A 56,577-nucleotide genomic window follows, 5' to 3' on the forward strand; every position below is an offset into this window, starting at 1 on the left:
GTTACTCCTAGATAGGAGTCGGAACGACGAACATATACAATCCTAAGGTTTCTGTAAGGTTCAGGTATTGAAAAGAGCTGTACTAACCCTTCCCTCTCATATCTCTCCGCTAATGACCGGGCTATAAGTGTCACACCAAGACCAGAAACTACTGTCCCCATGATCGTTTCGAGTGTAGCAAATTCCATAATTTTCGGGGATACAATCTGTTCTTCTTTTAACCATTGCTGTAGTCTTTCTCTATATTGGCAGCCTTCATTAAATAAAATGAATGGTAGGTGCAGTAACTCTCTGGCAGACTGAATCTGCTTCTTCCCTTTTTCATTTGCACTGCATACAAGTACAATTTCTTCATCAAAAGCCGGAATTTGATCAAGCGTTGACACATTTACTGGTTCTGCTACAAATGCCCCGTCTAGCTGGAACTTAAGAACTTTCTCTATTAATTGTGTACTTACTCCTGATACTAGAGAAATATCCACATTTTTGTGCTTATTATGATAGGAAGAAATGATTTCAGGAAACCCTACTACCGTTTCAACTAATCCAATACATAATGATCCAACAAGGTTACGCTCATCTTGAAATGCTTTCTGTATTTCATCCATTAGCCTCATCATTTGTTCTCCGTACGTTAAAAGTTTTCGACCTTCTACATTTAATGTCATTCCGCGTCTGTGACGATGAAACAATGGGTGTCCAATTTTTCGTTCAAGAGATCGAATACGTGCTGTTACATTTGGTTGGACATAACCTAGCTTATCAGCAGCAAGACTTACACTGCCGTATTCTGCCACAGCCATAAATATACGTATATCTTCTACTTCCATAAACATCCTTCTTTCTACTTACGTTCATTCATTTAGGTATTAATGATAATGATATCTATAATCATTTATCATTATTTTACAAGATATCAAGCTCTAGATAAAATAATGACATCCGAGTGCTACTGCAATTATTTAGTAGCCATTACGTAAAGTTCTTAAAATGAGGTGACTAAAAGGAGGAAATCTGATTGTTTTATTTACTATTGTTTCTTGCCATCATCTTGGAGGTAATCGCAGTATTTTTTCTTAATCTTACAAATGGATTCACAAACTTTGTTCCGACTGTTTTTGCCATACTATTTTATTGTTCTTCGATTGCTGCTTATATGCTCCTTAACGCTAAAGGTGAAGTAGGAGTAGCAAGTGCTTTATATGCAGGAGGTGCAACCGTACTTGTTGTTGTCACAGGTATTATTTTTTTTGATGAAACTATTTCCTTATCTAAAATCTTAGGAGTTTCTCTTATCGTAATTGGTGCAGTTTCTCTTAACATTAAAGGAAGTTCTAAAGAAAGAAGGGCAGCGTAATGGGATACGTATTTTTAACGATTGGCTTAGTTTTAGGCATTGCAGGGCAAATGTGTGTAAAACTATCTAAAGGCTTTAAACAAACTTTTCCCACGATAGGTGCATTCTTATTGTTCATTGCCTGTATTTATTTCATTTCTCTAACAACACACTATTTTGAAATGGGTATTGTTTTTGCTATATGGGCAGGGCTAACGATTGCTAGTACAACGCTGTTAGGTATTTATATATTTAAAGAATCAAAAAACAAAAGAAAGATTATCTCCGTTACTCTTATTATTACAGGGGTTATTATACTGAAAGCTTTCTAATAAAAATAAGATAAATAAGGCCCTTAAGTAACCTCGGTTCCGGCTACTTCACAACATCTGGTGTAATAATACTCTTCAATTCTATTAAGAGCATAATGTTGTAGCTGTTCCTGCAATTCATCTAATTGTTCGTATATATTGCTCATTGCCGACACCCCCTACTGTTATATATTTTCTTCATTCTTTGGAGACCAAACTGCCACTTCTCCACCTGGACATGCAACGACTAACCAATCTTGTGAATCTGTACCGGCTTGCCAACTTTCATAGAGGTTATCTACTCCAAAGATTGTTAAGAGCACACCGCTTGTAAACTGTAACGTTAAATGAGGTTCTTGTTCCCCTAAGAATATGTCTGTGATTTCCTCTTGTTTGGCAATAAGTGAAAAAAAGGAACGTATAGGTGAAACAGCCCACTTGTTTTCCGCAGTAATAACAAGTGGTTGACCATCAGCAGCTTGTATTTTGAGTCTAAAATAATCAGAACGTATTCCATCTCCAACGTGCTTAATTTTTCCACCTTTAAACAACCGGCACAATACTTCTTCTGCTTCCACTTTTTCTTCTTTTTTCATCGTATCACCTCATTTGGTGTTTATTGTTGTTATCATCAACTATATAATAGTTTTACTTCTTCCAGATAGTTTATTTGTGCTTTACCCTACGAAAGGATGGTTTTATGGACATTCGATTAGTTTATTACGAAAAATATAAAGGTACCGTCACTTCTGAATTTCACTATATTCCCTCTGAACAATCAAATCCACCATAAAGAGGATTTGCAGATGCCCAGATATATCGCATCCCTAAGAAACATTTAGCATATGATATAATTCCATTTGCATTAAAACTATTTCCTGCTCGAAGATATAACGAATGAGCTTTAACCTGAACCGTACCAATCGGAGTACTAGCATGCACTTTCGATTGAGACGAAATAATAATCAAAGACGCTGCAATTCCAATAGAAATTAACATCTTTATTCGTTTTTTCATCCTGAACACCATCCTTTTTATAACCAATTGAAACATTATGTGTTACCTGTTGAGTCTTACTTCATACTATAAGGGACATCTCCCATAACATCAGACTGGTTGCAAAAAAAAGACTGTTCATCGGTAAAGATGAATCAGCTTTTCTTACCTTCACCCCAACTTCTGCACTCTCCTTATTTCTTTTTTACCATTTTTTCTTTTTTCTCCAAATTGGAAGCATCCTAGAACATTTAAACTCCTTACCTCTGTAACTACCTTTCACATTTTTCCTTGATTCCCATATATATTCCATGTAACATAAACACTATCATCTATCTTGGAGGAGTATAATGAATAAATTAACAAAAACAAGCATCATGTGTGCCGTTTTAGTCTCTGGCCTTGCTGCTTGCGAAAGTGGAAAGAAAGAAAACGAAGTAACCGTAGAAGCACCTGCCCCAAAACATACCGCTAGCCTTGAGCACGCAACAAACGTTAGACCGGCAGAAGGCAGCCTATCTTATCATGAAAAATCTAAACACCATAAATACTATATTTCAACCAACAGCGCATCTTACGTGGATGATATCGATAGCATTAACGGAACTTCAACATTTATGAATGTATCTGTACGTTTAGAAAATACGTTTGAAGAAGGAAATTCTGTATCGCTAAAAGACCTTCACTTTACATTAGAAGACGTAACAGACAGTAAGACCTATGAACCAGCTACTAGAGAGGCTTATACAAAAGAGGGATATACGCTTTTTACAACAAATTATCCAAACATGAAACTAGAAGACAAACCACTTGATTTAAACATTGTTTTTAATATTCCAGATAAGCCTGACCATCTCTATCAATTAATGGTTGTTCAAGATGAGGCAGATGCTGATTATTTTTATTTAGATACAATTAAATCGGCATATAAATAATTAAAAAAGCCACTAACTCTATACTTGAGATAGCGGCTTTTTATATGAAACGCACATATATTTTATTTAATTTTAGGTAAACAACATGATAACATAACTACCTAAAATAACGGAAATAATTGCTCCGTATACGATAACACCCGTTGTATTTTCTTTATTATGTAGTTTTCTTAAAAACGTAGCAAACGCAATATACAACAAACCCAGGAACAACGGGAAGGTAAGACTTAGAAAGATCATAGGACACCTCACTCACGTCAAAATATAAGGTAAAAAAATTTGTGATTATTTAGCTGCTGATTTCATTTTAAATAGTTTATTTAAAACATAGATTAATTCAATTTAAATCTCTAAGATGTGTTTAATGTCTTCTGCCGTTAACTCATGGGTTTCCAAATATTGATGCGCTAATTGACAAATGAACCCTCGTTCCTTTAACGAAAAATGGGTGATTTTCTTTTCCATTGAGCGAAATGGAGGAATGGTTTTATCTCCTTTAATAGACAAACCTTCTTGGTCGAAGGACACGAGTGCTCCATTTTCCTTGTAGTATGTCAACACTTCTTTTGCTGCTTCTGGTGGTCCATGTTGACAGTATTGTTCAATTGTCATTTCTTCATCTAGAATAACTAACATTACTTCTTCTTGTGAAATCCCCAAATGGGCCATAAAACTTATCCAGTCGCCATTCGGTACATATGTGTTAAATACGTTTTTTTGTTGTTCAGTCCAATTCATACTTTCACCTCATGTTTTTTCTTTACTTACAAATAGTAAAGTGTAGGTATTATGTAAACATACACTTATACTTGTCGATACTCTTTTTAAGGAGCGGTTTATATGCGCACAGAACAAATAAATATTAGTATTGAAAAACCACTTGCACTTGAATTGGATAAAATCCTTAGTCAAGATAATTTAGACTACGACACACTTAATGAGACAATCGACTATTACATAGTTGAATACGATTCTTTGCTTGAAAGTCGCATTATACTGTTTTCAGACCTATGTGTTATGAGTATTTCGGTATACGTAGAGGACGACAAGGCGCATATTTGCTTACCAGTCAATCTGGGGAAGAGATAGAAGGCACAACTGTCACGACCATTATTCGTTCGTTCTCTATTTCATATCAAGGAAATCTCTATATAGTTGAAATAACCGTTGAGGATTAAATGAATTGTAAAAAGCGTAGCGAACGATACGCTTTTTACAAAAGAGAAAAAGTTCTGTACTTAATCGAAGATTCGCTGCGTTTTTTACATTAAACCATATTTCTTCATATAAAGGTGACTTACAAACAAAAAATTGTGATGGATACTATTTATTTTAGTGGCTTTGTTATAGTAAATTGTTAATCACAGAAGTACATATATTAAACTAATTTGTGTTAGACTGTTACAAGATTAATACTTCGAAAAAGAAAGGCCGGAAAAAACATGACACAAACAAATACAGCATTTCGTGATGCACTTATCAAATCACTGCGAGGTGAAAGAGGTCATCTTCCAACAATTAATGCAATAACCGACATTAATATGGAACTTGCTTCACATAAACAAAAGGAATTACCTTACTCTATTTATCAATTAGTGAAGCATATGAGCTATTGGCAAGACTTTTTACTTGCTCTTGCTAAAGGAGAAAACCCTGAGAGACCGAAAAGTGTAAGTGAAAGCTGGCCTGAACATCCTGCTCCGGTTGATGAGGAAGAATGGGAAAAGACGATCCAGCATTTTTGTGATGGAATTGACGAAGCTTGTCACTTAGCTGAGACATTATCAATCGAAGAACCTCTGGATGCTTGGCCAAGTGAAACCCCAGGGGGATTACTGCGTAATATTGCTTCTCACAACAGCTATCATCTAGGTGAAATTGTCATTATGAGAAGATTAAACGGAGCATGGCCACCGCCAACGGGAGGCTTTCCTGCTTAGATTGAGACATAATGCAGAAATAAAGCTCTAAAAAGCGTCCATTAAACACTTTTAGAGCTTTATTTTAGTTGTGTACTATTACCTTTATGAATAAAGTGTGGGACAAAACAAGTCTTCCTCTGCATTTCTGACAATTGAAAAGTGTGCAACGTTGTAATGACCATGTAAAGTTTCACTATAATGCTTTATGATTTGTTTAGCACTTAAACCATTACTGTCCGTTGTTGAATGTCCATCACCCACTAATGTCACATCCACCCCATTGATTGTAGCTGTTCTGACTGCACTATCTATACAGTGTTGTGTCTAAATCAATGAGCAACTTAGCGGATTTTCTTGCCCCCTTGGTCTCTTGACCAGCTCCCCTTCACAGTTAGGACAAATATACATCGCACTTTCACTACATTTATCACAGAATGTACATTCATGTGTACAGATATAAGCAACAGAGCTATTATGGAGTTTCTTATTGCACTTTTCGCATGTATTTCTCATTTCTAAAGCCATTAAATCCCTCCTTTTGATATAATTAAATTTTATTGTATAAATTTCTATTTTCACATATCTATTTTATTGTATTACTAATTAATAGCTTTAATATTGACGGAAAATTCATTATTTTAATTTATAATTTAAAGCGGGGTATGTTTTATGGATGAAATTGATAAAAATATATTACTACATCTACAAGAGAATGCTCGTTTGTCCGTTACACAGTTGGGAAAGCTGGTTGGTTTATCCACCCCTGCTGTTAATGAAAGAGTAAAAAAACTTGAAGAGAAAAACATAATAGATGGATATAGAGCAATAATTAACCCTGAAAATTTCAACAAACCTGTAACTGCTTTTATTTTATACAGCAATACAAAATGCAAGCAATTCGTAGAATATTGTAAAGAACACCCTGAGGTTATCGAATGTCATCGTTTGGCGGGTCAATACAACTATCTAGTAAAAATTTTAACTAATTCCGTTCAATCTCTTGAAACATTTATTGATGAATCTATGGCTTTTGGAGAGCCGTCTACATTGATTAAACTTTCCTCACCGGTTGTTTATAAAGCAATAAAATAGATTGATAATCTACCTCTGCAGCTACCATATTGTCTGTTCTCAGCAGGTATTTTTCTATGCGGGCATATGTTACAATAGAGAAAGAACATAAAATTTAAATTATATGGTCTCTTTGTACCCTGGGTTTCCTTATAATGGAAAGAGGTACTTTTATGAATATACTTGAAATAAAAAAAACGCTTTATACTCTTATTCAATATGAGGATAGCGCTATTACTCATACAATTCCTGAAGTACTGGAATTGTCGTATTGTAAAACATCTAAGATTTTTCAAATCACTACATTTACGGATCAAAAAACCTTAAATTACAACGATTATGATATAGATAACGCTTCTGAAGCTTTATATAAGATCTTAAACTGAAGAAAGCAATTTAATGATTCTTCTATCTTTTATTTAACAAACGTATGACCGCACAATATGTGTTATTTTAGACAAAAGAAACTCCTGGTATATGTCCGGGAGTTTCTTTTGTTTTTCTAATAAATCTAATTAAAAAAACCACTCGGACATAGTTAAAACAGCACGAAACCGTAAAGACGATGCCACTATTTCTTTAATTAGAAACTTCCTCTGAAAGGTTTAGCACCACCTAAAGATTCATATCATATGTATCTTTAAAAACGTAAAAGTTGCTTTAGGTATTTTCATTTTAACGGTTGTTTACTAAAAGTAATTCCTAAAAAATGAAGCGCATTTTTTACAGTGGCCATTGTCGGGGTAGAAGCTAAATTAATACCTAGCTGTACAGCAGAGCGAGATAATTCTGGTCTTAATCCTGTTAAGATACATTGCACTCCAAGTAGTGACATAACGCTATTAATTTTAAAAAGATGCTCCGTTACAATTGAATCCAGTGTATAAATACCTGAAAAATCTATAATTAAACAATGTATATTTTGTGTCTGCACTTTTACTGGAACCGCCATTAAAAGTTGGTGTGCTCTTTCCTCATCTATAGATCCTACCAAGGGAAGTACAGCGATTCCCTCTAAAAGAGGAACAAGGGTTGTAGACAGTTCATTTATTTGCTTTATTATTTCTTTTTGTCTTATTTCACTCTCTTTTTTTACCGTAATATCTCTCACATAGGTTTGGATTACTTTTTTATCTCCTAGCAGCAAGGGATGACAATATAATTCAACATTAACAGTTGTTCCATCCATTCTAAATATGGTTTCCTCAATGAGCTCTGCTGGGCGCTCATAGGCAGATTGGATTCTTTTCCTTATTGCTGCTTTAGATGTTTCTTGAAATATATCTAAAGGGCTTGCACCTATGATATCTTCCCTTTTTCCTCTAAAAAAATGTTCAGCCGCGTGGTTAACATATATAATCTGATGATTTGAATGAATAATAAGTGGATCTAGCGCATATTCAATGACTTCCTGATAATCGATACCCGAAATGTTTTCATTCATAATTTTCACTCCTTAACATAAAGGTTAGACTACTATTTCATATTTATCAAGGGTTCAATTGCTTGTTTAAGATCTAAAAAAACATACTAAAAATAAAAATGGCCCCTGGAAATGAATTCAAGGGCCTTCTCTGCATTTATTTAAATCATACTTTCTCACAAGTTAAATCATAATGTAAGGCTGTATCAGGAACTATAGGATTAGGATAATTTATTTTCACTTTATACTGCAATTCTTTTTGATGACGAAATAGATGAATTCTTCTTTTAGATTATTTACAGAGCTTTGTCTTTTCCTCTTTTCCCTTTTACTCTATTCTCATTTGAATGAATCGTTTGATCTCTATTTCTTTTTTTTCTACTAAGAAAATAGATAATAAAACCTAATAAAACTAATAAAGTAATTAGAAGGATACTTGTAGGAAAATATAGCGTCCCTATGTGGATACCAAGAAATTGAATCATTACCCTTTCACCTCCATATGAGAGTAGTAAACGACTCTAGTAAAATACTTTCAGTTCAGTATCTTTCCGATTCATAAAACATTTGTACAGAAGAACAATATTATATATAAAGCAGCATGCTAGTAAGATTTACTAATACTTCTCGATCACTGAGTTTCTTCGAACGTTATTGCAAGGAAAAACCATTACATACCTTTTTTTGCAATAATGATTATACGTTCTTGTTTCATTTCACCGACACATTGTTTAGCTTCCTCTTGGGTTAAACCTAACGAGGCCATTTTAGAATGAAGTTCATCTTCACGAGAAAATAACTTGTTAATTGCAGATTCAAAAACTCCTTGTTCAGAAGCTCGATATTCTTTTGTATTTGTTGTATTTGTTAAATATTCCGAGCGCTCTTTATTATAGGTTAATAAATAAATTTCACTTTTACTAAACCCGTTGGCAAAGAACTCTTCAATAAACTTATTTGCCTGACCACTATTTTCTGCTACTTTAATTTCCTTCACTATTTTCTCCTCCTCTATCCCCATAGAATATGTCGTTCTACTAATAGGTGTATCCTACATCATCCAATTAAAACCAATTTATTCGGATATGGGATAAAAGACTATAAAATATTATCTAAATATTGTATAAAATGAGTTGAATTATCTATTTATAAGAGAATAAAATATCGACTTCTTTTCCTTTGTAGAAATATCGAAAGAGTACTTTTTATGTAACCTTGAAAAAATTCCCCCTCTATTGTCAGAGGGGGAATTTTAGTTAACCTTTCGCTAAACCTAAAGCTTTATCTGCCTTTTCTAAATCGTGATTTACTTGTTCTTCTATATCATAGGCATGATACATTTTATTATCAATCATATATTGAGCAATCTTTTCATGAAGCTCGATGGTTTCATCTAATTGCTTTTTTAATACCTTTCGAACTTCGGGTGTCGCTGTTTCCGTAAGCGCTACAGCATATGTTCGTACACCACTCTTAGCTGATAATAATAAATCAGTCGCAATAGCAAGATCATCTAACGTTTTAGTAAGAGTACTTTTAGTGGCCATTTTTCTACCCCTCCTATTTATTGAGCTTTCTTTAAGATTTTTTTCAATTCTTTAATCGCTTCAGTAGATGTTTGAACATCTTCTTCAAGAATCTTTTTTAATTCCTCATCCTCTACCAATTCCAACATCGCTGTTCCTTTTGTTACACATGATGTTTTAAGCGTTAAGATTTCGTGAACTTCTAACGTTTCGTGCATAGCTAGTCCCTTTGCCATGTTTGCATCCTCCTTTTCATTTTTTTGACTTGTGAATTATATTCCCAAATCATTTCCATTTAAACAAGTATTCGTTATTTTTTAAAACTTCAGAAATGAAAATAGAGATATTATAATTAGCACAAACGAATTTACTCCTCTAAACCATTCTCTCTACTAGAAAAAAGAAGACCAAATCGTTAATGATTTGGTCTTCTTTAAGGAACAAAAATAACAAACAAGATAACTAGGTTCGTCTACACAATAGCTTCAATTAAAAAGTACGTTACACCTGCTTGAATTAACGTACTTGATAGTTAGGCATGAATCAACAAACCTCACTCTTTCTATAGAATCTAAACATGCTTTTAAATATTAAAAATGAGGCTCCGCTTGGATGAAAAAAGTAAGGATGGTTGATAATTTAGGATGCGTATTGTTTATAGAATAATAAAAAATGATAATCTCTAATAGAAGTCTAATTTAGGGTTACGTATGGCAATTGATTATTTTTAAACCGATGGCTTTTCTGATGACTTATTGCCCGGTGCAAACCAACCCAATAGAGCGATACCAACTAATACTCCATAGAAAATCAGGGTCCAAGTGGTGCTATGAGGGAAATGAGAATCTAAGACCCCGATATCTTTATGCGCAAAAGTAATAACCGCAAGTTTCACACCGACCCAGGCAACAATTGCATATGCTGTAGTTTCTAAGGCAGGTCGCTTTTCAAGGAGTTTTACAAACCAGGTTGCTGCAAACTTGATTAAGATAAGACCTGCAATCCCTCCAAGAACTACAACTGCAAACTGTCCTCCATCCATCCCGCCGATTTCTCCAAATTGTGAATCCGGAAGTCCAAGAGCTATGGCTACCGCCGCTAAAATAGAATCAATGGCAAAAGCAAGGTCAGCTAACGCAATTTTCCCTACTGTCGGCCAGAACCCCTTTCCAGCAGACTCCTTTTCATCATCATTATGAATATTCTCATTATGCTTCCCAAACCGTGCCTGAATAATATGCTTCAAACCCAAATAAAGAAGATAAACTGCTCCTACCGCTTGTATCCACCAGACGTTGGCAATAAATGAAATAGCAAAAAGAGCTGCAAATCGAAAAATGAATGCCATAAGAATTCCGTAATTAATCGCTCTTTTTTTCTGATCCTCGGGTAAATGTTTGGCTATAACTGCCAGTACAAGAGCGTTGTCAGCTGATAATAATCCTTCTAATCCAATTAGAATCAATAATGCCCATACGTATTCGAACCAAATAGATTCCATCCGCTTCTCCCCTTTCCAAAATGTAAGCTGCTATGCTAAAGGTTTTGTTTACAATAGAATAACCATATATGCTAAAGGCAACCCTAAAAGATAGGATTTTCATTATTTTAACACTAACCTTCCATCAAATACTGCTTTAAATACAAATAAAAACCAAATTATTAAATTTTTACGTTTTTTATTATATAACTTCGCTTTTTTACATGATTAATGAAAACTTCGGGCCAACATCTCTATAAGTTGGATGGTTAATAGGTAATGGCTATTATTTCAGGCTTTTTTTTACAAAGTGCTTGCGACCAATGAAAAGAACGGCTAAAAAATATTGATGAATATTTTTTAGCCGTTCTTTATTTCTTCTTTGCACCATGCAATAAAACAGTTCAATTAGGACTAATCCCTACCCAAAAAAGATCTACTAGAGCCTGAGCCGTTTTTTCAGGGCCTCCTAATTCAGTTATTAATTCTTTTTTATTCCGAATCATTGTGACCATAGAAAATGTATGCGCAAGCAAGCGAGGGCTTGTTACGACAATTTCACCGCTGTTTGCAGCTTGTTTGAATACGTTCTCCAATGCCTGATGTATGGCTTTCTCTGCTTCACGAATTTCATGAATATGATCTTCTGTAAGCGAAGAAGTAGCTTCCTGCAATAATGTTTCAAAATCAATATGCGGTCTCTTTAAGTGATCCAATGTTACCTCGTATAATCTATGTTTCAGCCCTTTGGAATTTTGTAATAATTTCTCTGTCTGTTTTGTAATACGTTGGAACATGCTTGATACCGAAACGGTAAATAAAGTGGCCTTATTTTTAAAGTAGTAGTAAACACTAGCCTTAGTCACATCGCTAGCCTCAGCTACTTGCTCCATTGATACTCTTTCATATCCATATGCCATAAATAAATGGGCAGCAGTCTTTAAAATTTGCTCTCTTGTTATATTATTTTCAGTTGTTATTCTAGGTCTGCCAGGCTTTTTTTTTGGTGTCTTATCAGTATTCATAAGAGGGCCTCCTTCTAGTTCAAGAAATTGCCACATTTAAACTAGTTGATTAATTAACCTTCTGGTATATATAATTATTGAAGGTTCTATATATATTGTAATAGAAACAAACAGATTTGGAAATGAGGGAGAATTAATGAAAGAATCACCTTTAGCAACATTCAGCCGATTTATGACTGGGAAAGTGAGTCGATGGGTTGTTATTACCGTATGGATTTTGGCCACTGCAGTTCTAACAATTGCTTGGCCTGCCGTTAATAAAACGGAAGTGAACAATGCACCCAACTTAAGTGAGAATTCACCTTCCGTAGAAGCTGAAAATCTCATAAAGAAAGAATTCCCTAACTCATCAGGGGTTCCTGCCTTACTTACATGGCACAAAGAATCAGGTTTGAACAACGATGATCTAAAGTCTATTCAGCAAATGGCGGCGGATTTAGAAAAGAAACCATTAGAAGAACAAACGTCTACACCGCCTTTGCATAAATTACCGTTAGCAGCTTTACAAAAAATGATATCAAAAGATGGTACCACGCTTGTACAGCCTATTTTCTTTAAAGAAAACGCTGAGACGGATGTACTAGAAAAAAATCTAGATACGATTAAAAAACAAGTAAAAGAAAACGTTTCATACGATTCTTTTGCGACGGATATAGATGAAAAAGATAAATTAAGCACACGCGTTACCGGTCCTGTAGGAATTCAAGTAGATGCAACGAGCTTATTTGAAGGAGCAGACGTTTCGTTACTAATTGCAACAGTTTTATTAGTCTTAATTTTACTTCTTGTCATTTATCGTTCCCCAATTTTAGCGATTATTCCTTTAATTGGTGTAGGTTTTGCCTATGGGGTTCTGAGTCCCATTCTCGGTATTTTAGCAGATAAAGGATGGATTACGGTCGATTCACAGTCCATATCCATTATGACGGTCTTGTTATTTGGAGCCGGAACAGACTATTGTTTATTTTTAATTTCTCATTATCGCGATGAGCTTCGCAAAGTAAAAGATAAGAGACAAGCACTTATCAACGCCTTTAAAGGTGCTTCAGGTGCTATAGCGATGAGTGGCTTTACGGTTGTCATCTCTCTTTTAGCTTTAATCGTAGCAAAATACGGTGCTTACCACCGTTTTGCAATCCCGTTTAGTTTATCTATTCTTATTATGGGATTAGCGAGCTTAACTCTTATTCCTGCCCTGCTTGCAGTTATGGGAAGAGGTTCTTTTTATCCTTTTGTTCCTCGCACTCCTGAAATGGAAGAAGAATTGGCGAAAAAGAAAGGAAAACCGGTGCGTGACCGAAAAGAGAAAAACCGTTTCGGGAATTGGATTGGTAATGTGGTTACGACTAAACCATGGACAATCATTGTAGCTTGTCTAGTCTTTTTTGGAGCTTTATCCATATACTCTAGTCAAATCAAGTACACGTATGATTTATTGTCTTCTTTCCCTGAAGATATGCCTTCTCGTGAAGGATTTACCATTATCTCTGACGCTTACTCTCCTGGTGAACTAGCACCAGCACAAGTAGTAATTGATACAGAAGGAAAATCGGTAGATCTAGAAAAAGAGTTAAAGAAAAACGATCTGATTAGTACCGTTTCTGCACCTCAAAGCGGTAAAAGTAATAAGGATTTAAAGGTATATGACGTCACGTTTAATGTAAATCCATATAGTATAACAGCTATGGAGGCTATTCCAGACTTGAAAGATGCAGCCGAAAAGGCACTGTCACAGTCCGGAGTTTCCTCAGTAAAATCCAAAGTATGGATTGGCGGTCAAACAGCGACGCAATATGACACGATGACTGTTAGTGATAAAGACAACAGTATTATTGTTCCGTTAATTATTATTTTTATATCGCTGCTGCTAGTGGCTTACTTGCGTTCTATTGTAGCTATGCTTTATTTAGTGGGAACTGTTATCCTCTCTTACAGTGCAGCTTTAGGCTTAGGCTGGCTCATCATCCACAATATCATGGGAGCAGATGCTATCCAAGGAGCGATTCCTTTATACGCATTTGTATTCTTAGTGGCGCTTGGTGAGGATTATAATATTTTTATGATCTCAAGCATCTGGCAGAAAAAGAAATACATGCCGTTAAAACAAGCGATTAAAGAAGGCGTAAGTGAAACAAGCGGTGTTATCACATCAGCTGGAATTATTTTAGCTGCTACATTCGCGGTTCTAGCAACACTGCCTATTCAAGTTCTGGTTCAGTTTGGAATTATCACGGCTTTAGGTGTTCTGTTAGATACATTTATTGTGCGACCATTCCTTGTACCTGCGATCACTACGGTTTTAGGAAGATTTGCTTTCTGGCCAGGTAAAGCTGAAGTGGTATCAGAAAAAGAGAATTAAGTAGTAAAACAAAGGTGTTTTATAATTGATTTACTATATGGCTTCTATGAATGTAAAACCAAGAAAAAAGCAAAGAGAATATTAATATTCTCTTTGCTTTTTTAATTTACTTCCATCTGTGCTCTTCTTTATCTGTTAGCTTTACGATAAACGGAAATAAACCAATAAGAGATATAGCAACAATCCCACTTAAATAACCTAGCCCCATTAAAGGACCAGCACCTTTAAAAAAGATAAATTGTCTGGTATGGCATTTAGGACACTTCTTTCCTTTCTTAGAAAACCCAAGTAACCATACATTTTTAGCGTTCCATTTGTAATTGCAATGATTGCAACAAGCCATATATACTCTACCTTTCTTGTCTTATGCTTTTATTTGTTTTTATGTAATTTTTGAGCGGAATTATAATGTTAGTTCATATTAGTCTGATGATGATTAAAAGCCATATTTATAATTTCTCCAAGCAACAGTCCTACAGCTGCTACTGGTATAAACACTTTAAACATACTACTAATAGAAACATCTAAGCCTAAAATCAGTAAAAGAAAATAACCAAATAAGAATCCTGTACAGATAAATGAATATTTTTTTATCAATTTTCTCAAAAAAACACCTCTTTTGCTTGAATACTCCATTCACATCTTTATGTATAAAAGGATCATTCATTCTTAACAAAACGTTTATTTCTTTTTTTAACTTGAACGACTTTATAAATAAACAAACCTAAAGAAACCAATAAAATTAACCAAAAGATTTGAAAAGCTACGTCCGCCCAATTAACACTTGATATATCCATATTATCGCCTCCTATATCTTTTACGAACAAATTTCATAAAAGTTCCATATTTGTATTATTTATTGTGTTTTCTAAGTGATATTCTCACTTTCACTTTAGAACCTCCTATAATCAGTCTTAACTTTAAATGTATTAAAAAAGGGGAATACACTTTGTAAAAAGGTGTGATTTTATTAACTTTTTAAGTATTACCACAACGGCTGTTGTTCTTTCTTTTTTTGGTGTGATATTCAGAATCATTTACGGCCAAATAATTGGGGAAAAAGATTTTCAATTAGAAAGTCTCATTGGTCTCTTCGTTGGATTTTTTGTGAGTATTTTTTTCATTTATTGCGTAAAAAGAAAAAACATAATTAATTCACTAATTAGCAAACGAAGCACTCAATGCAAATTTTAATAATCTAGAATGGCTTTCCGCACAACTTTCATAAAAGCAGCTATTTAGGATAAATTATTACTGAAGAAACATATGCTACTGGAGGTCGTAACTTGTTAATAGGTGAGATTGTTCAAAAGCTAAATAATGGTGCTTCTTATGAAGATATTGCTTCTTCCATTAAAATTAGTGAAGATATCTTGAAAGATGATTTAAAGAAATTCGGATTTCACTACGATGATAAAGAAAGAAATCTCGTATTTACAGGATACGAATCTGAATATGAAAATACACTTTGTATTTGTTACTCTGATATCAGGAAACTTTCTACTTAACATTTTTGCGTTAAAATGATTTCGCTTCTATTAAATTATAAAAGCGCGGGCTGCATTCAGCCCGCGCTTTTAACCCTCTTCATTTTAGTTCTCTTTTTAACACTTTACCGAGCTGGTTTTTAGGGAGTTGATCAATAAAATAAACTTCCGGAACTTTGTAACTTGCCAATCGTTCTCTACAATAATTTAGAATATCTTCTTTTGTTAAGGAAGAATGAGGATCCTTTACTACATAAGCTCTAGGTTTTTCTCCATAAACAGGATCTTCTACTCCTACTACAGCAGCTTCTATAACCGTACCTATTTGCTCAATGATTTCTTCGACCTGATCAGGATAGATATTATCGCCGCCATATACAATAACGTCTTTATAGCGTCCCATAATATATAAAAAACCGTCTTGATCTATCTTTCCAGCGTCCCCCATATAGAACCAACCGTTTCGAAGCACTTTTTCAGTTGCCTCTTGATTATGCCAATAGCCTTTGAAGCAGTAGGGGCTTTTTATAATAATTTCTCCAACTTCCCCTGTTTTTACTTCTTGTCCTGAATCAGGATTAATGATTTTTACTTCTACACCGGAAAGAGGCTTACCCGCCGATTCAATTTTTTCATTTCCCATATCCGGTGTCCATCCACTCACTGTCCATGCTTCTGTACTTCCATACCCTTGGATCATTCTAATGCCTAACTTTTCATACTCCTTAATAAGATAAGCAGGAACTTTTGCCCCTCCGGCAATAGCAACCTTTAGTGAAGATTTCTTTGACCCTGCATTTTTCACTACTTCGAGCATTTGCATATACATAGAAGGAAACGCTAGCATCATAGTGATCTTATGAGTTTCAATCGTTTCCCAAATGATTTCCGGTGTAGGATCTGACAACAGAAATAACCCCATTCCGTTGGAAACAGATTTTAAAATATTGTTAATAGAACTCATATGATAAAAAGGATGCGAGGCAAGAAATCGACCATCCTCTTCATAGTCTATTCGTTGACTCGATGGTTGTATATAAGAATACACGTGACCATGCTCAATCATACAGCCCTTTGCATTGCCAGTTGTTCCAGAAGTAAAAAGAAGCATCGCAATGTCATCCTGAGAGACCTGTACATTTGGGTTTAGTATAGAATACGCAGAAAAAATGTCATTATATTCTTCAACTGTCTCCACACTATTTTCTCTTCCTACTTGTAAAGTAATAACGTCATTTAATAGTTCAGAATCAAAAGGAATAACCTCATGAAATTTTTGGTCGTAGAAAATAACTTTAGGTTGTGCACTGTCTAAAATATCGATAATTTCGTACTTCGTCAGCTGCCAGCTAATAGGAACCGCTACGGCTCCAATTCTTAATGCAGCTAGCAGAATGGTAGGAAACGGATGATTATTTTGACATAGAATTGCAATTCGATCTCCTTTTTTAACATTATGGCTTAACAGGTAATGAGCCAGCTGATTGACACGTTCATTATATTCTTTAAATGTATGGAAAGATGTACTCCAAATTAAAGCCTCTTTTTCAGCAGATTGTTTAGCTCTTTGCTCTAATAGTTCTCCAAGTGTATACATGATAGCTCTCTCCTTTAATGATAATGACCAGTTTGAATCATATTTAAATGGTGCTTCATTCTAATTATTTTTAACTCTATAAACTACATTACCCACGATTAACGTTAACGCAAACGTCAATTGCGGACGTTTGGAAAACCCATAACTTTTTACCATGTAAAAGATACATATTAGTTATTCAGAAGAGACTATTCAATATACTTTGCAGCTTATGCTGAGGAATTCATAGCGTTTGATCTTGTAGGATTCTTTTCTTTTTTTAACTTTAGTCTCCTTTTGTAGCAGCTATTACGTATGTTCTCTTTCTATGCATCGAGTTAATTGCTAGTTGCACTCTCCATGTGAATAACAAAAGTCTTAAGAGTTATATTAATAAAAACGCTAAGATAATATAGAGCTTCTCTTCTTGCTATAGGATCTATAAATGACCATGGAGGAAAATATGAATAAAGTCTTTTTTATTTTTATGATTATTGGTGTACCTCTTTCAATTATTGGCAGCATGTTTAATTGGAATTATATTTTCATGTTTTTTATTTATTGCGTGACATTAATTAGTTTGGCTAATTACATCAGACGTTCCACTGAAAGCCTTAGCGTTGTAGTAGGTCCAACAGCAGGCGGATTACTGAACGCTACGTTTGGCAACGCTGCGGAAATTATTATTTCATTTTTTGCATTAAGTAAAGGATTAAATACAATCGTTATTTCCTCCATTACGGGAGCAGTTCTTGTTAATCTTCTTTTTGCCAGTGGAATATCCATGATCGTTGGAGGTATTCGATTTAAAAAGCAAAAATTTAGTGTGTTTAAAACACGACATAATACTTCCCTCTTAATGTTTGCTATTATCGTAACTTTTGTATTGCCATTTATCTTTGCAAAACGCTTGGATGATAAAGATATGCAGGTTCTATCCACTTCTTTTGCTATTGTGATGCTGACCATTTACCTGCTTGCTCTTCTTTTTAAACTTGTCACACATAAAGGGATTTTCACCGGAAACTCAGAAGAAAATGGAGAGGAACCAGAATGGGGAAAAAAGAAAGCAATCGTTGTGCTTGGACTGGCGACAATTGTACTAGCTTATATTAGTGAAAAACTTGTTGGCACCATTGAGCCAGTAGGTGATGCCTTAGGCTGGAGTCACGTTTTTATTGGAATTATTGTTGTGGCCATAGTGGGAAGTGCTGCAGAGTACGTGTCAGCAATTGCCATGGCCTATAATAACAGAATGGACGTAATGGTGGAGATCTCCATTGGTTCAACCGTCCAAACGGCCATGTTTGTTGCTCCTATACTTGTTCTGTTCTCATACTTGTATGATTTCTTGCCTCTTGTGTTTAATACAGCGGAAATGATTGCGATGATTCTTGCCGCTCTCATGACGGTGACCGTTGTGAACGATGGTGATTCCAACTGGTTCGAAGGTGTTTTACTTGTTGGTACCTACATTGCGATAGGCTTTAGTTTTTACCTTTTATAGAATTTTTTCAAGAAAAAGATGAAAATTTCAGCTTACATAAAGACAAAGCTTGATCATCTTTTTAAATCTTGACGAATAATATATACACAAAAATTTGCTTTTCTTTTGCATGGTTTTCAACTTTAAACACAATTAAAGTATTGCTGTATTGATAATATATAATCGTATATGAACAAGAAAAACGAGCTCTTATCTGCTAAGAGCTTGTTTTTTATATTTATTTTATCTACCTTACATATAACTGTTTCAAATAAACAAAAGACACCAGTAAACCTAAAATGCATGTACATATTTTGAAGCGAATGACATATTAATAGCTCAAGAGACAGTGTTTACTAATAAAAGTTAGAGGAGATGAGAGTGAGAATGGATAATTTCAATTCACAATCATCCACTGATCATCCAAACCCGCAAGTATGGAATTTTGTTTCAGCTCCTAATTTACATCCCATGAAGGTTACCATTAATACTAATAAGCCTGGAACAGCTCCCGGCCTATTATTTGTTGCACCTTATACGGTATATGGAGCAGCGATGATTGGACAGACCGGCGCACTAATTATGGATCAGACGGGTAATCCAGTGTGGTTTAGACCGCTTGCTAGTAGGTATATCCAAAATACAGACTTTCGAGTACAAATATACTGCGGGAACCCTGTTCTTACGATGTGGCAAGGGACAATTTCAGGCACTCAAACTTCAAACCCTAACCTTCCAGTAGGTGAACCTGAGCCTGGTGCTTATTTTCAAATTATCAATCAGCATTATGAGGTCATTAAAAAGTTATTTGCTAAAAAAGGGTTTACCTCTGATTTGCACGAGTTTACAATCACCAAACGGAATACGGCTTTATTTACGGCGGTAAAACAAGTACCCGCAGATTTATCTAAGTATGGAGGACCCTCAAACGGGTATTTTAGTAATTACTCTATTCAAGAAGTAGACATTGAGACGGGAGAGCTTCTTTTCTTTTGGGATGTACTTAAACATATTAATCCAGCTGATTCGATGGTACCTGCTTCATCCGCAACAAGCTCTAATAATATATGGGATTGTTACCACGTAAATTCAGTCGAAGAAGGTCCAAACAATACACTTTTAGTGAGCATGCGTAGTATGTGGGCTATTTATAATATTGACAAAGAAACGGGAAAGGTAATTTGGCGACTTGGTGGAAAGCAAAGTGATTTTAGGCTTGGACCGAACGCTAAATTTTCTTGGCAGCATGATGCGCGCTACAGGTCCGAAAACAGGATAAGCTTGTTTGACAATGCCTGCTGTGCTTCTCCTGATTCTCCACCTCAAGGGCAAGCGCGTGGTTTAATTCTTCACTTAGATTATAACCACAAGGTTGCAAATGTAAATCGAACATATTATCATGACCCCGCTTTATATGTTCCAAGTCAAGGAAATGCGCAAAAGCTTTCCAATGGAAATCAACTCATTGGGTGGGGACAAGAACCGTACCTTTCGGAATTTAGGAACGCTGGCAATACGCGGAGAAACCCTTCATTTAACTTGTTATATGATATGCAGTATCCAAATCAGAATCTTTCGTATCGAGCCTTTAAAAATAAGTGGGTAGGTCTCCCACTTTATCCGCCTAGCATAACTGTAGACTTATTGCCCGACGGTGAAGCTACAGTTTACACATCATGGAATGGTTCAACAGAAACAGTCGCTTGGCAGGTACTGGCGGGACCAACACCTTTTAAATTGTCAGTAGTGGTATTTAGTACCCCTCGTACTGGATTTGAAACAGATATTCATGCTGAGGCAGGTGGTCCTTATTTTCAAGTCAAAGCATTAGATTCATGCGGGAACGTCATTGGTACATCACCAACTACTTACGTGAAAATAAGACGAAATAGACGAAAGTGAGCATTAATAATCCTCTATTAGATTTTTAAAAATGTTCGTATAGTGCCCCTACTCTGAAGACCTGGGGGAATACTTGATATAGATAAGTATGGGGTGCTTTTTCTCTCGAATTACTTACCTTTTAAAACAACATCTTCTAATTTGTCATTCCATTTAACAGTTAAAATCAAATGTTTAGATTTCATTATACCTTCACTAGCGTCAACCTTTACTTTCTCTTTAAAATTCCCTTCTTCATTTAACCTTGCGTCTCTCACTGCAATTCCATTTTGATTATTTGAAGTGTCTAAATTAATTCCAAAATCCCCTACGTTTTCTACCTTACCACCTAGATAATTTAAGTTAATTTGAGCTGTTTCTTTACTATTTTCAACGGGATATAACGTAATAGTAGCTGACCAGCTTTGAGTTTCACCTGAAAACTCTAAAGGATCCCCAGCTTTACTTTGACATCCAACTAATGAAACAAAAAAGAAAAGACTAAATAAAGCAATACAAAACTTTCTCATCCTCGTCCTCCATGTAAACAGCATAATGTCATTTTTACTAACTTATATTGTATTAAACTATATATTTTTAGTTAACGTAGCGTAGAATATTATCTAGTAAAGAACATATGTAAGATCTTTTTTAAAAACTGTTCGTAGATTTTGAAAGATGCGCTAAATGCGGAACGTTTCTTTTCACTTTCCATTATAATTTTATCCCCTTTTATCCTCAGGCATATTCTATACAAAACAAATTGCTGTTAGTTTAAACAATGAAAGGTCTCCCAGAAATAATTCTGAGAGACTAGTAAAAAAATTAACCTGTAAAAAAGCTTACAACACCTATCAGCACAAAAAATATGAGAATTGCAGATAGAATGAATACAACTGTAAAGATAGGTTTATACTTTGCTCTATTTTCTTGATTACTTATCTTATTATGTAAATCATCTAATTTTCTTTCAATTTCATCCAGACGTTTTTCAGTGTTAATATCCATCACCTCCTACCTTTTATACGAATTACTCCTCTAAAAGTTTCCTGATTACTGTATTTTAAAGAATATATATGTAAAAAACACTTTAAATTGTATGTATAGTTAGTTACCAAAATCTTCTTTTCCCATAGTAAACGTTCATTAAAAAACAAAAATCTTAATCTAAATCAAAAGTGAAAGGGACTTACTTGTTTGATAATAAACGAAATAATAAACGAAACAGCAATTGTTGCCGCTAGCTGCTTTGGAGTTTTGTAAAAGACTACGCATAAAACAGCATACATAATGAATTCTTCAATATAATTTACATGTATACAAAATATTCCAAACGCTAAAGAAAGACTTAACAATAACCCCATAGGCAAAGCTGGTAATATCCAAGCTAGACGTAAATTATTTTTAGCCATCCATACAATAGCTGCTAGAAACGGAGACGCTAGTGCGATACTTCCCCACAGTAAAAAATAACTAGTTGGAAAAAACCCAAATAAAAAGGCGGAATATATATAATAGCCTGTTAGCATTCCTATAAAGAACATGAATGTATTAAGAGCCGCACTAATTTGGGTTTTACTATACGCAGCTATAAGGGTAGCAATCAGTACCCAAATCCCTGTCCTCGAACACAAACCTCCAAAATATGGCAGGATATTCATCCGCCAACTTCCATCAACACCTGCAACAGTATCTAAATATTTGGCTGCTATCCCCAAAGCTGTACCGAAGACTAAATAGATAATAGAAAATGCAAGTTTGTTTGTAGACTTAACTATTCCAATAGTAAACTCCCCCTAACCAAAGAAAATCTATTAAAATGTTTTAACTCTTTCGTCCAAAAGCTTTTGTATCAATATTTTTGTCATCTAGGAAACTCTCTATCTTTATCTGCTCTCTTCCATTTACACTTTTATTTTTATTCATAAGTGACTCAATTTCTGTTTCAGAAAAATCTCCTTCACTCATATGCTCAACCATGTCATCGATTGCTTGATCCAGTTCATCCAAAATTTGATTGGAACCCATAATATAGCGGCTAATTCTCTCTGAATCTTTTTTATATCCTTCTGGTAAAGTATTTTGCGAAATATAGGTGGAAAAGTTCTGATCATTTGCTTTCACCAGGTCTTTTAACTGTTCAAATTTTTTCGCTTGAGCTTTATTTAATTTTTGATCGGACTCCATCATTTCTTCAAATTGATCACCGGTATTGGATAGATCCTCGTTAGTATCTAAGTATGTCTTTATACTTTCTTTCATTTCTTTTTCATCAATTAAGGCATTATTTTTCGATGAACTAAATATGGAAGTTGGTAATACAATTTTTCCACTAGCTTCTTTTGTACTTTCCTGATAAGAACAAGCGCCTAATAAAAAAATAATTATTAAGCTAAAACAAAGTTTTTTCAATTCAAACGCTCCCTTTAACAATGTATTAGTTCCATTAATTTACATAGAAAATTTTAACATTGAAATCTTCTTAGGACTATACATCTAGAGGCGTATATTGGAAAAGTCCCCTCACCTAATTAAATATAGCAAAAAATGTTAAGAACAAAGATTTGTTTGCTGTTATAGTGAACGTAAGGTAGGTGAATGTAAATGAATTATGTAACTTGTATACAGAGAACGCTGGATTACATTGAGGAGAATTTGGAGACACAAATCACTTTAGAAAAGTTAGCAGAAATTGCTTGTTTTTCTCCTTTTCACTATCACCGTGTCTTCCAAGCCATGGTTGGAGAATCAGTGATGGATTATGTGAGGAAACGAAGACTTACGCGCGCAGCAGAACGCTTATTTTTCACAGATGAAAAAGTCATTGATATCGCACTTGATGTTGGTTTCCACTATCAGGAGTCTTTTAACAGAGCGTTCAAAAAATTTTATGATGTTTCACCGAAACAATACCGTAACGCAAGAAGAATATCTGGACCGCTGCGAGGAAAAGCCTACCTAAATACCACAATTTTGTCAGGAGGAAATAAGATGGAACCAAAACTAGTCACTAAACCTGCTTTTTATGTCATTGGATATGAGCTAAAAACAAAGAACGAGGGTAGCCAGAATAATAAAGACATTCCTGAATTTTGGCAACAGTACATGCAAAATGGATTAGGCTCTAGAATACCCCATCCCATAAACAAAAACGTTGAGCTTGGTATTTGCACTGACTTTAATCCTGAAACGGGTGAGTTTGTTTATGTAATTGGTATGGAAGTTGAGAAAGACACTCCAGCACCTGAAGGAACAGTTTATAGAAGCTTCCCTGAACTAGAATATGCCGTATTTACTACACCAAAATCAAATGAAGAATCTTTTACTTCTTCCATTCAGTCCACGTGGAATTATGTTTTTACAGAATGGTTCCCTGAATCGGGTTATGAGCACTACGGATCAATGGAATTTGAACTGTACGACAAAAGATGTTATGGCTCAGAAAACAAAGAGATCGACATCTACATTCCTGTGAAAAAACAGACTGTTAAGGCATAAAAAAGAAAAGCATTGCAAGTAGAAATTCACTTATAATGCTGAACATATTCCTATACAAAAGCCCAATCTCTAAGTAATTAAATTTAAGAGCGGGCTTTTTATTCTTTTGCATTGGGAATTTTGGAATCAGCCAATTTGAATATTCCCTTCATTTTTAGTTATCATAATGTACGATATCGGCAATAAAAACATCAGATATACAGAGAAATACGATGTGCTTTTCTCTCCAATTACTTAATTCTTAAAACAATATCTTCTGATCTGTCACTGGGTATAAAGTAATACTATCACTTTATTTTATGCATTTTCCTCACGTGCATATTTTTTACATTTTATAGGAATGATAACGTTACTCGTTGTATAACAAATATTCACTCATATAAAAGGTGGTAAAACGTGCGACAAAGATATCTTCTGAAAAGCCCTAATAAAAAAAAGACAACAGCTTGTTCAGCAACTCCCTTATATGATGATGTAAATAAAAATATAGAGAGGCTATTGAACGAATTAGGAAATAGTTCTGATGTGTCGTTTCGAATGGTTGAGTCTCCGCATCAAAACACGTTAAAAGCAGCCGTTATTCACCTTGACGGATTAGCAGATGAAAACATTATAAATGAGAATATCATGACTCCTCTTATTCAGTGGCTTAAAGAAAGTAATCAAGTAGTAACCGTCGAAGAGATAGAAGAACAAATACCTCAGATGTTGACTGTATCTCAATTGACTATAAAAGAGAATTGGCATGAATTTGTGTCAGCAGTTTTAACTGGTGATACGGTCATACTAATGAATGGAAGTTCTAAAATTTTCATTGGCACTACAAAAAAACTTCAGTCCCGCGCAGTAACAGAACCAACCAGTCAAACGGTTGTTAGAGGACCTAAAGATAGTTTCACAGAGAATTTAAGGACGAATACTTCTTTAATACGAGCTAGAATTCAGGATTCTAATTTACGTTTAGACAGCATGAAAATTGGAAGCGTAACTCACACAGATATAGGAATCATGTATATTCAAGGAAATGCAGATGAACGTATTGTAGAAGAAATCAAAGAGCGTTTAAAAGGGATTGAGGTAGATGGGATCCTTGAGTCGAACTATATTGAAGAATTTATCCGGGATGATAGGACCACTATTTTTCCACTTCTATTAAATACAGAACGACCTGATGCCGTTGTAGGAAATTTATTAGAGGGACGAATTGCTATTATTGTACAAGGAACACCTTTTGTTTTAATTGCACCCGCTATTTTTTCTCAATTTTTTCAGTCTCCCGAAGATTATTATCAAAATTATTATATTGCTTCCTTTTTAAGGATCTTGAGATTTGGTTCTTTTTTTCTTTCTATGTATGCGTCTGCTATCTATTTAGCATTGATTACGCATCATCAGGGACTTATTCCAAACACATTAATGGTCAGCTTAATGGCTCAAAGAGAACGAGTTCCTTTTCCAGCAATTGTAGAAATAGTAGTGATGGAACTAGCTTTTGAGATGTTGCGAGAGGCAGGAATCCGAATGCCTAGAGCAATCGGACCAGCAGTCTCCATTGTAGGAGCACTGATTTTAGGACAAGCAGCTGTAGAAGCAGGTTTTGTATCAGCGGCTGTTGTGATCATTGTTGCTATTTCTGCCATCAGCAATTTTACACTGCCATCTACTAGCATTGTCAATGCGGCCCGGGGTTTTCGATTTATCTTGATTCTAATTTCAGCATTTATTGGCTTATATGGAATTTTGCTTATGACCTTATGTATATGGCTTCATATAAGTAGTCTAAGATCTTTCGGTGTCCCCTACTTTTCACCTTTTGCCCCCTTTGATTTTAAAGAGCAAAAGGATACTTTAGCTCGATTCTCTTTACCATCTCTTTTAAGAAAACAACAAAATAAATAGAAGCCACATAAAGATGAATGAGGATGAAAAATGAAAAGTTACCTTTCACTTTTATGGATTACTGCCCTTTGTTTATGTGTTTCAGGGTGTTCGAATTATCGAGAATTGAACCAAATAGGAGTCATTATAGGACTGGGAATTGATGAGAATAAAAATTCGGAAGAACCCTATAAAGTAACCTATCAGATTATTAACCCAAGTGGTTTGTCACAAGGCAGTTCGTCGGGAGGACAGGGTCTTCCTGTCATTAACTACACAGTAACTGCCAAATCGTTAGTGGAAGCATTAAAAAAAGCCTCTGTCGTCATTCCAAGAGAACATATTACTTCTCATCTTTCGCTTATCGTCGTAGGTGAAAAGTTAGCAAGAAATGGTCTTAGCTTATTATTTGATGCCTTGGATCGAGGCAAACAAGCTCGTACAAGTATTCCAGTTTTTATTGCGCGTGATGGAACTGCTGAGAAATTGCTTGGTGTGATTGAACCTTTTGAGGTTACTCCAGTCAAAAGTATCCTAAGTACAACCCAGAACAATCAAAAAATGTATGGAATAGTTAGTAATGTACAAGCATATGAAGTTATTTCTATGCTTTTGAGTGAGGGAAAAGATCTATCTCTTCCTGGAATCAATATTAACAAACCCTCTCAGCAGTCAGAAGAAGCAGGCAATTTAGAGAATACCAGCCCAAGTGCTATGCAGGTAAAAGGATTAGCTATGTTTAGAAAAGGAAAATTAGTTCGATGGCTGGATGGGGATGAAGCTCGATCTGTTCAACTTGTTACGTCTGAAGTGAAGAGCACAGCTCTTGTTTTCCCTTGTAATATAAATGAGAATATCACAGTTACAGCGACTGGAATAAAAAGTGAAATAAAAACAAAAATCCGCCGTGGACAACCTTTTATTCATACAGATCTGGATGTGATGGGAGAAATTACGGAAACATCATGCCAAAAAGATTTAAGCAACCCTAAGGTATTAAAAGAGTTGGAAAAAGAAGTCCAAAATGAACTACAAAAGGAAATTACAAAAACTATTAGCATCGCACAAAAAGAAAAGGCAGATATATTTGGCTTTGGTGATAGCTTATCTCGAACCAACCCTAGTTATTGGCGTCAGCATAAACAGAATTGGGAGAGTCTATTTTCAAGTGCGAAGGTATCGATGAATGTGAACGTCACTATCGTAAATACCGGAATGCGTACAAATCCTTATGAGGTAAATTAGATGAGGAGCTGAAAAAGCATTGACTAAAATAAAAATCGATGGGTTTCAATTATTTTGTATGATGTTTATCTTTATATTAGGCAGTACGTTGCTTTTAGATATAGGAAAGGCTGCTAAGCAAGATGCATGGATCGTTCCCTTTTTGGCTACTATTTTTGGATGTGCACTGTATTTAGTCTATATCTCCTTATATAAGAGATACCCTAATATGCCTTTAACCGGCTATCTTATTAAAATCTGGGGTAAATACGTAGGCAGTGCTATCAGCTTTGGTTATATTATATATTTTGTTTATATTGCTTCTAGAGTACTACGTGATTTTGAAGAATTACTAATTAGCTCTTCTTACTATGTTACATCGATTATTACGCTCGGCATATGTATGACCTTTGTGTTAATTTATAGTATTCACTTGGGAATAGAAGCATTCGCACGAGTTACATGCTTATGTTTTGTTGTTATTTTACTGACTCTTTTTATATTAAATGTTTTGTATGTAGTAGGAGGTTATATCAAAGTGGAAAACCTTCAACCCGTATTAGCAAATGGATGGGGAAACATAGGGAAAGAGTTAGTCCCTCTTGGCATTACTGTCCCTTTCGGAGAATTGATTACCTTTACTATGCTTCTTCCTTATTTGAATAAAAAAAGTCAGGCTGCAACAATTGGACTATCCGCCATTATAATAGGAGGGATTGTCTTAACCATTAATTCAATTATTCTTTTATGTGTACTCGGACCAGAGACTGTTTTAAGATCTTCTTTCCCAGCTCTTACAGCTGTGAGTTACATTAACATAGCCAGTTTTATTCAAAGGCTGGATACCTTTATTCTTATTCTCATGGTCATTTTAGGTTTTGTTAAAATATCCATCTATTTCTTTTGTGCCGTGATTGGGGCAACTGATTTGTTTCGTATGAAACCTTCTGTTACAAACATTTATCTAATTGGTGGTGTTATTTTTTTCTCCTCACTGATGATTGCTCCTAGCTACCAAGCTCATATAAATGAAGGGCTCAAAGTTGTTCCTTATTTATTACACCTCCCTTTTCATATAGCAATTCCTATCCTATTGCTGATTACAGCATATATTAAGCAAAAAATAAAGCCTACCCTTTCATGACAAGGGAGGCTATTGTTTTTTTAAAACAGGAAAAATGCTAACAGTAACGAACAACAAAGCAAATAAAACAATCAAAAAATAATCTTCTCCACGTGCAATTACAAAATATTGTTTTAGATTATAAAACGATTGAAACGTATAGTTTCCCTGAAAAACGTCGATGAATACAATAAGAGCATAAGCCCCCAGCAAAATACATAAGGATGAAATTATTTTAGCCATTATATCAGCCTCACCTTTTTCTTTTAAATTGCGGTAAATAATATAAAAATATACAAGGCGTCCATGAGATTTAATACTATTTATTAAATAATGGAAAATAATTGATCTTCTGCAAAGCAATCTGTTATAAAAAATTTAACGTAACAAGAATTTTAAAAATTCACCTACAACGAGCTTTATTTATTTTAATGTACGGCTCTATTTTTATAGATTCTCACGAAGTAGTACAAGCCAAGCAGAACTAATCCTACATTTGTATAAACATAAAAAATAGACCCATACCAAAAGTTCTTTTGAGCCAATGAATCAAAAAAATAATGCAAAAAGTGGTATAGCGCTACATAGATTAAACAAAGACTCCAGAAAACATTTTCTTCTCTAGAATAAATCTCTCTTAGTAATAAAAGAATAATCCACCAAAACACAAGTATTGATAATGTACTGAGTAAGTTAATTGGGTAAGTCTTATAGTAAAAAGAATACGCGCTGCTATAAAATAAAATCATCGATAGTAACAACATGAATAGTGGCTTTCTAGAGTGTCTATTGGTGATAAAAAAGTATAAGACAACTAAAATGGCAATAAAAAAATAAATGTAATTCAACGAATTTCCCATCTCAAACCTCAAAATTTTTATAATTTAATACTATGATATTTACGTTTCTAATAAAATCTTTTATGTATTGGGTAAAAAACACTGCACTTTACGCCTCCTTGCCTTTTTTATGTGTATAATACTCAAAGATAGCAATCCCAAAGGAAACTCCAAAAGCGGTTGAAAATGCTGTTAAAAGATCAGAATTAGAGGTAAACAGAATATTAATTATTACGTTTCCTCCGAAGAAGATTAAAAAATATACAAAGAATTTCAAAATAACTTTTTTCAAGAACTGCCCTACTTTCATAGATGTCGTTTAAATTGACTGCTGATTCAACACAGATTTTAAAAACCACAAAATTATAAATATATCCAATATAAGATTATATTACCATATATTTTTACTGGCCATAAAAAAGAACCTCTTTAAAATAGAGGTTCTTTTTTATAACAGATAAGATATTTAGTTACGGTAATGACAAGAATTAAAATGTCATTCGCAAGTTTTAATTTAATAAAGATAGTTCTCTTACTACCTATAGCTTCTCTACCAATTCATCAACACGGACACAAGTGAATCCTTTTGTTTTCACTGTTTTTAATACATCTCTTAACGCATTAATTGTGTTTCTCGGAGCTTCAGATTCCGCCCCGAGCGTATCTCCGCAGTCGTGCAGCAAAATCACGTCCCCGCCTTTTATATTTGCTAGGCGCTGTTTAATCTTTTCGCTTCCGCCAGAGGTTCGCCAATCTTCCGCCATGATTGACCATAGAATAATCTTATATTTACCTCTTTTGATAAAATCGAAAAGATTAAGCATTCCCCAAGGCGGGCGATAATATCTAGGCTCGACTCCCGTGATAGCTTCAATCACCTTGGCTGTATCCTTCAGTCCTTTTTGAACTTTCCAAGGCGACATAAACCAGTTGGAGTGATGTACGTAGTTATGAATTCCGATTAAGTGGCCTTCATTATGCATTCGCTGAATCAGTTCAGGGTACTTTTCTGCTTTGGTACCGACCACAAAAAAGGTTGCCTTCACCTCATTTTTCTTCAATAAATCAAGAAGTATCGGCGTATAAATAGGGTTCGGACCATCATCAAACGTAAAAGCAATTTTCGATAAATCCCTTCCCCTTTTAACTACGTTTACTCCTAGACCACGTGATAGGAAATACGGAATAACGGTGTATAATAAAATTAAAAAAATAATAGCAGAAATCATGAACTCCATATTATATACTCACCTCTATCTCCTTTTGCTTTTGTATTGTTCTATCATTTACGTTGAGTAATGGACTACGTCTTGCTGCTTCGACAATGACATGGAGAGCGTCTATGGATGACGTTTTAGTTTGGTATTTTTTTATTCTTTGTTTCATCCATTTTAAAGGTGCTGAATCATGAACCAGATTTTCGACCCGCGCAACCAACTCTTCTTCTGTTTTTACAGAAAGTGCGAATCCTGAACGACATAAATACTCTGCATTGTCTTCTTCTTGTCCGGGTAACGAATGGTAAATTAATATGGGTAAATCCATCGCCATTGCCTCAGACGTTGTCACTCCCCCCGGCTTGCTGATCATTAAATCTGAAATAGCCATTAATTCTTCAACCTTTTCACAATATCCCAAAATTCTCACGTCATGCTTCGAGTCTTTTAATTCCGACTCTAATTGTGTTTTTAACTTCTTGTTTTTACCGCATACTATAAAAAGTTGCATCGGTGTAGAAATGGATTCTAAGGCCTTAAAGGTTGAAAGTCCTTTCCCAAAAAATCCGTCGCCCCCTCCCATGATGAGCAGGGTGAATATATTGGGATTAATCATATATTTTTCTAAGAGAAGATCCTTTGGAAGAACATCCATAAATCTTTTCCGTACAGGTATTCCAGTGTTTTTAATTTTATCTGCCTCTACCCCTAACGCAATTAGTTGATCACGCAATAGAGCAGACCCTACCACATATTGATCTGTAGAGGAATGAATCCAATAAGAATGATCCGTATAATCTGTGATGATGGTTACCGCTGGAATATCAATTAACCCTTGCTCTTTTAATTTTGATATAATTCCCGCGGCAAATGGGTAGGTACTAACCACTACTTTCGGCTTTATTTCCTGTATGATTTTAAGCACGGTTTCCATACCCGATAAAAAGATCGAATTTAGCTTAACGGAAAAAGAATTTTTCACACGAGTTTTTTCATACAAAAAGCTATACACTTGTGGAAACTTCTTAATTCCTTTTTTATAAATATAATGGCTGATTGGATAAAGGTTGGGATGAACCCACTCCATGATATCAATGGTAATAGGCTCAGCATCAGCAACGACATTACTTACTGCTTCACTTATCGCATTTGCCACTTGTTTATGTCCTTCTCCAAACGTAGCGGAAAGAATTAAGTATTTATCCCGTTCACGGTTATTCATGACTTTTCCCTCCTTGTAGTTTGTATGCTTGTGCTGTGGGGTAAAACTTAGACTTTTCAGCACATCTTTTTGTTCTTTTGTTTAGGCAATTAAAGAATTGCTCTGCTGATAAAAAAGGAATAATGGGTAGTTCCCCTTTTTAATCGATTTGTAGGGTATATCTTTTCTTCTTTTTCGTTACATAGATTGGTTAGGAACTCCTTACACTATTTATTAGAAAAACAAACAGTCTTAAGTTGAGCTTTCAAATAGCACATTTTCAGTCTACGTTTTGTAATTAAAAATAGGCTAAAAATAACATTAAAAATTAATGAAAAATCCAGTTTTTTTAATAAATAGTGCTACATTAAAAGAAATACAAAGATGAAATTAATCTTTTGACCTTTGTATTTCAATCGCATGTAAGCATATTCGCCTTACCGACTGTGCTTTAGATGCATACATACTATGAAAGAAGGACAAACCATGGATTTTATCACATCTTATATAAATCAATACGGATATATCGTGCTGTTTCTAGCATTGATGCTGGAACTTCTTGCACTTCCTCTTCCAGGGGAGCTGCTCATGGGCTACGCTGGGGTTCTTGCTTTTCAAGGACATTTGAGCTGGGTGGGAAGTATCTTGGTGGCTGGTATGGGAAGTATGGTTGGAATGACCATAGCCTACGGGGTAGGTTATAGGTTAGGGACTCCCTTTTTTGATAAATACGGAAAAACCCTTCATATGGGGCCAGAGCGAATTGAAAGAATGTCAAAATGGTTTGGTGTACATGGAAACAAGCTGTTGATTATTGCTTATTTCCTCCCAGTTATTAGACATATTACAGGATATTTTTCAGGAATTACTCGGCTTCCCTTTCGTACGTATGCACTGTATGCCTATAGTGGATCATTTCTTTGGGTTACCACATTTATTACTTTAGGAAAGTTATTAGGACCTCAGTGGGAACAGTTTCATCATTCTATTAAGAAGTATTTTGTCATTGGGCTGATTGTAGCTGTAAGTTTGTTCGCAGCTATTTACATTTATAAAAAGTTCAAAGTAACGATTAAAAAGATAGCAATTAATTGCCTCAAGTGGATAGTAAACGCATTTCATACGCGGAAACGGGCGGGTCTTGTTTTTATATTTACAGCATTAGTTACATTAGGGTTTATTCTGCTTATGATTGGAATGACGCAAGACTTTATCGCAAACGAGTTTGGAGATTTTAACAAAATAACGAGTTTATTAATAACAGCTCTTTTTAATAAAGATTGGAATGTACCAATGCGGGTGTTTTTCATGCTAGGATCTAGGGAAGCTCTGGCAACATTGATTTTCTTTACACTTGTATGGATTTTATGGAAAGGCAGAGATAAAAAAATTGAATTATTATCTCTGGTAGTTGTTGCAGGCGGCGGCGAGCTATACGAAGAAAGCCTGAGACGAATGTTCCATCATTTCTCCCCTATTAGAAAATCGTTGATAGAACAGCTTTCATACACCTTTCCAAGCGAGCAGTCTTTACTGGCTTTTGTTATTTATGGGTTTGCTGTATTTATGCTGGTTCGACACTCTAAAAGATTGTGGGTTCCTACAGTAGCACCAATAGTGGCCATTCTTATTTTATTGCTTATTGCCATTAGTCGTTTGTATCTGAGCATACAATACCCCAGTGACATTGCAGCAGGATATGTATTTGGAGGAGTATGGCTAGGGTTAAACGTTTTGCTTCTTGAAACCTTCCGTCTTATGAAAGGTATTAATCTATAAGTGATACTGTCAAAAAACTTATTTCTGATGTTTCCTATGAGAAAAAACACCTCCAAGTGATTGCTCGGTACCTCATACCCAGTTATCAGCTTGAAGGTGTTTTTTATTTATATAAAATCAGAGCCTGTCCAAATTATTAGCAATTACGTTTTCTTAATCTGCGAACGCTGATACTTTCTAAACTAGTCGTATTTCTATTACCTGAATTATCTTCCCATACTAAAAATCCGCCTTCTGCTCGAATAAACGTACCATTTCCATCAAGCTGTCTTCCAGCAGAAAAAACTTGAATTTTATCTCCTCTTCGAAAATTATCTACTATAGAACGAGATTGAGATTGAGATGTACGACGATCCCCACTACGACGTCCTGGCATAACTCCACCTCCTTATACACTTATAGTACATACTATGAAGAAAGCAAAAATTGGTATAAGCAAAACGCGTAAAAGTATAAAAAAATTTTATAAAATAAAAATTTGGCTATACCTGTCTTTAGTATTTCTGCAAGGTTTCTTACATTTATCCACAGTCCCATGAGACCTCTGAATCTCTTTCATCTTGTAACGTGACCTAAATTCAGTGAGTATAAAATACATAAGGGATGTTTAAGGTGTTTGATGTATATAGTCTGAGAAGTCTTCTTTTAGACATAAAAAAGAATCCTCCATGAAAAAGAGGATTCAACAGGGTAAGTAAGAAAAAGAAATATACATGCATGTTCCTGGGGGGGCTACGCTTGTATAATCAACTTATACCCGCTATTCACTGATTGAAACAGCTAAAAACATTTTATAAAAAAATTGATAGTTAACCTATTAAATTGGCCCTATAGATTCTTGAACTACTCCCCCACGGATGATAACCATCGCCTATATATGAAAAGTCATACTTTTCATAGTATCCAACGTAGTCGGTGCATAAATAAAGATTATCAAATCCGGCATTTTTCGTATCTTCTTTCAGCTTTAAAAGAAGTTGCTCACCTAAGGATTTACCTCGATAACTTTCTTCAATGTAAAGAGAACACACCCAGGGCCATAAATCCATTCGACTTATAAAATCGTTGGTGATAAGCCCTGCGCAGCCGATAATTCCTCCTTCGTCTTCTAACAGGTACCAGACTGGAAGACAACTATTTGTGTTTAAGCTATGTATAATACAGTCTTCGTAAAGCTTTAAATTCTCTTTACTCGCCCACTTACGCTGAGTATATTCAATAGCTTTGTCTTTGTACTCTACCTGTTCTCTAATATTAATAATTCGCATGACAAGGGCTCCTCTATTAAAATTAAATCCATTCTTTTGTATGTTCATAAATGAATTTGATATCGTTTTGATAATGCTCAAGATGCCCTTCGTCTATCATTTTTTGAAACGCAATATCACCTTCACTAGCTTTTCTTGTAATTGTTTTACATAACCCCTCTAATCGCAGCAATACCATTTCCAAATAACCTTCTTGTAATTCTTCGCCATAAGATTCAAAAAATAATTTCACTCTTCGCTTTCTATCTTGAACATGCTGTGATGAATTATAATGAATTTTCTCACCCCTTTCAGAAAGATAAAATCTACTCAAAGGGACGCACGTATAAAGAGTGTAAGCAATGTCCCAAAGTCTTGGCCCAGGTGCAGCAACATCAAAATCAATAATTCCTATTGGTCTCTCATCATTAAAAATAATGTTGTATATAGCAAAATCATTATGACATAGTATTTCAAATGGTTTAGGCGTGTTATCTATTGATTTCCAACTGTCATCAAATGAAAAATCACTCACTGAATCGTGATAAAGACGGAGCATTTTTCCTATTTCTATCAAAACAGCATCGGACCACATATATTTCTTCAAGGGATAATTACCAGCTTCACCTTCAATAAATGACAAGACCTCTCTCCCTTTTTCGTCAATGCCTAAAAATTTTGGTGCATAAGTAAACCCCTTGTTTTCTAAATGCTTTAATAGCTTATGAAATTTATGACTATCTGATTTTAATTCTCGTCGTACGGTATTTCCCGAGCGGTAAACGTTAGAAACATTCCCTCCTGTTAGTACTTCTTCGTCCTTAAAGCCTGACATATAAATATTCCCCCTGAATATACCCGATTTGTCGTTAATAAGTGAAAGTGATAAAACATTTACCACAATGATATACCTTATTTCACCATCTATTTAGGACAGCCCGTACTTTTCCCTTCATAGCCCATTAATGTTACTTTACATTATAAAAAAAGAATCTTCATTCGAAGATCTTTTTGACTGCTTATTTCATACAAAAATCCGCTAAAAAAGTGGGAGACCGCTACTATGTTAAATCACCAAAAGCCACCATCTGAGTGGATAATTTGTCCGGTAATCCATTCTGCTTCTTCGCTTGCTAAAAAAATAACTAATTTTGCGGCATCCCGGGGCTCACCAAGTCGACCCATTGGGAACTTCGGCAGTAAATCTTCCTTCAACTTACTGCTCATCCACCCAGTATTAGTTGGTCCAGGATCTACAGCATTAACAGTAATTTTAAGAGGTGCTAATTCAATAGCAACTGATTTAGTAAATGTAGAAACGGCACCTTTGGTGGCAACATAAGCCAAATTGCCAGGCTCAGGTGACTTATCTTGACCTGATACCATATTAATAATTCGACCGCCATGCTTGCCTTCGATTAGACGTGCAAACTCAACAGTTAAAAGACATGTTCCTCTAACATTCACGTTATAATGAGCGTCGAGAACATCAGCATCTATCGAACGAAAATCTACGTCTACAGAATGTGTTGCATTATTTACAAGGATTGATGGAGAACCCAGTTTGGTTTGAACTGTATCAAGCAGTTTTCTTGATGCATCGGGCTGTGATAAATCCAATTCCATCGATTCACATCGTACTCCCAGACTGCGTATCTCCTCAATCAGATGCTTCGACCAATTAAAATCATCCTCATTACAATAATCCATTAAACGATCATAATTTGACCAATGAGTGAAAAAAATATCTGCCCCTTCTTTAGCTAACTCCCTGCATATTTCAGTACCAATACCTTTTGCCCGACTAGCACCAGTAACAATCGCAATTTTATTTATTAATCGCTTCATAAAGCATCTCCTCATGGGAACGCTGAATTTATATGCTCACCAATAGCACACGATTTCAGCAATCCTGTATATGTATATTAATCTATCAAGTTGTAATGAATGAAAAAGGTAATCAAAGTTTAAATGGTATTACAATGTCTATATTCTGCACTCATAGACAGAGAATGACATGCCTTCTCCGTAGCCATCTTTTACTTCATGAACAGTAAGATTGTTAAATCCATTAGAGCTAAGGATACGTTCAAATTCTTCTGAGCCATAAAGTCGAAGAGGGAAATCCATTATCTCCACCTTTTTTGTCTGATTTCCTTGAAGTAGCTCATATTTTATCTTAGTATTCAAAGAGCTCGCTTTTCTATCGTAGAAGCTTTTTTTGTAAACGACGATGATTTCTTTATTAAAAGATACTCTATTTGTTTCAGTCCAATCTACTAGTTCTTCAATTTCACTTTTTTTCTTTATAATTGTTAAAAGTATTTTCCCACACATCGGTTCTAATACTTTCATATTTTGGTCTTTTACAAAGGAAAGATAAAACTCCAGCTCTTTTCTCTTTGCAACGGATTTATCAACTTCGTATAACCTTGTGCAAAGCTCTCCATAGTAATCATCCATTCTTATTTCACCTCACATAAGTAGTTTTCCATACGTACATTCAACTTTCCTGCTCTATTCTAGTCAATAAGGTAACAGACGGAACAATCGATTACCTAAATAAAATTCAAAAAGGAAATATTCTCATTTTAGAGAAGTGAATAAAGGGCTGCTTTTCATTTTTCTAACACTTAAAAGGAGGTACACAAATGAATGAACAAATACTAAAAATAGATAAAGTAGAGATTTGCACAGAAAGTTTTGGGAACCCTAAAAATCCGGCTATTCTTTTAATAATGGGAGCAATGTCCTCGTTAGATTGGTGGGATGAAGACTTCTGTCTTCGCCTCGCTGAAAGGGAGAGATTTGTTATTCGTTACGACCATCGTGATTTAGGCCGCTCTACCACTTATCCACCCGGTACTTCTAACTATACAATAACGGATATGGCTGATGACGCAATTGGCGTTTTAGATGCTTATTCTATAGAAAAAGCTCATATTGTTGGAATGTCGTTGGGCGGGATGATAGGTCAGATTCTTGCTCTTAGATATCCAAAACGCATAGATTCTCTTACTTTAATTGCATCAAGCATTTTTGGAACTGAGGCGGAAAAATTGCCTCCAATGGACCAGCGTATACTTGATTATCATACAAAAAGTACTTCCATAGACTGGTCAAATCAAGAGGCAACCGTTCACTACCTTGCAGGTGGATGGAAAACGTTAAGTGGAACAAAACCTTATGAAAAGGAAAGAATGTATAAGCTAGCAAAAAGAGAAGCTGCCCGCGCCAAACAGTTGCCGAGTAGATTTAATCATGCTTTACTTCAAGGAGGAGGCCAATATTATGACAGATTGAGTGAAATTAGCACACCTACGCTGATTATTCATGGAACAAAAGATCCGGCACTTCCTTATGAACATGGACTTGCTCTTGCAAAAGCTATTTCTCATGCTAAATTAATAGCTCTTGAGGGTACAGGACATGAAGTTCATAGTGAGGACTGGGACCAAATTATCGAAGCAATTGTAGGGATTAGCTCTTAAAAGTAAAAAAAGAGAAATGAAGACTTCAAAGCGCTTTTTCAAGAAAGCTTTGGGGTCTTTTCATATTTCAAAATTCCTTTCTTCTACTAGCAGTTGACAAAAACGTTTTCTATAGCAAAGGGTATTTTGTACAAAAGGACCTACACCTTTTCAAGACAGCCTATTTACGATACACTAATAATTCATGAAATATCCACATAAGGGTATTAAAGTAAGAAAATGGAGGCTTTTTATGAAATATTTTAAGGTATTTTTTTGTTTAATCTTATTACTCCTAGTAGGCATAACCGGCTGTTCTCAAAAAGAAGAAGTTACAAGCATTAATACTGTTGATGTAAAAAAGCTTAAAGAGCGTAGCGGAACTTATGTTGGAAATAATTCTAACGTGGTAGCTATCGTAAGGGACTTGCCTGGAGGAGAAACATTTAAAGAAATTGATTTACATAATAAAACGCTAAAAATAACGTATGGTACTAAAGCGGGCTCTCTTTCAGAAGATGAAACGTTAAAATATTGGTTTGACGGTAAGAATACATTGGAGAAAAACTTTCTTTACAATGCTATTTATTTAGCAATATTAGTGCCTAATGCTCAAGGTTACAGTTTTAAAGTAGACAATCAAAAATTCTCAGTATCTAGAGAAGAAATGGAAGAGTTTATTTCTGGCAACATTAAAACTTTACCGGATAGTAATAAATTATTTGATAAAGAAAAAGCACAGCAATTTATAGATGATAATAAAGAAAAGATAAATAAAACAGTTAAATCGGCAGCTATTCGAGAACATTTTTTTAAGAATGTTCCGATAGTAAAGGAATAACAACAAATAAAGAGCCGTAAATAGGGCTCTTTATTCGTACTCTATTTACCTTTGTGCTTAGCTTTCGCCTTTAGTTTCTTCATCAAATATTTTTGTTCCTTTAGTTCTTCACGGTATTGCTTAGATTTCTTTTTTCTACTTTTTTTCTTTTCTTCGTACTCTTGTTTCATAGCCTCTTGAGCTTTAGTAGAAATACCAATTTTATTTACTTCTTTTGCTACTTGGCGCTGTAAACGTTTTGGGTTGACCTTTTTATTAGATTTTATTTTCACATCAAGACCTGAATGAATCGATTGGTTAATCAGATTTAACAATTTGTGATGAATAAAGTCTAATATCTCTGTATCTTTTGGTTCTGCTCCAAATACATAACGAAATGCTTTTAATTTACCGCCTTCTACAACTTCAATAATTCCTATCCAAAACTGACCATCATGGTAAATCGTTAATGACATAACGATTCCCTCCTCTAAACATACTATGAAATGATGGACATCCCGAGGAGGGGAAGGTTACTGACATTGATACATATCAATGCATCCGGACTACCAACCGAATTGTGTTTTTACATTCCACATACAAATTTTAACATACAAATATTCAATATAAGTGCTTTTTCTTTTATTTTTCACCGAAATTAATCGTGAAAAATAAAGGTCCCTCCATAATAAATACTGGAATTACTACAAAAGAAATCAAACTAAAATATTTTGCGTTCCTTTTTAATTATTATCCTTTAACATAAGGTAATTAATCAGTAGAAAAAAAGTTTAGGTGAATCACTCCAAGCTCTTTTTCCTATAAAGAAAGAACCCTATTATCGCCCCCAGTACAGCTATCACAATACTAAAGCGAATTAGATGAATAATAAAATCAATAAGGTTTAAATAGGTTGTTTCTGTTACACCATCACCGACTGATTCAACTTCTTTATATGGAATCACAAAGAAACCTAATGATCCTCCTAAAATAAGGCCGTAGAAAAAACCTTTTTCTATAAATTTCAACAAGAAACTCTCCTCCTTTCAAAAATGCTCATCTAATGAGTTATAGCACTCTCTATAACTCATTAGATGAGCATTTATTTATCTTCCACAAAAATTATTTAATTATGAATTTTATTACATATAATCTATATATTAACATATATACAAGTTAAAAGGGAGACTAACGTATAGTCTCCCTTTCTATAAAAGTTTAATAACTTTTAAAAATTCTATTTACTTAACCAAACTTTCAAATTAAATAAAAGCTCCAGAAAGTCACGAATCAAGGAAATTTTTCACAGCAGTTAAAAAAGCGGATAAGTTTCCTGCGTGCACCTCATGTCCAGCCCCTTTTATCGTTACTAATTTACAATTTGGAATGCGCTTAGAAACTTCCTGCAATTTATCTTGAGGGATATGGCTGGATCCTCCTCCTATGATGAGAGTAGGTGCAATTATCTCTGTAAGACTTCCCCACCATTTAGGATTGGGGTTGTTTAACTGTTGAAGGATTGAAGGTACAACCTCCCAGTCAAACGGTAAAGAACCAGGCGGTTTGGCTGGGATTTCGAACTTTTCTCCTGTAAAAGGTGGAGGAGTGTCTTCAACAATCAATTGATCTACCCTTTCTGGAAATGTTTCAGAAAAAAGATAGGACACCGTACCGCCCATAGAATGCCCAATCAACGTAAAGCGCTCCAAATTCATGGCATTTACGAACTGAAGTAAGTCATCACACATAAGTTCAAACGTATAGGTGCCGGTTCTTTCACTTCCACCGTGTCCTCGCTGATCTAAAGCTAAAAATCGATATTCCTCTCCTAATACAGCTGCTACTTCATCCCACGACTCTGCACTCATTCCCAAAGCGTGAAGTGCAATAATCGCGGGTGCCGAAGCTTCGCCCGACTCTCGATATTGAAATGTTAAACCATTTAGTTCAATTTGATTTACTCCCATTTTCAAATTAGATCAACTCCTAACTCAGATTTCACCAATTAAAATCTAGTTTATTAAGGTTCATATATATATTAGTGAAGAAATGAAGATTTCCTTCACCTCTTATCTTATTAGGAAAGATATTAGATTATTTTATGTATCCTGTGTAATTCTTTAGTCAGCATAATGTACCTAGAGATTCTTACTTTCAATCCCCTTATACTTTAACCCAAAAGTACTACAAGCCAATTGAATAAAAGATTGTAAAGGAAGAGACATAAATTTATCTTTATGCCAAAACATTTGTGTATAAAGAGGCGTATCAATTTTAGTAAAAGCCAATTCTTTTAATATGCCTTTCTCCAGCTCTCCTCTTACTACTACTTCGGGCAATATGGCAATACCTAAATCTAGCATAACGCATTGCTTAATAGCTTCTACGCTTACAAATTCAAATTTAGTTGATGTACAAATACCCGCCTCACGAAACAAGTTTTCCAATACTACACGATATGAACATCCTGATTCGGTATACAAAAGAGTCTCATTCTCAAGATCTTCTAAGTAGATTTCCGCTTTATCAGCTAAAGGATGCTGAGGAGAAGCAATAATTTTTAAGTTTTCTGCAACAAGACATTGCGTATGTAGATTTGCATCATGATGCTGAATAGGCTCCATTGTGAAGGCGATATCAAGAGTTCCGTCTAGCAGCTGAGCTCTTGTTTGTGCTTGAGAGTAAATAGGCTTAAAAATCATTTTAACCTTTGGAAATTGATCCTTAAACTCTTTTAATATTGGAGGCAATCTATATGTACACTGACTTTCAGAAGACCCAATAATAAGTGTACCGGCAGGTTCCTCCACTCCACTTACAGCATTTTTTGCTTCCTTAGTCAGTTGAATCATTTTATCGGCGTACCTTTTAAATTCTCTGCCTGCCTCTGTTAAAACCAAGCGCTTTCCGAGACGTTCAAATAAAGGCGTTTCAAGTTCATTTTCAAGAGCTTTTATTTGAGCGGTAACGCTTGATTGAGCAAAGTTTAAAATTTTAGCCGTATAGGTAAAATTTAAATTTTCTGCAGCTGTTTTAAATGTAATCAGTTGTTTTATTTCGATTTTCCTCACCTCTATATAATCGGATATTCCGATTGATTCAATCGGAATGTTCATCTGTAACGATCATTAATTTCATTATAAAATATGGTAAATCAAACCACAACATACTAAATATAAAGAGATAAGGGGAAATCATAATGACTATAAAAAAAGAAAATACAAAAGAATCAATTAGCCTCACGCAAAAAGAAACAAGTGAAAAAAGCTTCAAATACTACTGGAATGAAATTATTCGAGCGCTTATCGTAACCAAATAAGTAAGGCTAATCAATTTTATTTTTGAAAAAAGTAAATCCACATACAAGCGTATAAATATAAAAACAATAGCTCGCTAACGCTGACGATATACGGAGTTAGCGAGCTATTAACCTATTTAAACTTAAAATCATGGTTATTGGCTTGAATCTAACCTAAACTCCGCAATATCCTTGTCGTCTTGAGAGATAATGAGTGTGCCTTTTAATGCATTAGCCTGTAGCTTTTTTAGTTTTTCTTCAGTTGGTAAAAGAGGTAATTCATTGTTTTTTTCCTTTGCTCCTAACGTATAATTAAGAGTGAATTTACTTGTTCCTTTAGATGGAATTTCTCCTATACTCATGCCAACCCCTAACTTATTGTTATCCATCTTATAAATATTTGAACCAATTGCTTCTTTTACAGCTGATACTAACTCCTTATCTGGTTCTATGCGAATGTTTGTTTTAACAGGATCAGAGAGAGCCATAATATTATTAGACTTATTTTCCATCGTGAATGTATAGTGTAACTCCGTTGGAACGATACGTTTACTTTTATTCTTTTTATCAGGTACTATCATTTCCCCAACGATTTTTTTATCATCTGTTAACGTTACCTCTGCTTTTTGTAATTTTAAGTAATCAACATTGTTTACATATTCCGTTTTTGAACAAGCAGTAATGATAAACAACAAACAAATAACGGAAAAACCAAGATAGAACTTTTTCATATTTATCCCCCTACCTATTCACATATCATGTTTATTTACTAGTACATGATTGTGCTGATTCCTTTTATCTAACACTTCATGGTGTGATTGAGCTTCGATATGGTATTTAGAATGCCTAAACTTAATTATTAATGTTCTTGAGACAAAGCAAATTTAAAATAAATAAAAGTACTCGTGCTAATTATCATTATCCATAAATAAACTGTTTCCTCCCATTTTTTTAGTTTTAACACGTTTTTTGTACATATGATAATGTATCAAAAACGAATAGACATATTGAAAACAAAAAAAGCTACTAGTATGTGGGACAGTCTCGTCTCACATACTAGTAGCTTTTTAAATTAAAAATCGTTATATTCCTCTAAATCATCATCATCTAATGACCCGGATAATTGCTCTAGATCTGCAACCTTACCTTCTTTGAAGGTTTGGTGGCTTTCTGAAGGCTTCTCTTCTGTCTCCTCTTGTTTACTCACAAACCCGTTGGACTGAGCTAATTTCTTTAATTCCCGTAGTTCGGAATTGATATGTTCAAGAAGTTCTTCTGTTCTGTGTCCTGCTTCTACTTGATTGGAAGATGAACTATGAAGGTCACGAACAATTAGAGATGAAATATAGTCCCCTAATTTTCGAGACTTTGCATATTTTGCAAGTATATCATAGACTTCATCACTCAACTGGTTAGTTTTAATCGTAAAGGCGTTTTGACGCTCTGACATGGTTATCACCTGCGCTGTTAGGATTTAACGGCTTTCTTCTCGGCTTGTTTCTTTTGAAGGTACCCCATGCTTCGGATTTCTAAGCCGAATAAATTTAAGTGACGGCTATCCTCAGGCACTTTATGATATTTCTCTGTGCGTTCTTCGCCAATTTTTTCACGCATGCTATTCATAATCGCTACTTCTAATGTAGGAGCGACACCGCCACTATATACATATTTTCGGATTTTATTTGCTGGTGGTGGGGCGACGTCATTTAACTTAGCTAGTAAGATCTCTACATAATCTCTTAGAGAAGATTTGATTTGAGCTGTTAAATCAATGGATTCACCTGTGTTTTCATTTTTTAGTTCAAACTTTTGTTTGCTGTAGTTATCTAAAATAAATTGATCAAAAGCGCGTAAATCGGTAAACAACTCTGGGAATTTCTCTTTTCGTAACTTATCGATATGTGCTAAGTAGGGAATACCCTCGATACTTTGGAACGATTCACGACTGTTCGCAGCCTTCAACCCTTCAGGTAAGATTACAACATCAATGGATCCTCCACCGATATCGATCATTACGGTTTCACATTCCACATATTCATTAGCATCTTCACGGTCTTGAAGCGTTAGGTCTTTCTTTAACGCAAAACGTGCGATTTCACCTTCTTTTAAACAAACACTTTCTTCCACAGATACTTTTAATTCTTTTTCAAATCCTGGGGTATGGATATAAAAAGTGTGCTCACCTACAAAGCGATTTGCCATAGCCTTTTGCGCTTCACCAAACGTACTTTCTTTTTTTAGTAACCAAATTGGTAACATTGTAGAGAAATAGTCAATCTGGATGTTGTTGTCCTTTTGATCTTTTGTATGTAACGCGTGGTAGTATGCGACGGCAGCTAAAAATGTTACGTATGGAATATGACTTGTAATTTTATTATGTAAACGATTAATATGATTGTTTGCTAATTGTTGGCTGGCGGCAATGTCACCCACTAAGAAATAACGTTCTTTTTCTTCCTCTCCAATGGTTGTAGATAATAAGATGCGCTTTTTAAATTCCTCTGGTGCTGTAACAGCATCTGTGAAGAATGAATCAGCAGCTTCTTTTTGGAGTTCTACTACGTTGGTTTGGAAATCAAATAGATATCCATCTATGATATTCATATCGACTGAGTTCCCACAGTCTTTATTAAAACGTGAAATTTTCATCTCTATACACCTCTTTTTTTAGTTGAACTTCTGTTGAACTTATTATACAAAAGAAAAGGTAGATTTTCAATCCTTCAGTTCAACTGATTTATCATCAAAAACTTACACATATCAACAATTTTTTTATCTAGTTGAACTTATTTCGGGGTCAGAAAAACAGTGTCAGGAAAGTTCTTTTTCGGGAATAAGAAAGTCGGAAGTAGAGATTCTGGTGAAAAAAGAGGTTGAGACAAAAGTATTTTAGATGAAGTAAAAAACGAGCTATTGATCAAGCGATTAGTAGTTTGTTTTTTTATTAAGCTAAACGCAGACTTCATTTGTTTAGGTCTTTCTAGCAGTTGATTGAAGGGTAAGACAAATACTCCTGGTGGAAAAGCGGAATGTATCAAGATAATATTTATATTCGTTAAGAGACTTAAAATCTTGTTTGACAATATTCGATAACACTCACCTTTTTTGGACTACCTTTTTCATTAACTGACTTTTATGATCTTTATCTTTAACTATAATATAATCCTCTGTTCCTTTTACTGAATAGATTTCTGAACCAACTGTAAAATAGTTTGATTGATTATTACCTGCAGGCATTTTAGTTGCTTTGGTTTTCTTTTCTATTGTTCCTATTTGGTCTCCTATTTCCTGCTTTTGATCTAGTTTATCTTCTGTTCCGTTATATTCCTTGTTTTCAACTACAACAATGATAGCAGAAGAACTTTCTGTATTCGTTCCGGTACTTTCTTGATTACATGCAGTTAGAACGGTTAAATAAACTACTAACAGAAAACTAAGTGTTCTCTTCATAATAGCCTCCGGAAATCATTTTCTACCCTTTAATTAAAATTGACATTAGGCGATATACCAAGTTCAGTGACGTATCATAATGTATTCGAAAACGAACAATCCTAAAAGTTCTATTAAACAAACTTTCTAGGCTCCTCCACATAAAAATCCACATAACCGCAGCTTGAACAAACATAAGGTATTAATTCACTGTAATGGTGATTGTTATTTAATACCCTGCTCGGTGTTTTATTTATACCTACCGTACCAGGTGATGATTGAATACGGGCTTTGGTTAGAGATGAATCACATTTAGAGCACTTTTTACTTTGCATACATATCACCCTTTCTATTTCATAACATCATTCCTATTTTCTATAGTACATGCTTACTAGTTTTTAAATTAATAATTAGCCATATAACTTGAATAATCAAAGGGAAAATAAATGCGATTAGCAACACTATAAATGCGAACAATTTCAGCTCTAGTGTTTGGGTAACACCCGCTCCATCCACTTCTCTTGTCCAGACAACAGCTGTTCCTACGACGAAAAGTATAATCCAAATTATATTAGCTATCCACCAGGAAACCCATCGTCTTTTCACATCATCACTCCTTTCAATTTAAGCTGCATCTTTCTTTTTTAATTCCCAGATAAGAGCAATTGTAGAAATAGCTCCACCTACCGCAAAGAGATAAGAAGAAAACGGTATTGTTTCATGCATGAATAAACCTCTTATTCCATAAAAACATAGGATAATAGTGCGGATTAAACCAATCATAAGCCGAATATTTTTATTGATTGTTTTCTCCCCCTTTAGGTTTCTCTTTGCACCTGATCCTTTATCATAAATCCAAATATAGCGAAGAAGTTTAATACAACCAGCAATCCATAATAAAAGCCAAGCCCTTCAAAAAATAAAGAAAGAATGGGAAATATTATAGTTTCAAAGCCAAACAACATAATAATAAGTCCAATTCCTTTAGCGAGCTGCTTTTCATCCTTAGGTGTAAATATCTTTCCATATCCAGCAATAAAATTAGTACTACCTTTTTTCCATACACGTTTCCCAATATAAATGATTAAACAGCTTACTAGACTTATAAATAATAATTTCAACACCAGACATTACACCTTCTTTACATACTTCAATTTAACATATATAGTGTATTTTACCATAATCAATAAACAAATATTATGTATTAAAGGTGGACTCACAAAATACAACACTGTAAAATATATACATACTAATTTTGGAGGTTTTTGTTTGTTAAACTTATGCTTAGAGCTGGGTGAGTAAGCTTCCTTAATGAATGTGTGCATAAAGGAAGCCCCATTTATGGAGTATAAAAAGCGGTAATTTAGCAAGTTGATAGGAGACTCTAAATGGATATCTTAATTAAACAAGAACTCACTGAAGAATATAATGAAACTGAAAAAGTTGTGAAAAGCGCTTTTTTAAATGAAGAATACAGCGATAAGAAAGAACATTTACTTGTGAAACGAATTAGGAAGTCAGATGAATTTATTCCTGAACTTTCACTAGTCGCATTAAATCCGAATGCAGCAGATATTATAGGCCATATTCTTCTATCTAAAATAACAATTATAGATGGTGATAACGCTACCGTTTCTTTAGCACTTGCTCCAGTTTCAGTTGCACCTCAGTATCAAAAACAAGGAGCTGGGAGCCAACTAATACACGCTGCGTTAAAACGCGCAAAAGAGCTTGGTTATCATTCAGTAATTGTTTTAGGGCACAAAGATTACTATCCTAAGTTTGGATTTAAACCAGCTAGCTCATGGAATATATATGCTCCATTTGACGTGCCTAAAGAATTTTTTATGGCCATAGAGTTAACAGAAGGATCTCTAAAAAATGTGCAAGGTGTTGTACATTACTCAAAATCTTTTTCAGAGTAAGCACTAAATGATTAATTAGGTTTTACGTAAAGGCTGCCTGGAAAATAATTTTATAGTATTTTCCAGGCAGCCTCTTTTTTATTTACCTGATATTATTAAAGCGGTGGATTTTCCACACCTAAATGAACCCAATCTTCTTTTGGAGGCCCATAAACTCCAGCAGGTTTTAGGCCTGCTTGACGCATAAGAATGGTAATTTGACCTCGGTGATGAACAATATGTTTGATTAGTCCCATTAAGATTGTGGCATTTGATTGGGTTCTTCCAAACGCTTCTTGCGTATGTTCTAAAGATTCATCTGTCCATTGCTGTTCAATAATTTTAGCAGCATGAGAACTTACATTTTTAAAAGTTATAGCGATTTCCTGTGCTGAAGATGGAACGCTTGCTGTACTTTCAATTCTGTCTATGCTTAATCCGAATTCAGTTAGGTAATCTGGAATATTTGTTGTAAAATGCCAAGCAATTCTCCCTAACGTACGCCCTTCAGGATACACTTGTTGTTTCAACGAATCATCTGTCAAGCTATCTAAAACTTTTTGAGTCAGCATGGCTTCGTTGTTCCATTCTTTGATAAAATCTGAAATGGTATTATACATATAAAAGACCTCCCAATATAAATCTAATCTAAATCAATAACTAAATAATATCATAGAAGAAAAATAAGTTGGCTTATTTACTAAAGGAAGGAGACTTTATGTTATTTAAAGCTACCGCTCAAAAAACTGTTGTTTATCCTTTATTACTTTTAAATACTTTATTACTCATTCAAGCAGTTCAACATAAAGAACTTGCCTTTTTACACCTTTTGGCTATCCTTTGCTTGTTTCTTTCCCTTTTTCTCCGATATGAATTTCAGATAGACAGAGATACTTTAACCTATAGAATATATATATTATGGTTTAAAGTATATGCAAAAACCGTTAAACCCAGGGACATTAAACGAATTGTATTTAAACGGTTAAGTTGGAAATCAAAATTAGCAGTAGTAAAAGTAGAAAACGGGTGGAATATGCGAATAGCATTATTTAATCCACCAAATGTTTTTAAGGAATTAGAAACATTTGCACATGAATATGATGTAGATATTCAAAAAACAGCAGATTATTAAATTCTAGAGAAAACATCTTGAATGTCACTGCGTTTTGGATACATTAACTTTACGTATATTTTATAAAAAGACCGCATAATCAGCAGTTATTCATTTCTAATTAAGCAGCTTTTGGACCTCTTTACCGCTACAAAACATTGGTAAAGAGGCCTTTTCCTAAGCCCTCCAAGTTTAAACACTTTGCCCTCCTTACTCACATCAACCTCAAGCCCTATTTAAAAATAGACTCCAAGACCATTCGATTTAACATTATTTGGATGTATAATTCAGGTATAACGCTTTTTAAGAGGTGATAATTCTGTATATATCAAAAAAGGTTGGCATTTTAAGCTGGTTTGCTACTTGCTTGTATTTTTTAGTTGAACCTTTCTTTATTTTGACTTCAACTGCTCCCTACAGTTTTTTACATCACGCAATGAGTGATCTTGGTGTAACTTCTTGTGGAAACTACACCTATTCAATTGCACCTCATGAAATTTGCTCTCCTCACCATTTCTGGATGAACGTATTGTTTATTATAAACGGATTGACACTTTCAATTGGTGTTTTGTACATTTCACAAAACCTAAAGAAAACGAGAAAAAGCCAACTAGCAACAGCTTTTATTCTTATATTAGCTTTAGGTAATATTGTTTCAGGCTTTATCCCGGCTGATATACATTTATTTTGGCATTCAATACTTGCTCAGCTTGGCATGGTTACTGTTTTAGCTGGTCTTTGGATGTATGCATCATCTTTAAGCAGCGGCAAGTATTGGACTTATGGCTGCTTAATTTCCCTACTAATCATTCTCCTACTCATTATGCTTGTATTTTTTGTTCCTATGCCTACCGGTCTGCTGCAAAGGTTATTCTATTTAGTAATCTTTATATGGGGCGCCGTGCTTTCCTTTATGTTAAACAAATAATCCACTATCATTCCGTTTCATATGAGCTTACAAGACTATGTTAAACTAGCCGGAATTTCAAATAGCAAAAAGTCCATAGAGGCATTCCCTATGGACTTTTTGCTATTTTGTTAAATAAATTCTCTTAATAATTCTTTAGATTTCTTTCCGCTAAAACCAAAATAATTGCCAATAAGTTTGACGTATTCTGTGTAAGTAACTTTTCTATTTAAAGCAGTTTCCCACCATCTCTGTGGATTATAATAACGACTTCCACTAGAGCAATAGGTTAATTGTATTTTGGTATCCTTAAATTCTTTATTAAAGTTTTTTTCTACCCTTTTCATATGGTAGTTTGAAGAAACAACGATAGCGGATTGAAAGTGATAGTTCATCATTAGCTTTTTTGTAAATTTAGCATTTTCCATAGTACTTGTAGCGTGATTTTCTAATATAATTGAATCCTCTGGTATTCCAGAGTCTTTGGCTTGATGATAAAAATTATTCTCTTGACCATTCGAAAGGATCAAATGAGACGCATATCCTTTTTTATATAATTCAATTCCTTTCTCCAGTCGATCATTATCACCACTTAACACAATAATCACGTCAGATTTTACAGGCTTTTCGTTCACTACAAGCTCTTTGCCGGCAAACAGGAAAAAAATCATCCCTAATCCCAGCATGAATATACTGATCTTTACTCTTTTACCTTTAATTTTTTGCATATAGACCCTCATTTAAAAAGTTCACTTCATATCGTATCATAAAGCTCAATATTCATAAAAATAAAAAGGTAATCTTCAAAAAAATTTTGCGCGCTGCAAGTGATCACACTTTTATATAAAAGTTAGAAGGTAAAACTTTAACAAACATTCTTTCTAAATATTTTTATATATCACCTTAAATTTCTATAAACTTAATATTTTTACTTATTTGTATTAATATTTATATTTTCACTTATTTTTCATTTTCCTATGATAAAATCACGATGACACAAGAAGCAAGCAAAATAATTTATTTATTAACCTAAAAAGCTGACCATCATGGTCAGCTTTTTGAGTTAAAAGAGAATTAACTACATCATAGCTTTCTATATTCATTGAGCCAGTGCACTTTAATCTTTAGTAAGATTCTAAGTTTTTTATTAGACAAATATTTTTCCTTAATGTTAAACTGTTTCCTGAAGGAAAAATAAATCAGGATTCAACTAAACTATATGATTTGCTAGCGTATATAGGCATTTCAGTCTCTTCTAAGTTAAAATTTTATTTTTAAAGGGTTTCTTACGCCCAAAAAGTTTCCTTTAGGCAAATTTATAGTATTCAACAAAAAAAATAAGTTGAAGTCAAAAAATAGCTTTTTCATTAAATTAGGACTATTAAACGCTTTTAATTATACAGGCTATCCCTTGGTAGACCTTTTATATAAAAAATACAGGTAAAACAGATTGGAGGTTTGGGATAAATCATGAGAAGAAATCTATTTTATTGATGTTTTTTTAATTCTACATATATTAAAGAAACTTATGTTCAGTGATTGGAATAGAAATTTAATAAAGAAAAGGTGTTTTAAAGATGGAACGCAAGAAGTCGGAAAGCTTTAATTATGGTCTCGCTTTTACACTGCTGCTGTTTTTTATCATTAGCTGTATAGCTATTTATAACGCGCAAAAAACAGGACAGTATTCTACAAACTTTGTAATTAAACAAGTCGAATGGTACGCAGTAGGTATTGGAATTATCTTCCTCACCATGAGGCCCGATGAGGAACAATGGGACCAATTCACATGGTTCTTTTATGGGCTAAATATTTTTATCCTTATTTTACTCATCGTTTCTCCTCAAAGTATTGCTCCTGTCAAAAATGGTGCAAAAAGCTGGTTCGTCCTTCCTGGTATTGGATCGATACAACCTTCGGAATTCACAAAAATCTCTTTAATCTTAGCATTTAGTAAAGTGATACGAAATCACAACGAAAAATTTCGCGTAAGAGATATAAGAAGCGATGTTTTACTCGTTGGAAAGCTAGGAGCTACGTTAGCTGTCCCTATTCTTCTTATTATGCAGCAGCCCGATTTAGGAACGGCACTTGTGATGATCTTTTTATTCTTTGTCATGATATTCGTTTCAGGGGTAAGTTTTAAGCTCATTCTTCCTACCTTTACTTCTATTATAGGAATCGCTTCAGGTATTTTATATATGGTTTTGAACCACCCAAAAATGTTGGAAAAATATTTGCACGTTCAATCCTATCAGTTTGATCGTATCTATGCGTGGTTTGATCCGGAATCTTATGCAAACAGCTTGTCTTACAACTATATGCAAGTGTTAAAAGCAATAGGTGCAGGATCCATTTCAGGAAGAGATACATCAAAGTTTTCAGTATATGTTCCTGAAAAACATTCAGACTTTATTTTTAGTGCAATTGGAGAAAGTTACGGCTTCGTAGGAACTAGCCTTATCCTTTTCTTATTTATGGTGCTTATTTACCAAATTATTACCGTCGCATTTCAGACGAAAGATCAATTCTCTACATACATTTGTACCGGCGTTATTTCAATTGTTTTCTTTCATGTCTTAGAAAATGTGGGCATGTGTATAGGCCTTCTTCCGATAACGGGAATACCACTGCCGTTTATAAGCTACGGAGGAAGTGCGTTAATGAGTACGATGTTTTTGATGGGACTAGTATTAAATATAAGCTTTCGATCAAAGGCTTATATGTTTGATCAGGATGTGAGGTAATACAATGACTAGTAAAAAAATAGCTAAAGAGATAAATTCAGACCTAAAGATTCGTATGAAAGTATTGAAATATATGTGTATTTTTTTATTTTCTCTCTTGTATATAGCCGTTATTAGGTGGTTTTTTTAGGAGGAGTTTTTATGTTCAAAAAAATTCTAAAGTGTTACGATTACAAATTTATTGCTGCGTTAGTTGTTTTAAGCCTAATCGGTTTAATTATGGTTTACAGTGCCAGCATGGTAACAGCGATTAGTCGTTATGGTGTATCTGGGGATTATTTTTATAAAAAACAAAAGCTTGCTCTTATAGCAGGCTTTATCATATTCACATTAGCGGCTATCGTTCCGTATAAAATTTATCAGGAAAAAGCAGTATTAAAAATTTTATTAGGTGTCGCTGTTGCACTCCTTATTTTAGTTTTAGCTTTTGGACATACAGCAGGTAATGCACAAAGTTGGTTTAAAATTGGGCCTATTGCTATTCAGCCGTTAGAAATAACAAAATTAACGCTCATTATCTATTTAGCTGCTGTTTTTGCAAACAAACAAGAGTATATCAATGATTTAAAAAGGTCGATTCTTCCACCTATGCTGGTTGTGCTTTTTATTTGTTTTTTAATTATTTTGCAGCCTGATTATGGCGGAGCCTTGCTTATTTTAGGAACAGTTGCAGCTATTGTGTTATGTTCAGGCATTTCAAAAAAATCCATTTTAAAAATTAGTTTATTAGGCGTAATTGGAACACTTGTTATGTTAGCCGTTTTATTAGTAACCGGAAACATGGACCTTTTGTTTTCTCCGGGGCGTTTAGCTCGTTTTACTGGATTCTTACATCCTTTTGAAAATCAACAAGGCGATGGATATCAACTTGTTAATTCCTATGTAGCTATAGGAAATGGAGGAATATTGGGTATGGGGCTGGGCCAAGGCATTCAAAAAACGGGCTACTTGCCTGAATCACATACGGATTTTATTATGGCCATTATCGCAGAAGAGCTGGGATTTTGGGGTGTACTTCTTGTATTAGGGCTACTGTTTTTTATTATTTTTAAAGGATTAAAAACAGCTATTAAGTGTCGTGATCCTTTTGGAGCACTGTTAGCTATTGGTATTTCCGTTATGATGGCTGTTCAAGTATTTGTAAACCTTGGAGCTGTCACGGGTCTTCTTCCTATTACCGGGGTCACCCTCCCTTTTATAAGCTTTGGAGGTTCTTCGCTTACATTGTTAATGCTTGCTGCAGGAATACTTACCAATGTTTCGATGTTTAACACATACACTCAAACATATAAAAGCCAGTCAGTGGAACAAGCTTATATAAGGAATGTTTAACATTTGAATCGCTAAGTGGTGTATGTTAGCTATTGTGGTTGTTATTAACAAGCTTTTACAGAAGACACATATCTCTAATTCTTTCAAGCAAGCTCAACCTTCATATTAACACCACTGCTCGCTGCTATAATAAAAAGTCCTGACTATATATCAGGACTTTTTACTTTATTTACATAAATAATAATCAAGCAGCTGCTTAGAATTGCTGTGTTTTTTACTAGTAATCTATTAGAGGATAGATTTACTTCCTAAATAACGAGGTGCCCAGTAAGAATTGCTTAACGATGCAATAGTTACACCAGTTGAACTTCCAGCATGAATAAACTGCCCGTTTCCAATATAAATTCCAGCGTGTGAAGGACCTCCAGTAGTATCGAAGAATACAATATCTCCAATATTCGGAGTAGATGTACTTTTTCCTGACTGATACAAGGTGGCTACTGTTCGCGGTACAGTTACTCCACCTCCATTTTTAAATACATAATAAATGAAACCACTGCAATCGAAACCATTTGGAGAAGTTCCGCCCCAAACATATGGCACCCCTATGAATTTTTTAGAATAAGCCACAATATCACTAGCTGTCGCTTGCGTTGAACTATTAACAGTTGAAGAACCAGTGGCGCTAGTAGATGCGTTATTTAAGGCATTTAAAGTAGCTGGACCTACTATTCCATCCACAGCTAAGCCATGATCCCGTTGGAAATCCATAACGGCAGTTTGAGTAATTGTGCCAAAATAGCCTGTTGGTGTGGCGTTAAAGTAACCTTTTTCCTTTAACAGCTGCTGTACTTTTTCAACTTCATTACTAGTCATTCCATATTTCAGAAGTGTACTGCTTGTAACCGCACTTGTTGAATTAGCTATTAACGCTTGATATGTATTAGGTCCCACCATTCCATCAGCGGTTAAACTATGAGAACGCTGAAAGCTTAGAACTGAATCTTTTGTAATTGAACCAAAATAGCCAGTCGAAGTAGCTGAAAATATACCCTTCTGTCTTAAAACATCCTGTAATTCTTTTACGTCTGGATCTGTCATACCTTCTTTTAATAGCTTGTCCCCTAAAGCTGCATGGCTTATTGTTGGTAAAACAATCAATGATGAGCATAAAGCTAATGAAGAAATTATCTTTTTCACTAAGTATATCCCCCGATGTTATATTTTTCTTGTTCTTGACTATAAAATTTTAGCAGGGAGAAATAGAAAAGAAACAACCTATTTGTGAATTTTTTGTGACAACTCTAAAAATCACTTGATTTATTAGGAGGTAATTATTTGTTTTGTCATATAAAGTATAAATATACTTATAATGGTTAAAGTTACTATTCTTTGACCTTACTGCTTTACGTATATACCGCTAAATCTTTCATACAATAAAGCACCTTTTTATAATTGTGAACATAAAAAAGAAAAATAGAGGCTGCATGGTAAAGGATAGGGGGAATAATGTGAGCAAAATAGCGGGTTTGAAGCGCCGATTTAAATACTTACTTATTAAACTATTACGATTAAAAGATCATTCACATAAAGTTGCGCTAGGTTTTAGTCTAGGTTCTGTTGTGAACTTTGTTCCTACCTTTGGATTTGGCCTTATACTATCCGTAGGTTTAGCTAAATTATGTAAAGGAAACAGCATAGCAGGACTCATTGGTGGAATGTTTTTTATGTGGGCCTTTCCGTTGATGTTTTACTTGAATACAGTAGTTGGAGGATATATATTCCCAATCGATCTTGATCAAACTTTACTTCAGAATACAGATGAAGATTTAGATAATCGACTAGAACTAGGAGCAAAAATAGGAAAGAATTTTTTATTAGGTATGATTCTTAATAGCTTCTTATTTGGAAGTATACTCTATATTGCTAGCTACTATATTATAAATCAGTACAGAGGCTTTCTCTTACACTACATCTCTAAAAAGTGGATAGTAAAAAAACCGTACTAAACAAATGGATTATTAGCTTGATTTCAACCTTTATTTCTAATTGTAAATCAATCTAATTTATATAAAAAAACCATTAACCTGAACATTTCTTCAAAAGGCATAGATATAACTTAGCCCATAATTGATACCTATGGTTATCAATTATGGGCTAAGATACAACCTTTGTGTCTGCTTTAAGATGCATATGGAGGAAATAAGGATCTGCTCTTACCCCTTTATTGAAGATAATACAGTCTGTTTCACCCATTTTTTTTGATTTCTTTGATCGATTATCCATTGATACAAACTTTGTATACCTAGTATCAAAGAGATGATGCCCCCGCTAACTGCAAGGATTAATGCAAAATATTCTACAGGTACCATTTTGTATCATAACGCTCAATAGTAAACCTAATATATTTTTTTCTTTGTAAGAGTACATTCAGTTTAAAAACTTAAAAACAGTAAAACAGCTCCACGTAAAAATAAGTATCCATACTATGATAATAATTGAACCCACAACCCAATTTTTAGGTTTTTCATTTTGAATGAGCTCTTCTGCTTTTATTGTGCAGTCCTCTATTACATTTTTAGGTATCATCTTTAAAGCAAGCATAATTCCTAAAGGAACAATGATTATATCGTCAATATAGCCTAAAACCGGTATAAAATCAGGAATTAAATCGATTGGACTGAAGGCATATGCAACCACACAAGCAGTAAATACTTTGGTATACCAAGATACTCGTTCATCTTTATAAGCTAAGTATAAGATAAATAGCTGCTTTTTTAACTTTTTAGCCCACAGCTT

At 34.5% G+C, this 56,577-nt stretch carries 66 protein-coding genes and 1 pseudogene (2 of these 67 cut by a window edge); 24 read left to right on the forward strand and 43 right to left on the reverse strand.

Annotated features, from left to right (window positions below; genetic code table 11):
* Positions 1-830: the 5' portion of a LysR family transcriptional regulator gene (locus tag ACNHOZ_RS22165; protein WP_048018656.1), read on the reverse strand. 58 nt of this gene lie to the left of the window's left edge; the window shows 830 of its 888 coding nt (coding positions 1-830); the start codon lies at positions 828-830; its stop codon lies beyond the left edge, outside the window.
* Between the two features lie 188 nt (positions 831-1,018).
* Between ACNHOZ_RS22165 and ACNHOZ_RS22170 the strand changes: the two genes are divergently transcribed.
* A complete protein-coding gene (locus ACNHOZ_RS22170) occupies positions 1,019-1,357 on the forward strand; it encodes a DMT family transporter (RefSeq protein WP_033578604.1) in 339 nt (112 codons plus the stop codon).
* On the forward strand, positions 1,357-1,668 hold the full coding sequence (locus ACNHOZ_RS22175) for a DMT family transporter (RefSeq protein ID WP_048018655.1): 312 nt from the start codon (positions 1,357-1,359) through the stop codon (positions 1,666-1,668). The genes ACNHOZ_RS22170 and ACNHOZ_RS22175 overlap by 1 nt, the downstream gene beginning before the upstream one ends.
* Before the next feature lie 23 nt (positions 1,669-1,691).
* On the opposite strand, the gene ACNHOZ_RS22180 is transcribed toward ACNHOZ_RS22175, so the two are convergent.
* The 3 genes from ACNHOZ_RS22180 to ACNHOZ_RS22190 form a co-directional block, all read right to left on the reverse strand.
* The gene (locus ACNHOZ_RS22180; protein ID WP_255293452.1) at positions 1,692-1,814 is read right to left on the reverse strand and encodes a hypothetical protein; all 123 of its coding nucleotides are present in this window, start codon (positions 1,812-1,814) and stop codon (positions 1,692-1,694) included.
* Between the two features lie 18 nt (positions 1,815-1,832).
* Positions 1,833-2,243, reverse strand: a complete 411-nt coding sequence (locus ACNHOZ_RS22185) for a DUF6188 family protein (protein WP_053074012.1) — start codon at positions 2,241-2,243, stop codon at positions 1,833-1,835.
* 163 nt (positions 2,244-2,406) lie between these two features.
* Positions 2,407-2,664, reverse strand: a complete 258-nt coding sequence (locus ACNHOZ_RS22190) for a hypothetical protein (RefSeq protein ID WP_033578602.1) — start codon at positions 2,662-2,664, stop codon at positions 2,407-2,409.
* A 329-nt stretch (positions 2,665-2,993) separates the two neighbouring features.
* On the opposite strand from ACNHOZ_RS22190, the gene ACNHOZ_RS22195 reads away from it, so the two are divergent.
* Complete coding sequence (locus ACNHOZ_RS22195; protein ID WP_048018654.1) at positions 2,994-3,578, forward strand: hypothetical protein; 585 nt, start codon at positions 2,994-2,996, stop codon at positions 3,576-3,578.
* Between the two features lie 342 nt (positions 3,579-3,920).
* On the opposite strand, the gene ACNHOZ_RS22200 is transcribed toward ACNHOZ_RS22195, so the two are convergent.
* The gene (locus tag ACNHOZ_RS22200; RefSeq protein WP_048018653.1) at positions 3,921-4,316 is read right to left on the reverse strand and encodes a hypothetical protein; all 396 of its coding nucleotides are present in this window, start codon (positions 4,314-4,316) and stop codon (positions 3,921-3,923) included.
* 102 nt (positions 4,317-4,418) lie between these two features.
* On the opposite strand from ACNHOZ_RS22200, the gene ACNHOZ_RS22205 reads away from it, so the two are divergent.
* Entirely contained in the window at positions 4,419-4,667 is a 249-nt protein-coding gene (locus tag ACNHOZ_RS22205) for a hypothetical protein (RefSeq protein WP_048018652.1), read from the forward strand.
* 353 nt (positions 4,668-5,020) lie between these two features.
* Positions 5,021-5,518: a DinB family protein gene (locus tag ACNHOZ_RS22210; RefSeq protein ID WP_047751249.1), complete on the forward strand. Its 498-nt coding sequence runs from the start codon at positions 5,021-5,023 to the stop codon at positions 5,516-5,518.
* A gap of 84 nt (positions 5,519-5,602) precedes the next feature.
* Here the strand turns inward: ACNHOZ_RS22210 and ACNHOZ_RS22215 are convergent.
* Positions 5,603-5,824: pseudogene (locus ACNHOZ_RS22215) on the reverse strand (cysteine hydrolase); the annotation flags it as partial.
* Positions 5,825-6,025, reverse strand: a complete 201-nt coding sequence (locus ACNHOZ_RS22220) for a DUF1272 domain-containing protein (RefSeq protein ID WP_028413848.1) — start codon at positions 6,023-6,025, stop codon at positions 5,825-5,827.
* Between the two features lie 144 nt (positions 6,026-6,169).
* On the opposite strand from ACNHOZ_RS22220, the gene ACNHOZ_RS22225 reads away from it, so the two are divergent.
* Together ACNHOZ_RS22225 and ACNHOZ_RS22230 are read left to right on the forward strand one after the other, a co-directional pair.
* Positions 6,170-6,592 carry an Lrp/AsnC family transcriptional regulator gene (locus tag ACNHOZ_RS22225; RefSeq protein ID WP_048018651.1) on the forward strand — a complete coding sequence of 141 codons (423 nt, stop codon included), beginning with the start codon at positions 6,170-6,172 and terminating at the stop codon, positions 6,590-6,592.
* Between the two features lie 152 nt (positions 6,593-6,744).
* Positions 6,745-6,957 (forward strand): hypothetical protein, encoded by a 213-nt coding sequence (locus ACNHOZ_RS22230; RefSeq protein ID WP_048018650.1) that lies wholly within the window; start codon positions 6,745-6,747, stop codon positions 6,955-6,957.
* A 284-nt stretch (positions 6,958-7,241) separates the two neighbouring features.
* Here ACNHOZ_RS22230 and ACNHOZ_RS22235 read toward each other — a convergent pair whose 3' ends face one another.
* The 6 genes from ACNHOZ_RS22235 to ACNHOZ_RS22260 all read right to left on the reverse strand — a co-directional run bounded on the left by ACNHOZ_RS22235 (position 7,242) and on the right by ACNHOZ_RS22260 (position 12,025).
* A complete protein-coding gene (locus tag ACNHOZ_RS22235; RefSeq protein ID WP_048018649.1) occupies positions 7,242-8,015 on the reverse strand; it encodes a PAS domain S-box protein in 774 nt (257 codons plus the stop codon).
* A 649-nt stretch (positions 8,016-8,664) separates the two neighbouring features.
* On the reverse strand, positions 8,665-8,991 hold the full coding sequence (locus ACNHOZ_RS22240; protein ID WP_048018647.1) for a general stress protein: 327 nt from the start codon (positions 8,989-8,991) through the stop codon (positions 8,665-8,667).
* Positions 8,992-9,250: 259 nt separating this feature from the next.
* Entirely contained in the window at positions 9,251-9,541 is a 291-nt protein-coding gene (locus ACNHOZ_RS22245; protein ID WP_048018646.1) for a spore coat protein, read from the reverse strand.
* A gap of 17 nt (positions 9,542-9,558) precedes the next feature.
* Positions 9,559-9,756: a hypothetical protein gene (locus ACNHOZ_RS22250; RefSeq protein WP_016766364.1), complete on the reverse strand. Its 198-nt coding sequence runs from the start codon at positions 9,754-9,756 to the stop codon at positions 9,559-9,561.
* Between the two features lie 491 nt (positions 9,757-10,247).
* Complete coding sequence (locus ACNHOZ_RS22255; RefSeq protein ID WP_048018645.1) at positions 10,248-11,021, reverse strand: TerC family protein; 774 nt, start codon at positions 11,019-11,021, stop codon at positions 10,248-10,250.
* Between the two features lie 383 nt (positions 11,022-11,404).
* Positions 11,405-12,025, reverse strand: a complete 621-nt coding sequence (locus ACNHOZ_RS22260) for a TetR/AcrR family transcriptional regulator (RefSeq protein ID WP_048018644.1) — start codon at positions 12,023-12,025, stop codon at positions 11,405-11,407.
* Positions 12,026-12,161: 136 nt separating this feature from the next.
* On the opposite strand from ACNHOZ_RS22260, the gene ACNHOZ_RS22265 reads away from it, so the two are divergent.
* Positions 12,162-14,384: an MMPL family transporter gene (locus ACNHOZ_RS22265; protein ID WP_048018643.1), complete on the forward strand. Its 2,223-nt coding sequence runs from the start codon at positions 12,162-12,164 to the stop codon at positions 14,382-14,384.
* Positions 14,385-14,490: 106 nt separating this feature from the next.
* On the opposite strand, the gene ACNHOZ_RS22270 is transcribed toward ACNHOZ_RS22265, so the two are convergent.
* From ACNHOZ_RS22270 to ACNHOZ_RS22280, 3 genes are all read right to left on the reverse strand, one after another.
* Positions 14,491-14,727 (reverse strand): hypothetical protein, encoded by a 237-nt coding sequence (locus ACNHOZ_RS22270; protein WP_048018642.1) that lies wholly within the window; start codon positions 14,725-14,727, stop codon positions 14,491-14,493.
* Between the two features lie 68 nt (positions 14,728-14,795).
* Positions 14,796-14,990 (reverse strand): hypothetical protein, encoded by a 195-nt coding sequence (locus ACNHOZ_RS22275; protein WP_028413858.1) that lies wholly within the window; start codon positions 14,988-14,990, stop codon positions 14,796-14,798.
* 53 nt (positions 14,991-15,043) lie between these two features.
* The gene (locus ACNHOZ_RS22280) at positions 15,044-15,181 is read right to left on the reverse strand and encodes a hypothetical protein (RefSeq protein ID WP_165635762.1); all 138 of its coding nucleotides are present in this window, start codon (positions 15,179-15,181) and stop codon (positions 15,044-15,046) included.
* A 489-nt stretch (positions 15,182-15,670) separates the two neighbouring features.
* On the opposite strand from ACNHOZ_RS22280, the gene ACNHOZ_RS22285 reads away from it, so the two are divergent.
* Positions 15,671-15,892, forward strand: a complete 222-nt coding sequence (locus tag ACNHOZ_RS22285) for a hypothetical protein (protein WP_028413859.1) — start codon at positions 15,671-15,673, stop codon at positions 15,890-15,892.
* A 79-nt stretch (positions 15,893-15,971) separates the two neighbouring features.
* Here ACNHOZ_RS22285 and ACNHOZ_RS22290 read toward each other — a convergent pair whose 3' ends face one another.
* Positions 15,972-17,468 (reverse strand): class I adenylate-forming enzyme family protein, encoded by a 1,497-nt coding sequence (locus tag ACNHOZ_RS22290; protein ID WP_048018641.1) that lies wholly within the window; start codon positions 17,466-17,468, stop codon positions 15,972-15,974.
* Positions 17,469-17,910: 442 nt separating this feature from the next.
* Here ACNHOZ_RS22290 and cax point away from each other — a divergent pair, with 442 nt between their 5' ends.
* Both cax and ACNHOZ_RS22300 read left to right on the forward strand, forming a co-directional pair.
* A complete protein-coding gene (gene cax / locus ACNHOZ_RS22295; protein WP_048018640.1) occupies positions 17,911-18,954 on the forward strand; it encodes a calcium/proton exchanger in 1,044 nt (347 codons plus the stop codon).
* A 366-nt stretch (positions 18,955-19,320) separates the two neighbouring features.
* Positions 19,321-20,835 (forward strand): arylsulfotransferase family protein, encoded by a 1,515-nt coding sequence (locus ACNHOZ_RS22300; RefSeq protein ID WP_048018639.1) that lies wholly within the window; start codon positions 19,321-19,323, stop codon positions 20,833-20,835.
* A 110-nt stretch (positions 20,836-20,945) separates the two neighbouring features.
* On the opposite strand, the gene ACNHOZ_RS22305 is transcribed toward ACNHOZ_RS22300, so the two are convergent.
* The 4 genes from ACNHOZ_RS22305 to ACNHOZ_RS22320 all read right to left on the reverse strand — a co-directional run bounded on the left by ACNHOZ_RS22305 (position 20,946) and on the right by ACNHOZ_RS22320 (position 23,226).
* On the reverse strand, positions 20,946-21,344 hold the full coding sequence (locus ACNHOZ_RS22305) for a hypothetical protein (protein WP_048018638.1): 399 nt from the start codon (positions 21,342-21,344) through the stop codon (positions 20,946-20,948).
* 295 nt (positions 21,345-21,639) lie between these two features.
* Positions 21,640-21,822, reverse strand: a complete 183-nt coding sequence (locus ACNHOZ_RS22310) for a hypothetical protein (RefSeq protein WP_048018637.1) — start codon at positions 21,820-21,822, stop codon at positions 21,640-21,642.
* Between the two features lie 164 nt (positions 21,823-21,986).
* Positions 21,987-22,475 carry a DUF6518 family protein gene (locus ACNHOZ_RS22315; protein WP_048018636.1) on the reverse strand — a complete coding sequence of 163 codons (489 nt, stop codon included), beginning with the start codon at positions 22,473-22,475 and terminating at the stop codon, positions 21,987-21,989.
* Positions 22,476-22,638: 163 nt separating this feature from the next.
* Entirely contained in the window at positions 22,639-23,226 is a 588-nt protein-coding gene (locus ACNHOZ_RS22320) for an NDxxF motif lipoprotein (protein WP_053074011.1), read from the reverse strand.
* Between the two features lie 192 nt (positions 23,227-23,418).
* Between ACNHOZ_RS22320 and ACNHOZ_RS22325 the strand changes: the two genes are divergently transcribed.
* The 4 genes from ACNHOZ_RS22325 to ACNHOZ_RS22340 all read left to right on the forward strand — a co-directional run bounded on the left by ACNHOZ_RS22325 (position 23,419) and on the right by ACNHOZ_RS22340 (position 28,558).
* Positions 23,419-24,312, forward strand: coding sequence for an AraC family transcriptional regulator (locus tag ACNHOZ_RS22325; protein WP_033578579.1), 894 nt, complete (start codon positions 23,419-23,421; stop codon positions 24,310-24,312).
* A 396-nt stretch (positions 24,313-24,708) separates the two neighbouring features.
* Entirely contained in the window at positions 24,709-26,211 is a 1,503-nt protein-coding gene (locus ACNHOZ_RS22330; RefSeq protein WP_053074010.1) for a spore germination protein, read from the forward strand.
* A 30-nt stretch (positions 26,212-26,241) separates the two neighbouring features.
* On the forward strand, positions 26,242-27,435 hold the full coding sequence (locus ACNHOZ_RS22335) for a Ger(x)C family spore germination protein (protein ID WP_048018634.1): 1,194 nt from the start codon (positions 26,242-26,244) through the stop codon (positions 27,433-27,435).
* A gap of 19 nt (positions 27,436-27,454) precedes the next feature.
* Entirely contained in the window at positions 27,455-28,558 is a 1,104-nt protein-coding gene (locus tag ACNHOZ_RS22340; protein ID WP_048018633.1) for a GerAB/ArcD/ProY family transporter, read from the forward strand.
* A 9-nt stretch (positions 28,559-28,567) separates the two neighbouring features.
* Here ACNHOZ_RS22340 and ACNHOZ_RS22345 read toward each other — a convergent pair whose 3' ends face one another.
* The 3 genes from ACNHOZ_RS22345 to ACNHOZ_RS22355 all read right to left on the reverse strand — a co-directional run bounded on the left by ACNHOZ_RS22345 (position 28,568) and on the right by ACNHOZ_RS22355 (position 31,815).
* Entirely contained in the window at positions 28,568-28,780 is a 213-nt protein-coding gene (locus ACNHOZ_RS22345; protein WP_230683539.1) for a hypothetical protein, read from the reverse strand.
* A 1,135-nt stretch (positions 28,781-29,915) separates the two neighbouring features.
* The gene (locus ACNHOZ_RS22350; protein ID WP_034265051.1) at positions 29,916-30,614 is read right to left on the reverse strand and encodes a polysaccharide deacetylase family protein; all 699 of its coding nucleotides are present in this window, start codon (positions 30,612-30,614) and stop codon (positions 29,916-29,918) included.
* A gap of 1 nt (position 30,615) precedes the next feature.
* On the reverse strand, positions 30,616-31,815 hold the full coding sequence (locus ACNHOZ_RS22355) for an MGDG synthase family glycosyltransferase (protein ID WP_048018631.1): 1,200 nt from the start codon (positions 31,813-31,815) through the stop codon (positions 30,616-30,618).
* 465 nt (positions 31,816-32,280) lie between these two features.
* Here ACNHOZ_RS22355 and ACNHOZ_RS22360 point away from each other — a divergent pair, with 465 nt between their 5' ends.
* Positions 32,281-33,573 (forward strand): VTT domain-containing protein, encoded by a 1,293-nt coding sequence (locus ACNHOZ_RS22360; RefSeq protein WP_048018630.1) that lies wholly within the window; start codon positions 32,281-32,283, stop codon positions 33,571-33,573.
* A 136-nt stretch (positions 33,574-33,709) separates the two neighbouring features.
* Here the strand turns inward: ACNHOZ_RS22360 and ACNHOZ_RS22365 are convergent, their stop codons facing one another.
* The 5 genes from ACNHOZ_RS22365 to ACNHOZ_RS22385 form a co-directional block, all read right to left on the reverse strand.
* A complete protein-coding gene (locus ACNHOZ_RS22365) occupies positions 33,710-33,949 on the reverse strand; it encodes a hypothetical protein (RefSeq protein ID WP_048018629.1) in 240 nt (79 codons plus the stop codon).
* Between the two features lie 433 nt (positions 33,950-34,382).
* Complete coding sequence (locus ACNHOZ_RS22370) at positions 34,383-34,841, reverse strand: GNAT family N-acetyltransferase (RefSeq protein WP_033578571.1); 459 nt, start codon at positions 34,839-34,841, stop codon at positions 34,383-34,385.
* 22 nt (positions 34,842-34,863) lie between these two features.
* Positions 34,864-35,655: a phosphotransferase gene (locus tag ACNHOZ_RS22375; RefSeq protein ID WP_048018628.1), complete on the reverse strand. Its 792-nt coding sequence runs from the start codon at positions 35,653-35,655 to the stop codon at positions 34,864-34,866.
* A gap of 236 nt (positions 35,656-35,891) precedes the next feature.
* Positions 35,892-36,668, reverse strand: coding sequence for an SDR family oxidoreductase (locus tag ACNHOZ_RS22380; RefSeq protein WP_048018627.1), 777 nt, complete (start codon positions 36,666-36,668; stop codon positions 35,892-35,894).
* Between the two features lie 138 nt (positions 36,669-36,806).
* Positions 36,807-37,283, reverse strand: a complete 477-nt coding sequence (locus ACNHOZ_RS22385; protein ID WP_034265070.1) for a hypothetical protein — start codon at positions 37,281-37,283, stop codon at positions 36,807-36,809.
* 188 nt (positions 37,284-37,471) lie between these two features.
* On the opposite strand from ACNHOZ_RS22385, the gene ACNHOZ_RS22390 reads away from it, so the two are divergent.
* Together ACNHOZ_RS22390 and ACNHOZ_RS22395 are read left to right on the forward strand one after the other, a co-directional pair.
* Positions 37,472-38,311, forward strand: a complete 840-nt coding sequence (locus ACNHOZ_RS22390) for an alpha/beta fold hydrolase (RefSeq protein WP_048018626.1) — start codon at positions 37,472-37,474, stop codon at positions 38,309-38,311.
* Between the two features lie 232 nt (positions 38,312-38,543).
* Positions 38,544-39,131 carry a DUF4825 domain-containing protein gene (locus tag ACNHOZ_RS22395; RefSeq protein ID WP_048018625.1) on the forward strand — a complete coding sequence of 196 codons (588 nt, stop codon included), beginning with the start codon at positions 38,544-38,546 and terminating at the stop codon, positions 39,129-39,131.
* Positions 39,132-39,172: 41 nt separating this feature from the next.
* Here ACNHOZ_RS22395 and ACNHOZ_RS22400 read toward each other — a convergent pair whose 3' ends face one another.
* The 10 genes from ACNHOZ_RS22400 to ACNHOZ_RS22445 all read right to left on the reverse strand — a co-directional run bounded on the left by ACNHOZ_RS22400 (position 39,173) and on the right by ACNHOZ_RS22445 (position 46,961).
* Positions 39,173-39,586 carry a YjdF family protein gene (locus tag ACNHOZ_RS22400; protein ID WP_033578565.1) on the reverse strand — a complete coding sequence of 138 codons (414 nt, stop codon included), beginning with the start codon at positions 39,584-39,586 and terminating at the stop codon, positions 39,173-39,175.
* Between the two features lie 324 nt (positions 39,587-39,910).
* Positions 39,911-40,141: a hypothetical protein gene (locus ACNHOZ_RS22405; RefSeq protein WP_048018624.1), complete on the reverse strand. Its 231-nt coding sequence runs from the start codon at positions 40,139-40,141 to the stop codon at positions 39,911-39,913.
* A 252-nt stretch (positions 40,142-40,393) separates the two neighbouring features.
* A complete protein-coding gene (locus ACNHOZ_RS22410; RefSeq protein ID WP_080968568.1) occupies positions 40,394-41,083 on the reverse strand; it encodes an alpha/beta fold hydrolase in 690 nt (229 codons plus the stop codon).
* A 165-nt stretch (positions 41,084-41,248) separates the two neighbouring features.
* Entirely contained in the window at positions 41,249-42,172 is a 924-nt protein-coding gene (locus tag ACNHOZ_RS22415) for a LysR family transcriptional regulator (RefSeq protein ID WP_447697292.1), read from the reverse strand.
* A 391-nt stretch (positions 42,173-42,563) separates the two neighbouring features.
* Positions 42,564-43,139 carry a hypothetical protein gene (locus tag ACNHOZ_RS22420; protein ID WP_048018622.1) on the reverse strand — a complete coding sequence of 192 codons (576 nt, stop codon included), beginning with the start codon at positions 43,137-43,139 and terminating at the stop codon, positions 42,564-42,566.
* Positions 43,140-43,480: 341 nt separating this feature from the next.
* Positions 43,481-43,858, reverse strand: a complete 378-nt coding sequence (locus tag ACNHOZ_RS22425; RefSeq protein ID WP_014460728.1) for a hypothetical protein — start codon at positions 43,856-43,858, stop codon at positions 43,481-43,483.
* A 17-nt stretch (positions 43,859-43,875) separates the two neighbouring features.
* Entirely contained in the window at positions 43,876-45,057 is a 1,182-nt protein-coding gene (locus tag ACNHOZ_RS22430; protein WP_048018621.1) for an Alp7A family actin-like protein, read from the reverse strand.
* 447 nt (positions 45,058-45,504) lie between these two features.
* A complete protein-coding gene (locus ACNHOZ_RS22435) occupies positions 45,505-45,858 on the reverse strand; it encodes a hypothetical protein (protein WP_048018620.1) in 354 nt (117 codons plus the stop codon).
* Positions 45,859-46,212: 354 nt separating this feature from the next.
* Positions 46,213-46,443: a DUF3923 family protein gene (locus ACNHOZ_RS22440; protein WP_048018619.1), complete on the reverse strand. Its 231-nt coding sequence runs from the start codon at positions 46,441-46,443 to the stop codon at positions 46,213-46,215.
* 212 nt (positions 46,444-46,655) lie between these two features.
* On the reverse strand, positions 46,656-46,961 hold the full coding sequence (locus ACNHOZ_RS22445) for a hypothetical protein (RefSeq protein WP_053074009.1): 306 nt from the start codon (positions 46,959-46,961) through the stop codon (positions 46,656-46,658).
* 264 nt (positions 46,962-47,225) lie between these two features.
* Between ACNHOZ_RS22445 and ACNHOZ_RS22450 the strand changes: the two genes are divergently transcribed.
* Entirely contained in the window at positions 47,226-47,762 is a 537-nt protein-coding gene (locus tag ACNHOZ_RS22450; RefSeq protein ID WP_048018617.1) for a GNAT family N-acetyltransferase, read from the forward strand.
* 95 nt (positions 47,763-47,857) lie between these two features.
* Here the strand turns inward: ACNHOZ_RS22450 and ACNHOZ_RS22455 are convergent, their stop codons facing one another.
* Positions 47,858-48,361: a DinB family protein gene (locus ACNHOZ_RS22455; RefSeq protein WP_028413883.1), complete on the reverse strand. Its 504-nt coding sequence runs from the start codon at positions 48,359-48,361 to the stop codon at positions 47,858-47,860.
* A 98-nt stretch (positions 48,362-48,459) separates the two neighbouring features.
* Here ACNHOZ_RS22455 and ACNHOZ_RS22460 point away from each other — a divergent pair, with 98 nt between their 5' ends.
* Positions 48,460-48,873 carry a hypothetical protein gene (locus tag ACNHOZ_RS22460; protein WP_048018616.1) on the forward strand — a complete coding sequence of 138 codons (414 nt, stop codon included), beginning with the start codon at positions 48,460-48,462 and terminating at the stop codon, positions 48,871-48,873.
* Positions 48,874-49,171: 298 nt separating this feature from the next.
* Positions 49,172-49,780: a DUF998 domain-containing protein gene (locus ACNHOZ_RS22465; protein WP_196299107.1), complete on the forward strand. Its 609-nt coding sequence runs from the start codon at positions 49,172-49,174 to the stop codon at positions 49,778-49,780.
* A gap of 110 nt (positions 49,781-49,890) precedes the next feature.
* Here the strand turns inward: ACNHOZ_RS22465 and ACNHOZ_RS22470 are convergent, their stop codons facing one another.
* Positions 49,891-50,487: a YdcF family protein gene (locus tag ACNHOZ_RS22470; protein WP_048018615.1), complete on the reverse strand. Its 597-nt coding sequence runs from the start codon at positions 50,485-50,487 to the stop codon at positions 49,891-49,893.
* 849 nt (positions 50,488-51,336) lie between these two features.
* Between ACNHOZ_RS22470 and ACNHOZ_RS22475 the strand changes: the two genes are divergently transcribed.
* The gene (locus tag ACNHOZ_RS22475; protein ID WP_045291319.1) at positions 51,337-52,506 is read left to right on the forward strand and encodes an FtsW/RodA/SpoVE family cell cycle protein; all 1,170 of its coding nucleotides are present in this window, start codon (positions 51,337-51,339) and stop codon (positions 52,504-52,506) included.
* Positions 52,507-52,647: 141 nt separating this feature from the next.
* The gene (locus ACNHOZ_RS22480; RefSeq protein ID WP_048018614.1) at positions 52,648-53,838 is read left to right on the forward strand and encodes an FtsW/RodA/SpoVE family cell cycle protein; all 1,191 of its coding nucleotides are present in this window, start codon (positions 52,648-52,650) and stop codon (positions 53,836-53,838) included.
* 228 nt (positions 53,839-54,066) lie between these two features.
* Here the strand turns inward: ACNHOZ_RS22480 and ACNHOZ_RS22485 are convergent, their stop codons facing one another.
* Complete coding sequence (locus ACNHOZ_RS22485) at positions 54,067-54,978, reverse strand: C40 family peptidase (protein WP_048018613.1); 912 nt, start codon at positions 54,976-54,978, stop codon at positions 54,067-54,069.
* 311 nt (positions 54,979-55,289) lie between these two features.
* On the opposite strand from ACNHOZ_RS22485, the gene ACNHOZ_RS22490 reads away from it, so the two are divergent.
* A complete protein-coding gene (locus ACNHOZ_RS22490) occupies positions 55,290-55,787 on the forward strand; it encodes a DUF2062 domain-containing protein (protein ID WP_048018612.1) in 498 nt (165 codons plus the stop codon).
* Positions 55,788-56,208: 421 nt separating this feature from the next.
* Here the strand turns inward: ACNHOZ_RS22490 and ACNHOZ_RS22495 are convergent, their stop codons facing one another.
* Positions 56,209-56,577, reverse strand: the 3' portion of a protein-coding gene (locus tag ACNHOZ_RS22495; protein ID WP_048018611.1) for a YkvA family protein. The gene runs 15 nt beyond the window's last position; only the last 369 of its 384 coding nucleotides appear in the window; its start codon lies beyond the right edge, outside the window — the gene reads right to left on this strand; the stop codon is at positions 56,209-56,211.

Source organism: Priestia sp. D51, from assembly GCF_053345675.1.

Coding starts and splice junctions, on each gene's coding strand:
- ACNHOZ_RS22430 (WP_048018621.1), bottom strand. CDS start 45,057: ATGAAAATTTCACGTTTTAATAAAGACTGTGGGAACTCAGTCGATATG.
- ACNHOZ_RS22175 (WP_048018655.1), top strand. CDS start 1,357: ATGGGATACGTATTTTTAACGATTGGCTTAGTTTTAGGCATTGCAGGG.
- ACNHOZ_RS22280 (WP_165635762.1), bottom strand. CDS start 15,181: ATGGATATATCAAGTGTTAATTGGGCGGACGTAGCTTTTCAAATCTTT.
- ACNHOZ_RS22385 (WP_034265070.1), bottom strand. CDS start 37,283: ATGGATGATTACTATGGAGAGCTTTGCACAAGGTTATACGAAGTTGAT.
- ACNHOZ_RS22470 (WP_048018615.1), bottom strand. CDS start 50,487: ATGCAAAAAATTAAAGGTAAAAGAGTAAAGATCAGTATATTCATGCTG.
- ACNHOZ_RS22480 (WP_048018614.1), top strand. CDS start 52,648: ATGTTCAAAAAAATTCTAAAGTGTTACGATTACAAATTTATTGCTGCG.
- ACNHOZ_RS22220 (WP_028413848.1), bottom strand. CDS start 6,025: ATGGCTTTAGAAATGAGAAATACATGCGAAAAGTGCAATAAGAAACTC.
- ACNHOZ_RS22245 (WP_048018646.1), bottom strand. CDS start 9,541: ATGGCCACTAAAAGTACTCTTACTAAAACGTTAGATGATCTTGCTATT.
- ACNHOZ_RS22205 (WP_048018652.1), top strand. CDS start 4,419: ATGCGCACAGAACAAATAAATATTAGTATTGAAAAACCACTTGCACTT.
- ACNHOZ_RS22305 (WP_048018638.1), bottom strand. CDS start 21,344: ATGAGAAAGTTTTGTATTGCTTTATTTAGTCTTTTCTTTTTTGTTTCA.
- ACNHOZ_RS22325 (WP_033578579.1), top strand. CDS start 23,419: ATGAATTATGTAACTTGTATACAGAGAACGCTGGATTACATTGAGGAG.
- ACNHOZ_RS22475 (WP_045291319.1), top strand. CDS start 51,337: ATGGAACGCAAGAAGTCGGAAAGCTTTAATTATGGTCTCGCTTTTACA.
- ACNHOZ_RS22395 (WP_048018625.1), top strand. CDS start 38,544: ATGAAATATTTTAAGGTATTTTTTTGTTTAATCTTATTACTCCTAGTA.
- ACNHOZ_RS22210 (WP_047751249.1), top strand. CDS start 5,021: ATGACACAAACAAATACAGCATTTCGTGATGCACTTATCAAATCACTG.
- ACNHOZ_RS22230 (WP_048018650.1), top strand. CDS start 6,745: ATGAATATACTTGAAATAAAAAAAACGCTTTATACTCTTATTCAATAT.
- ACNHOZ_RS22425 (WP_014460728.1), bottom strand. CDS start 43,858: ATGTCAGAGCGTCAAAACGCCTTTACGATTAAAACTAACCAGTTGAGT.
- ACNHOZ_RS22270 (WP_048018642.1), bottom strand. CDS start 14,727: ATGGCTTGTTGCAATCATTGCAATTACAAATGGAACGCTAAAAATGTA.
- ACNHOZ_RS22235 (WP_048018649.1), bottom strand. CDS start 8,015: ATGAATGAAAACATTTCGGGTATCGATTATCAGGAAGTCATTGAATAT.
- ACNHOZ_RS22310 (WP_048018637.1), bottom strand. CDS start 21,822: ATGGATATTAACACTGAAAAACGTCTGGATGAAATTGAAAGAAAATTA.
- ACNHOZ_RS22400 (WP_033578565.1), bottom strand. CDS start 39,586: ATGTCATTAACGATTTACCATGATGGTCAGTTTTGGATAGGAATTATT.
- ACNHOZ_RS22180 (WP_255293452.1), bottom strand. CDS start 1,814: ATGAGCAATATATACGAACAATTAGATGAATTGCAGGAACAGCTACAA.
- ACNHOZ_RS22290 (WP_048018641.1), bottom strand. CDS start 17,468: ATGTATACACTTGGAGAACTATTAGAGCAAAGAGCTAAACAATCTGCT.
- ACNHOZ_RS22260 (WP_048018644.1), bottom strand. CDS start 12,025: ATGAATACTGATAAGACACCAAAAAAAAAGCCTGGCAGACCTAGAATA.
- ACNHOZ_RS22185 (WP_053074012.1), bottom strand. CDS start 2,243: ATGAAAAAAGAAGAAAAAGTGGAAGCAGAAGAAGTATTGTGCCGGTTG.
- ACNHOZ_RS22450 (WP_048018617.1), top strand. CDS start 47,226: ATGGATATCTTAATTAAACAAGAACTCACTGAAGAATATAATGAAACT.
- ACNHOZ_RS22455 (WP_028413883.1), bottom strand. CDS start 48,361: ATGTATAATACCATTTCAGATTTTATCAAAGAATGGAACAACGAAGCC.
- ACNHOZ_RS22420 (WP_048018622.1), bottom strand. CDS start 43,139: ATGAAAAAGTTCTATCTTGGTTTTTCCGTTATTTGTTTGTTGTTTATC.
- ACNHOZ_RS22200 (WP_048018653.1), bottom strand. CDS start 4,316: ATGAATTGGACTGAACAACAAAAAAACGTATTTAACACATATGTACCG.
- ACNHOZ_RS22370 (WP_033578571.1), bottom strand. CDS start 34,841: ATGCGAATTATTAATATTAGAGAACAGGTAGAGTACAAAGACAAAGCT.
- ACNHOZ_RS22195 (WP_048018654.1), top strand. CDS start 2,994: ATGAATAAATTAACAAAAACAAGCATCATGTGTGCCGTTTTAGTCTCT.
- cax (WP_048018640.1), top strand. CDS start 17,911: ATGAATAAAGTCTTTTTTATTTTTATGATTATTGGTGTACCTCTTTCA.
- ACNHOZ_RS22365 (WP_048018629.1), bottom strand. CDS start 33,949: ATGCCAGGACGTCGTAGTGGGGATCGTCGTACATCTCAATCTCAATCT.
- ACNHOZ_RS22350 (WP_034265051.1), bottom strand. CDS start 30,614: ATGGAGTTCATGATTTCTGCTATTATTTTTTTAATTTTATTATACACC.
- ACNHOZ_RS22190 (WP_033578602.1), bottom strand. CDS start 2,664: ATGAAAAAACGAATAAAGATGTTAATTTCTATTGGAATTGCAGCGTCT.
- ACNHOZ_RS22335 (WP_048018634.1), top strand. CDS start 26,242: ATGAAAAGTTACCTTTCACTTTTATGGATTACTGCCCTTTGTTTATGT.
- ACNHOZ_RS22300 (WP_048018639.1), top strand. CDS start 19,321: ATGGATAATTTCAATTCACAATCATCCACTGATCATCCAAACCCGCAA.
- ACNHOZ_RS22390 (WP_048018626.1), top strand. CDS start 37,472: ATGAATGAACAAATACTAAAAATAGATAAAGTAGAGATTTGCACAGAA.
- ACNHOZ_RS22355 (WP_048018631.1), bottom strand. CDS start 31,815: ATGAATAACCGTGAACGGGATAAATACTTAATTCTTTCCGCTACGTTT.
- ACNHOZ_RS22225 (WP_048018651.1), top strand. CDS start 6,170: ATGGATGAAATTGATAAAAATATATTACTACATCTACAAGAGAATGCT.
- ACNHOZ_RS22345 (WP_230683539.1), bottom strand. CDS start 28,780: ATGGCTAAAATAATTTCATCCTTATGTATTTTGCTGGGGGCTTATGCT.
- ACNHOZ_RS22375 (WP_048018628.1), bottom strand. CDS start 35,655: ATGTCAGGCTTTAAGGACGAAGAAGTACTAACAGGAGGGAATGTTTCT.
- ACNHOZ_RS22250 (WP_016766364.1), bottom strand. CDS start 9,756: ATGGCAAAGGGACTAGCTATGCACGAAACGTTAGAAGTTCACGAAATC.
- ACNHOZ_RS22255 (WP_048018645.1), bottom strand. CDS start 11,021: ATGGAATCTATTTGGTTCGAATACGTATGGGCATTATTGATTCTAATT.
- ACNHOZ_RS22360 (WP_048018630.1), top strand. CDS start 32,281: ATGGATTTTATCACATCTTATATAAATCAATACGGATATATCGTGCTG.
- ACNHOZ_RS22265 (WP_048018643.1), top strand. CDS start 12,162: ATGAAAGAATCACCTTTAGCAACATTCAGCCGATTTATGACTGGGAAA.
- ACNHOZ_RS22315 (WP_048018636.1), bottom strand. CDS start 22,475: ATGAATATCCTGCCATATTTTGGAGGTTTGTGTTCGAGGACAGGGATT.
- ACNHOZ_RS22380 (WP_048018627.1), bottom strand. CDS start 36,668: ATGAAGCGATTAATAAATAAAATTGCGATTGTTACTGGTGCTAGTCGG.
- ACNHOZ_RS22435 (WP_048018620.1), bottom strand. CDS start 45,858: ATGAAGAGAACACTTAGTTTTCTGTTAGTAGTTTATTTAACCGTTCTA.
- ACNHOZ_RS22460 (WP_048018616.1), top strand. CDS start 48,460: ATGTTATTTAAAGCTACCGCTCAAAAAACTGTTGTTTATCCTTTATTA.